At 61.6% G+C, this 57,671-nt stretch carries 43 protein-coding genes and 1 tRNA gene (2 of these 44 only partly in view); 20 read left to right on the forward strand and 24 right to left on the reverse strand.

Annotation, left to right across the window (positions count from 1 at the left end):
- From GVK95_RS02460 to GVK95_RS02485, 6 genes are all read right to left on the reverse strand, one after another.
- On the reverse strand, positions 1 to 468 hold the 5' portion of the coding sequence (locus GVK95_RS02460; protein WP_159946266.1) for a DUF3102 domain-containing protein. It extends 405 nt beyond the left edge of the window; 468 of the gene's 873 nt are visible here — the first part of the coding sequence; its start codon is at positions 466 to 468; the stop codon falls past the left edge of the window.
- A gap of 196 nt (positions 469 to 664) precedes the next feature.
- Positions 665 to 1,210 (reverse strand): hypothetical protein, encoded by a 546-nt coding sequence (locus GVK95_RS02465; protein ID WP_159946267.1) that lies wholly within the window; start codon positions 1,208 to 1,210, stop codon positions 665 to 667.
- Positions 1,211 to 1,381: 171 nt separating this feature from the next.
- Positions 1,382 to 2,131 (reverse strand): recombinase family protein, encoded by a 750-nt coding sequence (locus GVK95_RS02470; protein ID WP_159946268.1) that lies wholly within the window; start codon positions 2,129 to 2,131, stop codon positions 1,382 to 1,384.
- A 514-nt stretch (positions 2,132 to 2,645) separates the two neighbouring features.
- Positions 2,646 to 3,908 (reverse strand): type II toxin-antitoxin system HipA family toxin, encoded by a 1,263-nt coding sequence (locus GVK95_RS02475; protein ID WP_159946269.1) that lies wholly within the window; start codon positions 3,906 to 3,908, stop codon positions 2,646 to 2,648.
- A complete protein-coding gene (locus tag GVK95_RS02480; RefSeq protein WP_159946270.1) occupies positions 3,905 to 4,129 on the reverse strand; it encodes a helix-turn-helix domain-containing protein in 225 nt (74 codons plus the stop codon). The genes GVK95_RS02475 and GVK95_RS02480 overlap by 4 nt, the downstream gene beginning before the upstream one ends.
- A 274-nt stretch (positions 4,130 to 4,403) precedes the next feature.
- Positions 4,404 to 4,477 (reverse strand) — tRNA-Gln (locus GVK95_RS02485).
- A gap of 296 nt (positions 4,478 to 4,773) precedes the next feature.
- Here GVK95_RS02485 and GVK95_RS02490 point away from each other — a divergent pair.
- The 3 genes from GVK95_RS02490 to GVK95_RS02500 are packed head-to-tail and all read left to right on the forward strand — an operon-like array spanning position 4,774 to position 7,776.
- On the forward strand, positions 4,774 to 6,561 hold the full coding sequence (locus GVK95_RS02490) for a Ppx/GppA phosphatase family protein (protein WP_159946271.1): 1,788 nt from the start codon (positions 4,774 to 4,776) through the stop codon (positions 6,559 to 6,561).
- Between the two features lie 3 nt (positions 6,562 to 6,564).
- On the forward strand, positions 6,565 to 7,356 hold the full coding sequence (locus GVK95_RS02495; protein WP_159946272.1) for an RlmE family RNA methyltransferase: 792 nt from the start codon (positions 6,565 to 6,567) through the stop codon (positions 7,354 to 7,356).
- A gap of 39 nt (positions 7,357 to 7,395) precedes the next feature.
- A complete protein-coding gene (locus GVK95_RS02500; RefSeq protein WP_159946273.1) occupies positions 7,396 to 7,776 on the forward strand; it encodes a VOC family protein in 381 nt (126 codons plus the stop codon).
- Between the two features lie 15 nt (positions 7,777 to 7,791).
- Here the strand turns inward: GVK95_RS02500 and GVK95_RS02505 are convergent, their stop codons facing one another.
- The gene (locus GVK95_RS02505; RefSeq protein WP_159946274.1) at positions 7,792 to 9,198 is read right to left on the reverse strand and encodes a DHA2 family efflux MFS transporter permease subunit; all 1,407 of its coding nucleotides are present in this window, start codon (positions 9,196 to 9,198) and stop codon (positions 7,792 to 7,794) included.
- Between the two features lie 265 nt (positions 9,199 to 9,463).
- Here GVK95_RS02505 and GVK95_RS02510 point away from each other — a divergent pair, with 265 nt between their 5' ends.
- Positions 9,464 to 10,447 carry an MBL fold metallo-hydrolase gene (locus tag GVK95_RS02510; protein ID WP_159946275.1) on the forward strand — a complete coding sequence of 328 codons (984 nt, stop codon included), beginning with the start codon at positions 9,464 to 9,466 and terminating at the stop codon, positions 10,445 to 10,447.
- Positions 10,448 to 10,527: 80 nt separating this feature from the next.
- Here GVK95_RS02510 and GVK95_RS02515 read toward each other — a convergent pair whose 3' ends face one another.
- Positions 10,528 to 10,839, reverse strand: a complete 312-nt coding sequence (locus GVK95_RS02515) for an ATPase inhibitor subunit zeta (RefSeq protein ID WP_159946276.1) — start codon at positions 10,837 to 10,839, stop codon at positions 10,528 to 10,530.
- A 306-nt stretch (positions 10,840 to 11,145) separates the two neighbouring features.
- On the opposite strand from GVK95_RS02515, the gene guaB reads away from it, so the two are divergent.
- The 4 genes from guaB to adhP all read left to right on the forward strand — a co-directional run bounded on the left by guaB (position 11,146) and on the right by adhP (position 15,328).
- The gene (gene guaB / locus GVK95_RS02520) at positions 11,146 to 12,636 is read left to right on the forward strand and encodes an IMP dehydrogenase (protein WP_159946277.1); all 1,491 of its coding nucleotides are present in this window, start codon (positions 11,146 to 11,148) and stop codon (positions 12,634 to 12,636) included.
- Between the two features lie 89 nt (positions 12,637 to 12,725).
- Positions 12,726 to 13,142: an MAPEG family protein gene (locus GVK95_RS02525; protein WP_159946278.1), complete on the forward strand. Its 417-nt coding sequence runs from the start codon at positions 12,726 to 12,728 to the stop codon at positions 13,140 to 13,142.
- A gap of 83 nt (positions 13,143 to 13,225) precedes the next feature.
- A complete protein-coding gene (locus GVK95_RS02530) occupies positions 13,226 to 14,101 on the forward strand; it encodes a dienelactone hydrolase family protein (RefSeq protein ID WP_159946279.1) in 876 nt (291 codons plus the stop codon).
- A 198-nt stretch (positions 14,102 to 14,299) separates the two neighbouring features.
- A complete protein-coding gene (adhP, locus tag GVK95_RS02535) occupies positions 14,300 to 15,328 on the forward strand; it encodes an alcohol dehydrogenase AdhP (protein WP_159946280.1) in 1,029 nt (342 codons plus the stop codon).
- A 90-nt stretch (positions 15,329 to 15,418) separates the two neighbouring features.
- Here the strand turns inward: adhP and GVK95_RS02540 are convergent, their stop codons facing one another.
- Both GVK95_RS02540 and GVK95_RS02545 read right to left on the reverse strand, forming a co-directional pair.
- Positions 15,419 to 15,880: a carboxymuconolactone decarboxylase family protein gene (locus GVK95_RS02540; RefSeq protein ID WP_159946281.1), complete on the reverse strand. Its 462-nt coding sequence runs from the start codon at positions 15,878 to 15,880 to the stop codon at positions 15,419 to 15,421.
- Positions 15,881 to 15,905: 25 nt separating this feature from the next.
- Positions 15,906 to 16,406, reverse strand: coding sequence for an Rrf2 family transcriptional regulator (locus GVK95_RS02545; RefSeq protein ID WP_159946282.1), 501 nt, complete (start codon positions 16,404 to 16,406; stop codon positions 15,906 to 15,908).
- Positions 16,407 to 16,504: 98 nt separating this feature from the next.
- Here GVK95_RS02545 and GVK95_RS02550 point away from each other — a divergent pair, with 98 nt between their 5' ends.
- Together GVK95_RS02550 and pdeM are read left to right on the forward strand one after the other, a co-directional pair.
- A complete protein-coding gene (locus GVK95_RS02550; protein ID WP_159946283.1) occupies positions 16,505 to 19,006 on the forward strand; it encodes a ligase-associated DNA damage response DEXH box helicase in 2,502 nt (833 codons plus the stop codon).
- 56 nt (positions 19,007 to 19,062) lie between these two features.
- Complete coding sequence (gene pdeM / locus GVK95_RS02555; protein ID WP_159946284.1) at positions 19,063 to 19,785, forward strand: ligase-associated DNA damage response endonuclease PdeM; 723 nt, start codon at positions 19,063 to 19,065, stop codon at positions 19,783 to 19,785.
- Positions 19,786 to 19,792: 7 nt separating this feature from the next.
- Here the strand turns inward: pdeM and GVK95_RS02560 are convergent, their stop codons facing one another.
- The 3 genes from GVK95_RS02560 to GVK95_RS02570 all read right to left on the reverse strand — a co-directional run bounded on the left by GVK95_RS02560 (position 19,793) and on the right by GVK95_RS02570 (position 25,648).
- On the reverse strand, positions 19,793 to 20,599 hold the full coding sequence (locus tag GVK95_RS02560) for a TIGR02186 family protein (protein WP_159946285.1): 807 nt from the start codon (positions 20,597 to 20,599) through the stop codon (positions 19,793 to 19,795).
- 1 nt (position 20,600) lies between these two features.
- Positions 20,601 to 21,518 (reverse strand): sulfite exporter TauE/SafE family protein, encoded by a 918-nt coding sequence (locus GVK95_RS02565; protein ID WP_159946286.1) that lies wholly within the window; start codon positions 21,516 to 21,518, stop codon positions 20,601 to 20,603.
- Between the two features lie 206 nt (positions 21,519 to 21,724).
- Entirely contained in the window at positions 21,725 to 25,648 is a 3,924-nt protein-coding gene (locus GVK95_RS02570; RefSeq protein WP_159946287.1) for a peptidoglycan-binding protein, read from the reverse strand.
- A 534-nt stretch (positions 25,649 to 26,182) separates the two neighbouring features.
- Between GVK95_RS02570 and GVK95_RS02575 the strand changes: the two genes are divergently transcribed.
- The 4 genes from GVK95_RS02575 (at position 26,183) to GVK95_RS02590 (ending at position 34,212) form a co-directional block, all read left to right on the forward strand.
- Positions 26,183 to 27,976 (forward strand): acyl-CoA dehydrogenase C-terminal domain-containing protein, encoded by a 1,794-nt coding sequence (locus tag GVK95_RS02575; RefSeq protein WP_159946288.1) that lies wholly within the window; start codon positions 26,183 to 26,185, stop codon positions 27,974 to 27,976.
- Positions 27,977 to 28,246: 270 nt separating this feature from the next.
- Positions 28,247 to 29,455: an acetyl-CoA C-acetyltransferase gene (locus GVK95_RS02580; RefSeq protein ID WP_159946289.1), complete on the forward strand. Its 1,209-nt coding sequence runs from the start codon at positions 28,247 to 28,249 to the stop codon at positions 29,453 to 29,455.
- 173 nt (positions 29,456 to 29,628) lie between these two features.
- A complete protein-coding gene (locus GVK95_RS02585; RefSeq protein ID WP_159946290.1) occupies positions 29,629 to 31,845 on the forward strand; it encodes an FAD-dependent oxidoreductase in 2,217 nt (738 codons plus the stop codon).
- 1,401 nt (positions 31,846 to 33,246) lie between these two features.
- Positions 33,247 to 34,212 (forward strand): bile acid:sodium symporter family protein, encoded by a 966-nt coding sequence (locus GVK95_RS02590; protein WP_159946291.1) that lies wholly within the window; start codon positions 33,247 to 33,249, stop codon positions 34,210 to 34,212.
- Positions 34,213 to 34,277: 65 nt separating this feature from the next.
- Here the strand turns inward: GVK95_RS02590 and GVK95_RS02595 are convergent, their stop codons facing one another.
- On the reverse strand, positions 34,278 to 35,333 hold the full coding sequence (locus GVK95_RS02595; RefSeq protein WP_159946292.1) for a glycerophosphodiester phosphodiesterase family protein: 1,056 nt from the start codon (positions 35,331 to 35,333) through the stop codon (positions 34,278 to 34,280).
- Positions 35,334 to 35,540: 207 nt separating this feature from the next.
- Here GVK95_RS02595 and GVK95_RS02600 point away from each other — a divergent pair, with 207 nt between their 5' ends.
- Positions 35,541 to 37,340 carry a GH32 C-terminal domain-containing protein gene (locus GVK95_RS02600; protein WP_159946293.1) on the forward strand — a complete coding sequence of 600 codons (1,800 nt, stop codon included), beginning with the start codon at positions 35,541 to 35,543 and terminating at the stop codon, positions 37,338 to 37,340.
- Positions 37,341 to 37,379: 39 nt separating this feature from the next.
- On the opposite strand, the gene GVK95_RS02605 is transcribed toward GVK95_RS02600, so the two are convergent.
- From GVK95_RS02605 to GVK95_RS02615, 3 genes are all read right to left on the reverse strand, one after another.
- The gene (locus tag GVK95_RS02605; protein ID WP_159946295.1) at positions 37,380 to 38,834 is read right to left on the reverse strand and encodes a bifunctional serine/threonine-protein kinase/universal stress protein; all 1,455 of its coding nucleotides are present in this window, start codon (positions 38,832 to 38,834) and stop codon (positions 37,380 to 37,382) included.
- A gap of 122 nt (positions 38,835 to 38,956) precedes the next feature.
- The gene (locus GVK95_RS02610; RefSeq protein ID WP_159946297.1) at positions 38,957 to 39,697 is read right to left on the reverse strand and encodes a metallophosphoesterase family protein; all 741 of its coding nucleotides are present in this window, start codon (positions 39,695 to 39,697) and stop codon (positions 38,957 to 38,959) included.
- A 145-nt stretch (positions 39,698 to 39,842) separates the two neighbouring features.
- Entirely contained in the window at positions 39,843 to 43,352 is a 3,510-nt protein-coding gene (locus tag GVK95_RS02615) for a PAS domain-containing hybrid sensor histidine kinase/response regulator (RefSeq protein ID WP_159946299.1), read from the reverse strand.
- Between the two features lie 200 nt (positions 43,353 to 43,552).
- Between GVK95_RS02615 and mscL the strand changes: the two genes are divergently transcribed.
- The 3 genes from mscL to galE all read left to right on the forward strand — a co-directional run bounded on the left by mscL (position 43,553) and on the right by galE (position 46,477).
- Positions 43,553 to 43,978, forward strand: a complete 426-nt coding sequence (mscL, locus tag GVK95_RS02620; RefSeq protein WP_159946301.1) for a large conductance mechanosensitive channel protein MscL — start codon at positions 43,553 to 43,555, stop codon at positions 43,976 to 43,978.
- Between the two features lie 139 nt (positions 43,979 to 44,117).
- A complete protein-coding gene (locus GVK95_RS02625) occupies positions 44,118 to 45,287 on the forward strand; it encodes a pyridoxal phosphate-dependent aminotransferase (protein WP_159946303.1) in 1,170 nt (389 codons plus the stop codon).
- A gap of 155 nt (positions 45,288 to 45,442) precedes the next feature.
- Positions 45,443 to 46,477 carry a UDP-glucose 4-epimerase GalE gene (galE, locus tag GVK95_RS02630; protein WP_159946305.1) on the forward strand — a complete coding sequence of 345 codons (1,035 nt, stop codon included), beginning with the start codon at positions 45,443 to 45,445 and terminating at the stop codon, positions 46,475 to 46,477.
- 83 nt (positions 46,478 to 46,560) lie between these two features.
- Here galE and GVK95_RS02635 read toward each other — a convergent pair whose 3' ends face one another.
- Positions 46,561 to 47,325: a fumarylacetoacetate hydrolase family protein gene (locus tag GVK95_RS02635; RefSeq protein WP_159946307.1), complete on the reverse strand. Its 765-nt coding sequence runs from the start codon at positions 47,323 to 47,325 to the stop codon at positions 46,561 to 46,563.
- 394 nt (positions 47,326 to 47,719) lie between these two features.
- On the opposite strand from GVK95_RS02635, the gene GVK95_RS02640 reads away from it, so the two are divergent.
- Both GVK95_RS02640 and GVK95_RS02645 read left to right on the forward strand, forming a co-directional pair.
- The gene (locus GVK95_RS02640; RefSeq protein ID WP_159946308.1) at positions 47,720 to 47,866 is read left to right on the forward strand and encodes a DUF1127 domain-containing protein; all 147 of its coding nucleotides are present in this window, start codon (positions 47,720 to 47,722) and stop codon (positions 47,864 to 47,866) included.
- Between the two features lie 875 nt (positions 47,867 to 48,741).
- A complete protein-coding gene (locus GVK95_RS02645; protein ID WP_159946310.1) occupies positions 48,742 to 49,485 on the forward strand; it encodes a DUF5343 domain-containing protein in 744 nt (247 codons plus the stop codon).
- Between the two features lie 832 nt (positions 49,486 to 50,317).
- On the opposite strand, the gene GVK95_RS02650 is transcribed toward GVK95_RS02645, so the two are convergent.
- The 6 genes from GVK95_RS02650 to GVK95_RS02675 all read right to left on the reverse strand — a co-directional run.
- Complete coding sequence (locus GVK95_RS02650) at positions 50,318 to 51,148, reverse strand: ChaN family lipoprotein (RefSeq protein ID WP_159946312.1); 831 nt, start codon at positions 51,146 to 51,148, stop codon at positions 50,318 to 50,320.
- 3 nt (positions 51,149 to 51,151) lie between these two features.
- Positions 51,152 to 51,883 carry a hypothetical protein gene (locus GVK95_RS02655; protein WP_159946314.1) on the reverse strand — a complete coding sequence of 244 codons (732 nt, stop codon included), beginning with the start codon at positions 51,881 to 51,883 and terminating at the stop codon, positions 51,152 to 51,154.
- A gap of 41 nt (positions 51,884 to 51,924) precedes the next feature.
- Positions 51,925 to 53,631, reverse strand: a complete 1,707-nt coding sequence (locus GVK95_RS02660; RefSeq protein ID WP_159946316.1) for an SbmA/BacA-like family transporter — start codon at positions 53,629 to 53,631, stop codon at positions 51,925 to 51,927.
- 47 nt (positions 53,632 to 53,678) lie between these two features.
- Positions 53,679 to 55,913 (reverse strand): TonB-dependent hemoglobin/transferrin/lactoferrin family receptor, encoded by a 2,235-nt coding sequence (locus tag GVK95_RS02665; RefSeq protein WP_159946318.1) that lies wholly within the window; start codon positions 55,911 to 55,913, stop codon positions 53,679 to 53,681.
- A gap of 774 nt (positions 55,914 to 56,687) precedes the next feature.
- Positions 56,688 to 57,101 (reverse strand): hypothetical protein, encoded by a 414-nt coding sequence (locus GVK95_RS02670; RefSeq protein WP_159946320.1) that lies wholly within the window; start codon positions 57,099 to 57,101, stop codon positions 56,688 to 56,690.
- Between the two features lie 400 nt (positions 57,102 to 57,501).
- Positions 57,502 to 57,671, reverse strand: partial view of a hypothetical protein gene (locus GVK95_RS02675; RefSeq protein WP_159946322.1) — the 3' portion only. It continues 1,027 nt past the right edge of the window; the window shows 170 of its 1,197 coding nt (coding positions 1,028-1,197); its start codon lies off the right edge, out of view — the gene reads right to left on this strand; it ends in the stop codon at positions 57,502 to 57,504.

The raw sequence follows: 57,671 nt of genomic DNA on the forward strand, positions 1-57,671 counted from the left end.
CTTAGCGACGTCATCAATGACGGACTGCCGTATCTCCTCAGGTGCCCCCTTCGCCGAGAGCTTGTAGATGGTCGTGGGCGGCAACACATCAATCACCCTGGGTGCGGAGCTGAAGGCAGCAGCAGCATTCATATAATTCTGGGCCGTGCGTTCAGACATATCGAAGTGAAAACGCAGCCAATTGCCAAACAGCCCGTGCTCAAGCTTTTCCTTCACCGCGCACAGATCGTGTCCAGTATCGATGATGCTGGTGCGGTGGCGATCGCGGATCCTGTTGGCCGCGGCTTCTGCCTCCTGGGCCACCTGAGATGAGACGCCGGTGTAGTCAAATCCGAACACAATAGGTGTCGCCGGCGTTTGGGGCTCGGAGACGGGCGAGTGGGCCGACGTGTCAGCGTCCGTGATGTTTTCAGAGGTGGTGTAGCTGAGCTCTTCGAGTTCATTGCCGGTGTTGTAAAGTTCGGTCATGTCAGTCCTCCTTGGTTGATGGATGTGCGTTGCAAAAACCGCAATCGTTGCGGATTTCGGGTGAGCTTGGGAGCGAGCGGGAGCCGGCCGGCAGCCGATGCCAGCTCGAAGCGTTGCTGTTTTCGGAGAGGGGAACGCAGGTGCCTGGTCGTCAGCACCTGACATTACGGCGGTTTGTCAGCGCCGTTGAAGCGAGCTATTCGCCCGCCAGCTTCCATTGAGGAAACGACCAGCGCACCTGCTTGTCTAGGTGCTCTTTCATCTTTTGAAGTCGCACCACTTCGGCTAGCGCATTCTTCTTGACGGTGGGATCGGATAGGTCAGCATTGTCGATCTCTTCGAGCCGAGCATCGACCTGTTTGCGCTTATACTCGTTGATAATACGTGCGAGCTCTGAGGCCGCGTCAATCAGGCAACCGACCATGATCTCCCCGCGGGCCAGTGAGCCACCACCGTGAGCGTAGGGGCTGCGCTCGGGCGTGTCGTTGAAGCTGTGCTCTATCTCGCCAGTAAACGACTTGGGGTCGCTATCGTCATCAATATCAGGCGCTTCCATGCCGGCGATGTCGAAGCATTTCGCGAAGTCGGAGAAGCCGCCGGCCTGTCCCTGGAACCACTCATAAAATGGATCTTCCGTGCGTATCGGGAGGTCAGCGCCATCTGGCTGTTTCAGGTCAACCTTCTTCTTGTCCTTCTGACGCTGATAGTGAAGGCGCTGTCGTTCCGCATTGCTGAGTGCCATGTCCGATCTCCGTTATTGTCCGTTAGCATAGCAGCCTAACAAATCGTGTCAATAACGACCTAACGACTAACGGAAATTTTTTACGACGGCCGAGGTTGGCTTGGTCGGGATGTGTCGAAAAGGGCGCCAGCGGGGCATCGCGGCGAACGACGAAGCCTGTCGCCAGCTCACTCAGAAGATACCGAAGTCCGGTCGGTCCTGGTAATCCGCGAGTGCAGACGTCCTGAGGGCCTCTAGCGCAGCCTTATGGGGCTTCCGGAGCGCGGGTGCAGTCCACGCCTCGCCACGGCTCGTCTTCAAACCGATCGCGTTCAGTGCGTCTACCAGGGCCGGCACAGAGAGATCCTGCCAGTCGTTCTTCCGGATAGCCGCGGCGATCTCATTGATCTTGTCCTCGGCACGGCGCTTGTTCGATGCCGCCCCTAACTTCTGAGCTTCCGGAAGGTTGGTCCTGTTTCCCAGCTTCACCCCCTCAGCCTTCTTCCTCTCGAGCGCGCGCGTGGTTCGCTCCGAGATCATATTTCCTTCGACCTCCGCACGCGCGGCACGGCTGGCGAGCACAAGACGATTGCTGGTGCGACCTTCCGAGACTGAGACAACCATGATCCTCCGATCGCGCATGATGTGTTCAATGGTCTTGGTATTCCGAGACAACCGATCGAGCCCGTCAACGAGAACGTCGACGTCATTGGCCTTGGCAAAGTCGAGCGCGCTCTGCAGACCGGGCCGATTTTCGAGGTTCTTCTCACCACGACCGCTGGCCACATCCTGGAACCACTCTACTATCTCCACACCATCAGCGTCAGCATAGGCACGGATGGATGCCTTCTGCCCTTCCAGGCCGATTCCGGTTTCACCCTGCTTGTCGGTGGATACGCGAATGTAGGCGATTGCCTGCTTGGACGTGTGATAGGTAGCCATGAGGGAGATGTCTCTAAGAGGAAGAGGAAGGGGTAGTGGAGTGAGTGATCAAGACTATACGATACCGTTTAGAGATGATCAAGTCTGTAGGGGGTGATCAACTCTAAATGCCTGACCGTGCAGGTGAGCCAACCTTGGTGTCGCCACCAACGTGCTACCCTGCGGTCATGCGGTCGATCCCTAGGAACGCTGCCGTTCCCCGGTTCGGGGCTGCTCACTAAGTCGAGGAATATGGTAGGGTGGAAAAGGCGAGCAGGCAGAGCGACACTGCCTCAGACCCGTCAACTGCGAGGTGAAGACGATGAACAACAATAGGGAGAAGCTCATTCGGCGGGCCAGGCCTGGCCACAAACCGCTGGACGCCGGTGACCTTGTGGCGAGAGAGTATGAGCGGCATGGGGCTCTCATTGCGGCGCTTAGGCAGTCCGAGGCTGACGAGAAAGCTGTCCAAGATCCGGTGAACAATACGGACGTCGAGTAGTAGGCCGTCCTTGCTGCAAGGCCGCTGTGGCGCCTACGTGCTCGGCTTCTCCAGCGCCCTTCGCACCAGCGCGCATCTGGTGTCGATGATTTTCCGAACTGTCTTCAAGATCGGGTGATAGGTGCCGTTCTCGGACATCTCTTCCACCAGCGCATCGGCTTCCGGCCCGATCGCGTCAGCCATACGTAGCAACTCTCCGGCGAGCATCCGCGTTGCGGCCTTGTTGGACGGCACCAGCGACGCCCAGTGCTCCATCTGGATCGTGTCTGGCAGTGACCTGCCACCGAGAGCCATTGCCATCTTCTTTGACAGACGAGGATAGGCAGCTGTGCAGATGGCGTCATACATCGGCGCCAGGTCCGGTGCTTTTCCACGATAGAGCAGGGCGTAGTTCTTGGCGTGTGCGTCGGCATTGCCGATCAGGTAGTGGAATATGAGCATACGCTGGAAGCGCAGTGTCTCGGCCGCGGGCTTGGCCGTTGTGTGCCGGATTAGTTCGATGCTCCGCCTTATGCCGGGGCCACCTTCTTCCTCATACTTGAGCTCCGGGGGAACGCTCAACGCCTGGCAGAAGTCTTCCTGGTGTAGACGCTCGATCCGGCCGTCATCAAGCGTCAGGCGATCGTAGCGCTCGACGAGGAAGTAATCGACCTTGCCAGCCGTGCCCTTCGACACAGCGGGGACGTCGAGGCCGAGGCGCCGCCCCAGGCTCATGCAGAACACTTCGTTCTCCACCGTGCCATCGAGGCCCTGGATGAAGGGTTTCAGGATGTGTGTCGTCGGTCGGCCGCCCCGAGGCAACAGTATCTGGCCCTTGATGACGGTGACGGCGAGCTTGTCTTGGGCGCCGGCAAGCGACAGCCGCACGTCGGCTTCCCCGCCGAGCAGGGGCCTCTGTCTGAGCAGTGAGAGGATCTCTTCGAGGTGCTGCTCATCGAGTGCTTCGGCATCGTCTGTCCTTCCTGCCGGTGGGAGCTGTCCTGGCGGAACGAGCGACAAGGCACCCGCACACTCCCCACCGACAACCTCAAGCAGCCCGAAGGCGTTTGCCGAGGATATTCCCAGGGCTGCAGCCAATCGACGTCGGGCGCCTTCATCAGGCAGCAGCCCCGAGAAGAAAGGACGGGCGACTCGATCGGCAAAAGGTTCTTCTCGCACCGGTAGGGACACCGATACGGCGACTGGATCGCTGGCGAGGTAGTCGCCGTCATAAGCGAAGGTGAGCGAGGCGTCGCTGTCCTGGTTGAGCTCGCCGGCCTTTCGATCCTTGAGATAGACGTCCAGCACGCGGCTCATGAGGAGGCACCGCGAGAGGTGATGCTGACAGTCAAGCCGAGCGTCTGCAGGACGATCAGAGCCAGTCCGACCCGACAGCTTTCCTTGCCGCTCTCCAGCTCACGCACGAACCGCACGCCCACGCCTGCGACGCCGGCAAGTTGTTCCTGCGTCAATTGCTGGCGCTTTCGCTCGGCGCGGATAAGCTGACCGAGAGCTACGCTGTCAGAGATCGTTGCCATGTGATTCGTCCCTTTCGGGACGATTGAAGCACAATAGTCGAGTGATTGCACGAAAAAGAACCGATCGGGACGATCGAAGCTTGAGCTGCTTGCCGTGGACTCGAATCGACCCGATCGGGACTGATGAAAGCTACCGGCAGGGAGGTGCCGATACAGAGGTCGATCAGCCGTTAACCTCGCCTCGGTCTGATCCGGAAAAGTGGTGCGGAAAACTGTTCCGGTTGCCTTTGACGCCGGTCAGCTAAGTGCCTGAAAATTAAGGAAAAAGAGGAATTGGCTGGGGAACCTGGATTCGAACCAAGATTAACGGAGTCAGAGTCCGTCGTTCTACCGTTGAACTATTCCCCAGCAGGGTTCGGGTGCGAAGATCGTGCGCCCGTCGGTGAGGCGGGCTTATAACCAAAAGGTGGACGATTGCAAATACCCGCTGCGAAAAAAAATCGCGAATGATGTCGATTGTTTACGGGCGACGCTTTGCCGGTTGGGCTGAGCGTGCCGGGCGGCAAAGCGGCAGCCCCGGATTTGGTGAGAAAAACCGTTTGGCTTGAGGGTCTTGCGCTGGTATGCTGGCACCAACGAAAATGGATATGACACCAGCGGCATGCGTCAATCTTGATGCCTTGCGCGGTGTATTGGAAAACTCAGTGACAGACCCCGACCGCGGCGGAAAGCCGAAAAGCGAGGGGGCGTCGACGGGCAAGCGCAAGGGCGGGAATTCCCGCCGGCGCGGCAAGGGAAGAAAGACAGCGGCGGCGCAAGCCGGTGCGGAACTTTCGACTTTGGCAGGATCGGCTGGTGAGCAGGTTCTGGTTCGACGTTCCGAAACAGTGGTTGCGGATGGACCCATCCGCAAGCGAAAGCGCCGTCGTCGCAGCAAGGCGGCCTCAGGTGCACCCGCGATATCGTCCGTGACATCGCCGGTGACATCGGCTGCGTCCGCCACGGCAAAACACACGTCATCGCAGGATGTTGCGCCTCAAGATGGAAAGTCTGAGGGTTCTCCATCATCAGCCCATGGCTCCGGCCCGGGATTGGCGCCGGCTGACAACGCAGCCGTGCGTGCGTCGTCCGTCGGCGGGCGTGAGGTGGCTCCGCAGCATGGCCGTGATCCGGGCCAGACCGCCGGCGAGCCGCGTTCGGGTCGCAAGCGCCGCCGCAATCGGCGGGGTGCCCAGGCCATTGCCCGTCCCGGCCAGGTGCGGCCGCTTGCCGGCTCGCAGCCCCCCGCCGGCAAACCGGCTTCGTCCGGTAAGCTTGCTGTGTCCGGCGGTCATGCCGCCGGTGCCAGCGCGCGCGCGCCGGAGATCCAGCCGCAGCCTGACAGCCAGGCGCCGCGCGTGGCGCAATCCGCTCATCCGCATGATCGTCCCCATCCGGATCGCAATCGCTCGACTGCCACCGAGGGCTCGCATGACGATCTCTACGCGGCGCTCGATCTCGGCACCAACAATTGCCGCCTGCTGATTGCCCAGCCGACCCGGCCCGGCCAGTTCCGCGTCGTCGATGCCTTTTCGCGCATCGTCCGTCTCGGCGAGGGGCTGGCGGCCACCGGGCGGCTGTCGCAGGACGCCATGGACCGCGCCGTCGAGGCCTTGCGCATCTGCGCGACAAAACTCGCCGGTCGCGAAATCCGCCGCATGCGTCTGATCGCCACCGAGGCCTGCCGCGCGGCCGAGAACGGCGAGGAATTTCTTGCCCGCGTCACGGTCGAGACGGGATTGGACCTCGAGATCATCAACCGCGAAACCGAGGCGCGGCTTGCCGTGTCCGGTTGCTCGTCGCTGGTCGGCCGCGAAGCGCGCTCCGTCGTGCTGTTCGATATCGGCGGCGGTTCGTCGGAAATCGCGGTGATCCGCATCAATGATAACCGCTCCAGCCGGCTGGCCAACCATATCACCCACTGGACCTCGCTGCCTGTCGGCGTCGTGACCCTGTCCGAGCGCCATGGTGGCCGCGATGTCACGCCCGAGGTCTTCGAGGCGATGACCTCCGAGGTTGCCGGCATGCTGTCGCATTTCGATTGCCCGCCTGTGCCGCTCGGACCCGGCGGCGCCCCGGAGGATTTCCATCTGATCGGCACCTCCGGCACGGTCACCACGCTTGCCGGCGTGCATCTCGACCTGCCGCGCTATGATCGCCGCAAGGTCGATGGCGTCTGGCTGTCCGATGCCGAAGTCACGGCCATGCAGGCCAAGCTTCTGTCCTGGGATTTTGCCGGCCGTGCCGCCAACCCTTGCATCGGCCCGGATCGCGCCGATCTGGTCCTGGCCGGCTGTGCCATTCTCGAGGCCATTCGTCGTCGCTGGCCGTCCACCCGCATGCGGGTTGCCGACCGCGGCCTGCGCGAGGGCCTGTTGACCGACATGATGGCGGATGACGGCGTCTGGCGCCGTGGCCGCAATCGTCGCCCACCACATTTCAGGGAGCGCTGAGCCATGAGCAAGCCACCGATCGGCGGCAATCGCACCGGCCGCAAACTTGGCCAGAAGGTCAAGAAGGGCAAGCTGAAGGCGTCGTCCAGACGCTGGATCGAACGCCATATCAATGACCCCTATGTGCAGCGCGCCAAGCTCGAGGGCTACCGCGCCCGCGCCGCGTTCAAGCTGCTCGAGATCGACGAGAAGCACCAGATCCTGAAGGGCGCCGAGCGCATCATCGACCTGGGCGCTGCTCCGGGCAGCTGGTCGCAGATCGCCGCCAAGGTCACCGATTCTACCGATGACGATATCCGCGTCGCGGCCATCGATTTTCTGGAAATGGCGCCTTTGCCGGGCGTCAAGATCCTGCAACTCGACTTCCTCGATCCCGATGCGCCGCGCCAGCTGATCGAGGCGATTGGTGGCACGCCGGATCTCGTTTTGTCCGATATGGCTGCCCCGACCACCGGTCATCACCGGACAGACCACTTGCGCACCATGCATCTGTGCGAAGTCGCGGCCTATTTCGCCATCGAGGTTCTTGGTCCCGGCGGCCATTTCCTGGCCAAGACCTTTCAGGGCGGTACCGAGAAGGATCTGCTCGATCTTTTGAAGAAGAATTTCAAGCAGGTCATCCACGTCAAGCCAGGCGCATCGCGTCAGGAATCGGTCGAAATGTTCCTGCTCGCCAAGGATTTCAAGGGCAAGCGCATCGGCCTCGAGGACCACATTCGTGATCACGAAGAGCATGATGGCGAATTTGCATACGATCCTCGCGAGGATGCGCCGGCCGACGAAAACCAGGATTGACGGACAAGATAGGGACAGGCGCAGCCGGGGAGACGTTGAATGCTGCTTTACATCACGCTCGGTTCAACCGATCTCGCCCGGTCGCAGATCTTCTATGATGCGGTTCTGGCAAGTCTGTCTCTGGTTCGCCGTGTCACCGAACATGACGAACTGGGTTATGGCGAGGAGGCGGACACGCGCTGCCGCCTCTGGGTTCTGACCCCGGTCAATGGCGAAAGCGCCAGTTTCGGCAATGGCGCGATGACGGCGCTGGAAGCCCAGAGCCGCGACGCGGTCGATGCCTTTCATGCGGCAGCGCTCGCCAATGGCGGCACCGATGAAGGGGCTCCCGGTCTCAGGCCCTATCATGCCAGCTTTTATGCCTGCTATGTCCGCGATCCCGATGGCAACAAGCTGTCGGCTGTGTGCGAAAAGCCCTGAACGGCAATCACGGCGTCACTTCACCGCAATGGTGTCTGTCTCTGCGGATCGGCGATAGCCGGAGACCGCCGATCCGACATCGCGGGGTAGCCCGAAAAACGGGATGATTGCGAAGACGGAAAGCCCGGCCACGACCGCAAACGCGACGTGGAAATCAGCAAGCGACAATGCGCCGCCGGACAGCCTCGTGCTGGTTTCGAGAATGGCGGCCGCCACGGCAACCCCGAGCGCCAGGCTGATCTGCTGCAGCACCGAGGTCAGCGACGTGGCCTGGCTTGCATGCCGGTCGTCGATCTCGGCATAACCGAGCGTATTGACGCCGGTGAAGAAGAACGACCGGAAAAAACCGCCGATCAGCAGGAACGCCATGATCACCGCGATCGGCGTTGCCGGGGTGAAGAACGCATTGGCGGCCGTCGTCAATGTGCCGCCAAGACCGGCTGCGATCAGGATATTGCGGAAGCCGGCAGCCGCGAAGGCGCGCCGCGCCACGAATTTGGTGGTGATCGCGCCGACCGCTGCAATGAACGTGGTCATGCCGGACTGAAAAGCGCTCATCCCGAAGCCGAGTTGCAGCATCAGCGGCAGCAGGAACGGTGTCGCACCTGCCGCCAGCCGGAAACCGGTGCCGCCGATGATCGAGGCGCGGAAGCTGCGATTGGCAAACAGGCTGAGGTCGAGCAGCGGCGCTGCGTGACGGCGTGCGTGCCATACATAGAGTATCAGGCAAACTATGCCGATCACGGTTGCACCGATGCCGACGATGATCGACAGGCCCGGCAGGCTCATGACGGACAGTCCGAAGACGAGGCCCGAGGCGGCGATCGAACTGAGCGCAAAACCTTTCCAGTCGATCGGTGCTGTGGCCACCGGATCGATCTCGGGCAGATAGATGCTGGAGAGCCAGAGGCCGGCAAGCCCGATCGGGATATTGATCAGGAAGATCCAGTGCCAACTGAAGAAGGTTGTGATGAAGCCGCCGACCGGCGGTCCGGTGATCGGGCCGAGCAGGCCGGGAATGGTCAAGAGCGCCATCGCCGAGACCAGGTCGCTGCGTTTCGTGGTGCGCAACAGAACCAGGCGTCCCACCGGTGTCATCATCGCGCCACCGATGCCCTGCAGGAACCGCGCCGCGACAAAGGTGGTCAGCGAGCCGGAGATGGCGCAGAACACCGAGCCCAGCATGAAGACGACGATCGCCGCGCGGAAAATGCGTTTTGCGCCGAAGCGATCCGCCATCCAGCCGCTGATCGGGATGAAGATCGCCAATGCCACCATATAGGCGGTCAGTGCCAGCTTCAGGGTGATCGGACCGACATGCAGATCGGCGGCAATCGTCGGCAGGGCCGTGGCGATCACCGTGGAATCCATCTGCTCCATGAACAGTGCAACGGCAAGGATCAGCGGTGTGATGCGGTTCATCGAATTGTCCTGGGGAATGCGGCGGGCAGGGTGTGCGGTGCGTCTTCTATCCTATTCGCGACGGCTGTGAAATCATCCTCGGACCTTCCGCAAAAGGATGTTGAGCCGACAGCCAGACATGCGCCAGCCGCACCAATTGTTCCATCTCTCTTCGGGACTATGGATCACGATGGTGTGAGGCGACTTTCCTCAGTCGCCGTGAAACCTATTTCGCCACGGGAGCTTGGCTTGCCGGGCAGAGGAGTTTTCAACGAGGGAGTTTTCGATGGTATCGCTAAAGAGAAGAATGTTGCTGGGTGGCGCAGGTGTCGCTCTCGCATCACCGATGATCATGACCGCCGCAAGCGCGCAGACCGGAGCCGACACCTCCATGGATATCAATCATGCCATGCCGCCCGAAACCCACCGGTTCACGGTCGGCAAGTTCGAGATCGTCGTCGTCAAGGATGGTGCGCGCCCCTCGGACAATCCGCAGGAGATCTTCGGCACCAACCAGACGCCGGAAGTCGTCGGCGCGCTGCTCGAAGCCAATTTCCTGCCCGCTGACAAGTTCGTCAACAGCTTCTCACCGACGCTCGTCAACACCGGTTCGGATGTCATCCTGTTCGATACCGGTTTCGGCGAAGCTGGCCGCGCCAATGGCAATGGCCGTTTGCTGGAGGGACTGACCACTGCCGGCTACAAGCGCGAGGATGTGACCGTCGTCGTGCTTACCCATCTGCATGGCGACCACATCGGCGGACTGATGGAGGGCGGTGCGCCAGCCTTCCTGAACGCCCGTTATATCACCGGCCAGACGGAATATGACTTCTGGGTCGATCCGGCCCGTGCCGGCACACCGGCCGAAGGCGGCCACAAGGGCGTGCTTGCCAATGTGAAGCCGCTGGCCGACAAGATGACCTTCATCGGCGATGGCGGCGAGGTCGTCTCCGGCATCACCGGCATGGCCGCCTTTGGCCATTCGCCGGGCCATATGATCTACAGCGTGGAATCGGAAGGCCGACAGCTCGTCCTGACCGCCGATACGGCAAACCACTTCGTCCTGTCGCTGCAGCGCCCGGATTGGGAAGTGCGGTTCGATATGGACAAGACTGCTGCCGCCGCAAGCCGCAAGAAGGTCTTCGACATGCTGGCAACCGACAAGCTCGCCTTCCTCGGTTATCACATGCCGTTCCCGGCGGTCGGCTATGTCGAGAAGATTGACCAAGGCTACCGCTTCGTGCCCAAGGCCTACCAGTTCGACATCTGATCCGTCCCCGTCAAGCATTTGGAAAAGGGCCTGCATGCGCGAGATCGCGTGCAGGCCTTTGAATATCAGGACAGCAGGAATTACCGGCCGTTGTAGAGATCGTCGGCTGCCGTGCGCAGCATCGAGACCATGTGGTCCTGAATGTCGGTATCGAGCACGGCAACGCCGGCAGCATCGAAATCGTGGCGCAGGCGTTCCAGCACCTTGTGCTCGCCCTCGACAGCCGTCATCGACAGTTCCCTGGCATAGGCCTCGCCATCGCCGGTGCCGATCACGGAGGCCGCCCAGAGGCCGATCAGCGCATTGCGGCGCGCTTCGGTCTTGAACAGGAGCTCCTGATCGCGGGCAAATTGGTTCTCAAGCGCAACTGCGCGTTTTCTGATTGCTGTCATGTGACACGTCCCCGTTTTGATCTTGTTGTTTTCTGGTGCCGGCCGTTTTCGGCGCGATCCAGGCTCTTCTAACGGAGAAGACTTGAGGATCTCTTCATTAGCATGATTTAATTCCCGTTAAACGCGAGTTTTGGTCGCGGCAAGCGCAGAAATCCGGGTGCTACGGCTGAAAACCATTTTGCTATTCCCTTCCTGTCATGAACGTGTTACCAGCCCTCGCCAACTTCCAAGCAGTTTTTGCAGGAGCAGCCGGACGTATATTTCGTCTCGGAGCCTCCGGCTTTTTATCAAACGAAGGAAATGGCAATGGCACGCATCGTAATTTCGGCAACCGGCGCAGAAGCGCTTACCTTTGACGATGTGCTGCTGCAGCCCGGCCATTCGGAAATCATGCCGGGCCAGACCAATATCGCCACCCGCATTGCCAAGGACATCGATCTTTCGCTGCCGATCCTGTCGTCGGCGATGGACACGGTCACCGAAAGCCGTCTGGCGATTGCCATGGCACAGTCTGGCGGCATGGGCGTCATCCATCGCAATCTGACCCCGATCGAGCAGGCCGAAGAGGTCCGTCAGGTCAAGAAATTCGAAAGCGGCATGGTCGTCAACCCGGTCACCATCGGCCCGGACGCGACGTTGGCCGAAGCGCTGTCGCTGATGAAGTCGCACGGCATTTCCGGCATCCCGGTCGTCGAGAACGGTGGCCGCCCGGGCCGCCTCGTCGGCATCCTCACCAACCGCGACGTCCGCTTCGCCTCCGACCCGACCCAGAAGATCTACGAACTGATGACCCGCGAAAACCTGATCACGGTTCGCGACGGCGTCGAGCAGCAGGAGGCAAAGCGCCTGCTGCATACCCATCGCATCGAAAAGCTGGTGGTGGTCGACAACGAGGGCCGTTGCGTCGGCCTGATCACCGTCAAGGACATCGAGAAGTCGCAGCTCAACCCCCATGCCGCCAAGGATGCGCAAGGGCGCCTGCGCGTCGCCGCCGCGATCTCCACCGGTGACGATGGCCGCGAACGCGCCGAGCGCCTGATCGAGGCCGGCGTTGACGTCATCGTCGTCGATACCGCCCACGGCCATAGCCAGAAGGTGCTGGATGCTGTTGCCGAAGTGAAGAAGATGTCGAATGCCATCCGCATCATCGCCGGCAATGTCGCGACCAGCGAAGGCACCCGCGCCCTGATCGACAGCGGCGCCGATTGCATCAAGGTCGGCATCGGCCCGGGCTCGATCTGCACTACCCGCATCGTCGCCGGCGTCGGCGTCCCGCAGCTTGCAGCCGTCATGGCAGCGGTCGAGGAAGCCAACAAGCACGGCATTCCTGTCATTGCCGATGGCGGCATCAAGTTCTCCGGCGACGTGGCCAAGGCGATTGCCGCCGGTGCGTCGGCGGTCATGGTCGGCTCGCTGCTGGCCGGCACCGACGAAAGCCCGGGTGAGGTCTATCTCTACCAGGGGCGCTCGTTCAAGGCCTATCGCGGCATGGGCTCTGTCGGCGCCATGGCGCGCGGCTCGGCGGATCGCTATTTCCAGGCGGAAGTGCGCGACACGCTGAAACTCGTGCCGGAAGGCATCGAGGGCCAGGTTCCCTACAAGGGGCCGGTCTCGGCCGTGCTGCACCAGCTCGCAGGCGGCCTCAAGGCCGCCATGGGTTATGTCGGCGGCAAGGACATCAAGGATTTCCAGGAAAAGGCGACCTTCGTGCGCATTTCCGGCGCCGGCCTGCGCGAAAGCCATCCGCATGGTGTGACGATCACCCGAGAAAGCCCGAACTATCCGGGCGGTGCATGATTTCTGCGAGCCGTTAGACAGATTCCAAGCCCGAAGTCGGCAACGACCTCGGGCTTTTTCATGACAGTGATTTGAACAAGGATTTTGCCATGACCGGTTTCGAAATGTTCTGGCCTCTGGTCGCCCATGCCTTCCTCGTCTTCTGCCTCTACGCGCTGCTGGTCCTGCGCCGGAGCCAGGTCGTTCGCTCGGGCAAGGTGGAGCGCATCGCCTTTCGCGAAAACCTTGCCGAACCCGAGGAAAGCCGTGTGGTCAACCGCGCGATCGCCAACCAGTTCGAACTGCCGGTCCTGTTCTACGCCGTCTCGATCCTGCTCTATATCACCCAGGCCGACAATCTGGTCGCCGTGGTGCTCGCGTGGTTCTTCGTCGCAACGCGTTACGCCCATGCCTATGTGCATGTCTTCGGCAACCGGCTGCATCTGCGCCGGCCGCTGTTCGGCCTGGGCTTCGCGACGCTGTTTGCCCTCTGGGTCTGGCTGCTCGCGTGGATGGCCTTTTCGTGATCCTGCGGTAACGCAGTTTTGTCTGGGCTTGGCAGCCGGTTTGCCTATCTTCCCTGATGTTGAATTCAACGTGGGAGAAGAACATGGACAAGCCGAAGATCACCCAGGCGATGATCAACGCCTATGATGAATACACCCATCTGACACTCGATCGCCGTGGCTTCATGGAAAAGCTGACCCGGCTTGCCGGCACGGGTGCCGCGGCTGCGGCCATCATGCCGCTCCTGGCCGCCAGCCAGGCCGGCGCCACCATCATTCCGGAAGCTGACGATCGCATTGAAGCGCAGGACATCACCTATCCGGGTGCCGGCGGCGAGATGAAGGGCTATCTCGTCATGCCGAAGGGCGCGACCGGCAAGCTTCCGGCCGTCATCGTCATCCACGAAAACCGTGGCCTTAACCCGCATATCCGCGATGTCGCCCGTCGCATGGCACTCGAAGGCTTCGTGGTGCTCGCGCCTGATTTCCTGTCGCCGCTCGGCGGCACGCCGGAAAACGAGGATCAGGCCCGCGAAATGTTCTCCGGCCTCGACATGGTCGCAACGGTTGCCAATGGCGAGGCGACCCGCGCCTTCCTCGGCAGTCATGAAAAGACCAATGGCAAGGTCGGCGCGATCGGTTTCTGCTGGGGCGGCGGCATGGTCAACCGCATGGCGATTGCCTCGCCGGAACTGGGCGCCGGCGTCGCCTATTACGGCGCCCAGGCGCCGGCCGAGGACGTGCCGTCCATCAAGGCGCCACTGATGCTGCACTACGGCGGGCTCGACGAGCGCATCAACGCCGGCATCGACGCCTACAAGGCGGCCCTCGATGCCAATGGCAAGACCTATGAGCTGTTCGTCTATGACGGCGTCAACCACGCCTTCAACAACGACACCTCGTCGGCCCGCTACGACAAGGCCGCAGCCGATCTGGCCTGGTCGCGCACGGTCGAATTCCTCAAGAAGAACCTCGCGTGACAGGTGGACGGCGGAGGGCTTTCCCTCCGCCGCACCGGACGCGCGTCCGATGACACTCCGATGAAATTGCCGGCGGATTGACACTGATCAATCCGCCTTCCCTCCATGCGCGCATAGTCTCGTCCCATACCCGCCGGGCGATCCCGAAGGGTATTGCCTTGGCAATTGGGCAATCGTCAATCTTGACTGGAGGATATGATGGCATCGACAATGAAAGCTGCGGTGGTGCGTGCGTTCGGCAAGCCGCTGGTGATCGAAGAACACCCCATCCCCGAACCCGGTCCGGGCCAGATCCTGGTGAAATACGAGGCAACGGGCGTCTGCCATACCGACCTGCATGCCGCCAACGGCGATTGGCCGGTCAAGCCTAATCCGCCGTTCATTCCGGGCCACGAAGGCGTCGGCTATGTTGCCAAGCTGGGCGCCGGCGTCTCCCGCATCAAGGAAGGCGACCGCGTCGGCGTGCCGTGGCTGCACACCGCCTGCGGTTGCTGCAATCCGTGCCGCACCGGCTGGGAAACCCTTTGCGGCAGCCAGCAGAACACAGGCTATTCGGTCAACGGCACCTTTGCCCAATACGGTCTGGCAGACCCGGATTTCGTCGGCCGCCTGCCGGACAATCTCGAATTCGGCGCGGCAGCCCCGATCCTCTGCGCCGGCGTCACCGTCTACAAGGGCCTGAAGGAAACCGAAGTGCGCCCCGGCGAATGGGTCGTCATTTCGGGCATCGGCGGTCTCGGCCACATGGCCGTGCAATATGCCAAGGCGATGGGCATGCATGTCGTTGCGGCCGACATCTTCGATGACAAGCTGAAGCTCGCCAGGGACTTGGGTGCCGACATCGTCGTCAACGGCACGGCCCAGGACGCGATCGAACAGGTGCAGAAGGCAACCGGCGGCGTGCATGGCGCGCTGGTCACCGCTGTGTCGCCCAAGGCGATGGAGCAGGCCTATGGCTTCCTGCGCTCGAAGGGCACGATGGCGCTGGTCGGCCTGCCGCCGGGCTTTATCTCGTTGCCGGTCTTTGAAACGGTGCTGAAGCGCATCACCGTGCGCGGCTCGATCGTCGGCACGCGCCAGGATCTTGAGGAAAGCCTGCAGTTTGCCGGCGAAGGCAAGGTGGCCTCGCATTTCTCCTGGGACAGGATCGAAAACATCAACGACATCTTCAAGAGCATGGAAAAGGGCCAGATCGACGGCCGTATCGTGCTGGATCTTGCAGCCTGACCCACTCAGCCTGCAAACGTGAAAAAGGCGGCGCAGAATATTGCGCCGCCTTTTTATATTCGTGCCACTTGGAGGACCTCAGGACCTGCCTCAGGCAGCGGCGCGTGGCTTGTCGATCGGATGCTGGAAGCGGAAACCAACGGCGAGCCGGTTCCAGACATTGATGGCGCCGATCGCGACCGTGATATTGGCGATTTCGGTTTCGCTGAAATGTGCCTTCAGGGTCTCGAAGTCAGCGTCGGGTGCGCCGGTGCCGGGAAGGTTCGTCACCGCATCGACCCAGCCAAGCAGGGCGCGTTCGCGGGCCGAATAGATCGGCGATTCCCGCCAGACCGACATCATGTTGGTCCACTGTTCCGACAGCCCGTCATGGCGCGACTCCTTGATATGCATGTCGACGCAGAAGGCGCAGCCGTTGATGATCGAGGCACGCAGCTTGATCAGGTGGATTTCCGAGCGGGCAAGGCCGCTCGACTGAACATAGTTTTCCAGGCCGAGCACGGCCTTGAAGGCGGCGGGCGCGGCCTTCTGCATATCGAGACGGGGATGCATGGTGGTTCCTTTCTGGGTCTGCCCTTCAGCGGGCGGCTTTGCGTTCGTTGATGTCGAGGAAGGCACAGCCGCGCGCGGCAATCCCCCCGTCATCTGTGGCAGTCAGATCGTTGATCAGATCCGCGATGCTGGTTTTTTTCAGTTCGAACCGGTAGGCCCTTTCCGCCGCCAGCATCGCGGCGGCAATCCCGCAGGGTTTGTCGAAATACCGGGCGGGCAGGGGATTGGGCCCCCGCTGGCGGATCTCGTTGCAGCGAAAGGCCGGTTGTGGCCCTTCCACGGCAATGACGATGTCGAGCAGGGTGATCTCGTCGGCCGCCCGGCCAAGGCGGTAGCCGCCCTTCGGGCCGGGAACAGTGGCAACCAGCCCCGCAGCAGACAGGGCCTGCAGGTGTTTCAGCAGGTAGCTGGGCGACACCCCATGAAACTCCGCAAGCGCTGCAGCCGAAAGCGTGCTGCCTTCTCCGAGGCTGGCCAGCATGGTCATGCAATGGATCGCCTGTTCTATGCCGTCGCTGAGTTTCATCGTTTGCTCCTATATCGTGGATAATATTTATCCGTGATTATTGCGTCTGTCAACGCGCTTCTTTTTCGCCGCGACCGCGCTAGGTTGGCACTGTGTCCATGAATCAGTCACCACTCTCTTTTCTGCCCGCCCCCTTCCTCCGCTGGTTCGGTGAAAAGGGCTGGCAGCCGCGCGCCCACCAGCTGGAATTGCTGACCCGCGCACGGTCAGGCGAAAGCCTGCTGCTGATTGCCCCGACCGGTGCCGGCAAGACGCTGGCCGGTTTCCTGCCGGCGCTCACCGAACTTACCGAGCGCGGCAAGCTGCCCCCGGGTTCCGCCTTCACCGGCATCCACACGCTCTACATTTCGCCCCTGAAGGCACTCGCCGTCGATATCGAGCGCAATCTGATGAAGCCGGTGACCGAAATGGGGCTGGCCATTTCCGTAGAGAACCGCACCGGCGATACGCCGCAGGCCAAGCGCCAGCGCCAGAAACTCAATCCACCGGATATCCTGCTGACCACGCCCGAGCAGCTGGCGCTGCTGATCTCCCATGCCGATGCCGGACGCTTCTTCAAGGACCTGCGCTACGTCATCTTCGACGAACTGCATTCGCTGGTCACCTCCAAGCGCGGTCATCTCCTGTCGCTCGGCCTCGCCCGCCTGCGCCGGTTGGCACCTGGTCTCCAGACCATCGGCCTGTCGGCCACCGTCGCCGAGCCGCTCGACCTGCGCCGCTGGCTTGTCGCCCAGCCGCTGGATGCAACGGCGGAATCCGGTGTGATCACCGTCGATGGTGGCGCCAGGCCGAACATCACCATCCTGGAGACGGAGGAGCGCATCCCCTGGTCCGGCCATTCGGCCCGCTATGCCATCCCTGATCTCTACAAGGTGCTCAAGGATTTCCAGACGACGCTGCTCTTCGTCAACACCCGCTCCCAGGCCGAAATGCTGTTCCAGGAACTCTGGACCGTCAACGACGACAACCTGCCGATCGCCCTTCATCACGGTTCGCTCGATGTGTCCCAGCGCCGCAGGGTCGAGGCCGCCATGGCCGAAAACCGCTTGCGCGCCGTCGTTGCCACCTCGACGCTTGATCTCGGCATCGACTGGGGTGATGTCGATCTCGTCGTGCATGTCGGCGCGCCCAAGGGCGCCTCGCGCCTCGCCCAGCGCATCGGCCGCGCCAATCACCGCATGGACGAGCCGTCCCGCGCCATCCTCGTGCCGGCCAACCGGTTTGAGGTCATGGAATGTCAGGCGGCGCTCGATGCCAATTATATCGGCGCCCAGGATACACCGCCCGTCGGCGAAGGCTCGCTCGACGTGCTCGCCCAGCATGTGCTCGGCATGGCCTGTGCGGCCCCCTTTGTTGAAGACGAGCTCTATGAAGAGGTCGTGAGCGCGCTTCCCTATGCAGCATTGCCGCGTGAAACCTTCGCCCGCATCGTCGAGTTTGTCGCCACCGGCGGTTATGCGCTGAAGACCTACGAGCGTTACGCCCGCATCCGCCTGACCGCGGACGGCACATGGCGCGTTTCCAATCCGGCGGTCGCCCAGCAGTACCGCCTCAACCTCGGCACCATCGTCGAGATGCCGATGCTCAATGTCCGCCTCGTCAAGCGCAACCATCTGGGCTCGATCGGCCGTGGCGGTATGACGCTCGGCAAGGTCGAGGAGTATTTCTTCGAACAGCTGACGCCCGGCGATACCTTCCTCTTCGCCGGCAAGGTCCTGCGCTTCGAGGGCATCCGCGACAATGAATGCCTTGTTTCCAATGCCTTTTCCCAGGATCCGAAGATCCCCGCCTATGCCGGCGGCAAGTTCCCGCTGTCGACCTATCTCGCCGACCAGGTCCGCGCCATGCTCGACGATCCCGCCCGCCGCGCCAATCTTCCCGACCAGGTGCGTGACTGGCTCGCCTTGCAGCAGGAAAAATCCGTCCTGCCCAAACGCAGCGATCTGCTGATCGAGACCTTCCCGCGCGGCGAACGTTTCTACATGGTCATCTATGCCTTCGAGGGCAGGCTCGCCCACCAGACGCTCGGCATGCTGCTCACCCGGCGTCTGGAGCGCCGCGGCGCCAAGCCGCTCGGCTTCGTCGCGACAGACTATGCGCTGGCAATCTGGGGGCTGGAGGACATGGGCTCGATGATCGCCCGCAAGGCATTGAGCCTTGCCGATCTCTTCGACGAGGACATGCTCGGCGACGATCTCGAAGCCTGGCTCAACGAGAGCTGGATGCTCAAGCGCACCTTTCGCACCTGCGCCGTCATCGCCGGTCTGATCGACAAGCGCCATCCCGGCAAGGAGAAGTCGGGCCGCCAGGTCACAGTATCCGCCGATCTGATCTACGACGTACTGCGCGTGCACGAGCCCGACCATATCCTCATGCAGGCGACGCGACAGGATGCCGCCGCCGGACTTTTGGACATCGCCCGGCTTGCCGATATGCTAAAACGAATCAAGGGTCATATCCTGCACAAGCGCCTGGAGCAGATCTCGCCGCTGGCCGTGCCTGTCATGATGGAGATCGGCAAGGAGCCGGTGGCCGGTGATGCCCAGGAACACCTGCTGGCCTATGCCGCCGAAGATCTGATGGCGGAAGCTCTTGCGTGAACAGGGTTGGCGTGAACAGGGCTGGCATCCGCACCGAAACACGTTAGAAGAACCACATGAACAGACTGGCACGGGCAATCGGCGAACAGGAGGATGAGACAAGGCGCGCAAGCCTTGTGATCGCCGGCCAGCTTGGCTTTGCCGATCTGTCGGGTGCTCTCTATTTCCCCGATCTCGACCTGCTCGTCGTCTCCGACCTGCATCTGGAAAAAGGGGCGGCCTTTGCCCGCCGTGGCCAGCTCCTGCCACCCTATGACACGCTCGCCACCTTGCGGCTGCTCGAAGTGGTGATCGCACGCTACCAGCCGAAGACCGTCATCAGCCTTGGTGACAATTTCCATGATCGCGCCGGTTCCGCCCTGATGCCGTTGTCTTTCCGCGAGATGATCGCCTCCATGGCGCGCGGCCGTGACTGGATCTGGATCAACGGCAACCATGACCCGGACGGCACGACCGATCTGCCGGGAATGTCCGCCGATGAGATCGCCCTGTCGGGCATCACCTTCCGCCACGAACCGTCGCTCGCCCATGGCGCCGGCGAGATCGCCGGCCACCTGCATCCCTGCGCCACCGTGCGCCGCCGGGAAAAATCCGTCCGCCGTCCGTGTTTCGCCACCGATGGCAACCGCCTGCTGATGCCGGCCTTCGGCGTCCTGACCGGCGGCCTCGACCTGCGCCACAAGGCCTTTACCGGCCTGTTTGCCCGCGCCGACCTGATCGCCCACCTGCTCGGCCGCGACCGTGTCTATTCGGTGCGCTACGGCAATCTGCTCGGCTGAGCCGTGTTCAGTCCTTGCGGAAAATCAGGCTCGCCAGCCAGCCGGTGATCAGCGCCAGCATCACCGAAAACATGCCGTAAAACAGCGGCTGCTGGTGCGCGGCCTGGGTGATCGCATCCTCGAGCCCGGTCTTGATCACCCGCAGCGGCAATTCCCGCTCCGTGATGAACTCGCCTGACTTGAACAGATAGGCGTGCACCATATGCACACCGTCTGGAATATTCGCCGGCAGCTGCAACGTCGCCTTGAACAGGCTGGACGAGACGAAGCGCACGCCGTTCGTGTCGCCCTGGTAAAGCCCCGCCGTCTGCTTCAGCCGCCGGAAGGCGTCGCGGAATTCGCTGAGATTGGCGGCATTGCTCAGATAACCGGTCGGCGTCAGGGCCAGGTGCTCGATGCCGATGCCGAGCTGCGTCAGCTTCACGGCGGGGGCGATTTCGCTCACCGGCCGCGTGCTCGCCAGCGAATAGGAGGTCGGCATCTGCTCGAAGGTCATCGAGGTACGGTTGACCCAGATCCCGAACATCCGCTCCTTGCGCCGCACCGTTGTCCAGTCGCGCGGTCCCTCCAGCGTCACCACCACATCATACTGACCGATGGCGAGCAGCAGCTGGTCGGCATTGGCCAGCGCTCCGAAAATCGTCAGGTCGGCACCGGAAAAATCCGAGGTGATGGCGATTTCGCTGGTCGACGTGCCGATGTCGAGCGTTTCCTGGCCGATGATCTCGGCGGCCAGCGGGTTTTGCGCCGCAGCCGGCAGGGCGGCTGCGATGCAGGCGGAAAAGGCGGCGGCTGCGATCAGCTTCATCAGCATGTCAGCCCCCGATCGCCAGAGAGTAGATATCGACCGGCGGCAAGACCAGCTCGATCGCCAGACGCACGCCGACGGCCAGGACCAGCAGTCCGAGCAACGCGCGCAGCTGCTCGCCACGCAGCTTCTGCCCGACGCGCACGCCGTATTGCGCCCCGATGACGCCGGCCACCATCAGCACGAAGGCCAGCACGATATCGACCGAAAAGTTCGTCGCCGCCTGCACGATGGTCGTATAGGCCGTGGTGAAGATGATCTGGAACAGCGAGGTGCCGACGACCACATTGGTCGGGATGCGCAGGAGATAGATCATCGCCGGCACCATGATGAAGCCGCCGCCGACACCCATGATGGAGGTCAGGATGCCGATGGCAAAACCCAACGCGAGCAGCGGAATGACGCTGAGATAGATCTTCGATTTCTTGAAACGCATCTTGAACGGCAGGCGATGCACCCAGTTGTGCTGCCCGGGCCGCTTCAGCGAGATCGTTTCATTGCGGGATGCCCGGCGCATGGCGCGCAGGCTTTCCACCAGCATCAGCCCGCCGACCGTGCCGAGAAAGACGACGTAGAGCAGCGAGATGATCAGGTCGAGCTGACCGAGCCGTCTGAGCCAGGAAAAGATCACGACGCCGATGGTCGCTCCCGCCAGGCCTCCGATCAGCAGGACGATGCCAAGCTTCATGTCGAGCGAGCCGCGCCGGAAATGCGTGATCGCGCCCGAGACCGAGGAGGCCACAACCTGGTTGGCTCCGGTCGCAACCGCAACCACGGGCGGGATGTTGTAGAAGATCAAAAGCGGCGTGATCAGGAAGCCGCCGCCGACGCCGAACATGCCCGAGAGAAAGCCGACAGCCGCGCCCATGCCGAGGATGATGAAGATATTCACCGACAATTCGGCGATCGGCAGATAGATCGTCACGCGCTGACCTCAAATGCGACTATCCGCGCTCTCGGCGCGGATCTCTGGAGGCCGGATCGCGGCCCGTTTCACAAATCGTCTAAAACGGGCGCAAGTCCTTGATTGGATTTGATCCCAGGCTGGTCTTTTCTTGCGCCCGTGAGGGCTGCAAGTCAATTCTGCAGCCACCCATAAGCCCTGATTTTCCGCCTTTTATGACGGAGCCATCATTTGTTGCGTGCGAGCAGCGCATTGACCAGTTTATCCGAGACCTGACCCGTCGGCTGTTCTCCGATCGACGTCTGGAAGGCCTTGATCGCCGTCACGGTCTTCCCACCCATCACGCCGTCCGGCTTGCCGGCGTCGAAGCCGTTCTTGTTCAGGATCGCCTGGATGTTGAAGATTGCCTTCTTCATGTCGACGCTGGCCGTTTTCAGGCCCTTGCCGGCCCATTCGTCGGGGGTGTTGACGGTATTGGCATCGGCATCGACGGGCTTTGCCTTCCACAGGTCCACCTCGGCGCGGGCGCGCTCCAGCTGGTCCGGCTTCATTGCATTGGCGACCTCGTCGCGCTTCTGCGCCGCATCCTTGTCGCCTTCCTTGGCCGCCACGGCGAACCACTTGTAGGAGGCGGTCAGGTCCTGCTTCACGCCATTGCCGCGTGCATAGAGGATGGCCAGGTTGAACTGGCTGTCGGAAATGCCGAATTCGGCAGCCTTTTCGAACCACTCAACCGCCTTGGCATAGTCCTGCGCGCCGTCGGCGCCGGACGCAAACAGCACGGCGAGATTGTGCATCGCGCTGGCATTGCCGGCATTGGCCGCCATCTCGTAGTAGCGCTTGGCGGTCGCGATGTCGCGCGGCACGCCGGTGCCCTTTTCATAGAGATTGGCCAGCCGGTACTGCGCCGGCACGAAGCCACGATCGGCCGAAAGCTGGTACCACTTGGCCGCTTCGGCGAAATCGCTGCTGACGCCGCGACCATCGGTATAGCGCGCGCCGATCTCGAACAGCGCCACCGGATCGCCGTCCTTGGCGGCAATCGACAGCGATGGCGGGGTAATCGTCGCCGGAACCACGATGGCTGCAGCCTTGGCATCAGCCGGCGGCGGTGCAAGTGTCGAGGTTTCGGCAGCCGGTGCGGGACTGCTGTCCAGCGTCTGCGGCGGTGCCGTCTCCGTTGGTGCAATCAGCGCAGCAGCCGGTTCGGCCGCAGCCTGCGTCTCGCCGACCACCGGGTTTGTCGTCGGCACATCGGCGCCGATTGCATCCGTTGCCGGCGCAGCCGGTTCGTCGCTTGCGGTATCCAGGGAGGCCGCCGCTTCTGGTGGCGGAACGGCCATTGCTGCCTCAGTCGGCGCCGCGCTCGCATCGACGGTCACCGGTGCTTCGCTGGCCGCAGTGTCGATGCTGGCGGGTGCCCGCTCGATCTGGCTGTTTTCGTCTGTCGCTGGCGCCTCGATCGGCGCCGGCGACTGGCTGTCGCTGTCGTCGCGCGTCAGCGTATTGATCAGCGGCATGGCCATGGCAGCGAGCAGGATCGCGCCGACGGCCATCAGGATCGGCCGGCGATAGCGGCCGAAGAGGGATGCCTTTTCCGCGCCCTTTTCCGCGCCCTTGTCCGTGCCGGTTCCCATAGCCGTGGCCTTCGCCTTGGCGCCGGCGGCTGTCCGTGACGCCGGTGGCGTCTTCTGCGCGCGGTCCATTTCCATCGCGGCGGCCTGGGCGGCGCGACGGGCGGCGGCGATATAGTCGGTACGGTCGTTGCCGTCCTTGCCGCTGGCGTCATTGCGCGGTGCCTGCTGGCTGGCGCGAACCCGCTCCAGGATCTTGCGCACGTCGGGTGCGCCCGAGCCCGGCTCCAGCAATTCGTTGTCTTCATCGACCGAAACCATGTCGACCGGATCGATCGATGGGACCGGATCGATCAATTGGCGAGCTTCGGTGGGCTTCGGCTCCTTCTTCGAGGGCAGAAGCTTCTTGCCCAGTCCGGCAAGCAGGCTTGGCTTGGCGGGCTTCTTCTCGTTTCTGGCAGCCTGGATGACCGGCAAGGCCGTCATCGTTTCGGCAAAGGCATCGGCCGCCGCCTGCAGTTCGGCATCGATCGGATGCGCTTCGGCGATGACAGCCTCGCTTGCCGTCGTCATCGCGGGCATGGCCGGCGGGCGGACGGGTTCCGGGCGTACAGGCTCTGCGCGCGCAGGTTCCGGGCGTCGGTCCTGATGCTGGGCAATCGGTGCCTGGGCAAAGAGTGCCGGTTCAGGTCTCTGGGCGCTGTCTTGCAACTCGTCGAGACGGCCGGCGATCTGCACCAGCGTGCCGTGCAGGGCTTCGAAGGTGCGGTGGGTCCGTTCTTCCGAATTGCGCGAGAAGTCTTCGAGCTGCCGCAGGTGATCCGACAGTGCCGTGAGCGCGCTGAGGTCGGCCGTGCTTGCGGCGGAAGACGGTCCGCGATGGGCAAAATTCGCCATCACCGTCTCGGCAGCCTGGCGGGCGGCTTCGATAATGTATTCGTCGCTGGTTGCGACATAGTCTTCCAGTGCCGAAATCCGCCCCGCGACTTCCGGGTCGCTCGACGGCTGGCTGATCAGCATCGACAGATGCGCGATCTGCTCTTCGAGACCGCGCAGGCTGGCGCTGTCGGTCGCAGGCGTGGATGCGCTTGTTTCTTCCAGCCGGTAGACGACGGCATTCAGCCGGTCTTCCAGGTCGCGGAAGGCGCTGTCGTCGATCTGTGCGGTGGCGGCGACCGGCAGATCCAGTTCCTCGATCCGTCGTGCCAGGACTTCCAGCCTGTCGGCCAGACGGTCATTGACCGATCCCGTGTCGAGTGCGTCGATCTTGCGTGAAATGTCGGCGAGATAACCTGTCAGCTCCGGGGCCGGCACCGGCTTCTGGTTTCTCTCCAGCATGTAGGAGAGCTGGTCGAGGCGGTCTTCGAGCGGGGCGGTGCTCTGGCTGGTCGATAGCTGTTCGATGCGCAGCGTCAGCAGTTCCAGCCGCTGTGCCAGTTCTTCCGATGCATCCGTCTGCGGGTCGCGGTGTTCGTTCAGACCTTCGATCTGCCGGGCAAGGCCGGCCAGCCGGTCTTCCAGGCGGTGCAGGGTGGCCGTGTCGGTGTTGGCAGTCGCCGTGCGGCTGCCGGCGGCAATCGCCCTGGTGATTTCGTCGAGCCGCATGTCGATGCCGGCAAACTGCTCCATCACCATGCGTTCGTTCGGGTCGATATGCGCGCCGATATGCTCGAGAGCGGCCGCGACCGTGATCAGCTTTTCTTCAAGTGCCCTGATGGCGCGGGTGTCGCCCATCGTGCCGAGATGCGCCTTGATGTCGTCCAGCCGGTCTGCGAGCCGGATGATCTCCTCGCGCATCGCCGATGTGTCGAGTTCGCCGAGGCGCACTTCGACATCGCTCCAGCGACGCTCCATGCGGGCAACGGAATCCTCGCGGGCAAGGCCATCCATCAGCGAGCGCAGCTCGTTGAATTCCGCCTGCAATCCGTCGGCGCCGGGCGCCTTGGCGGCGTCGAGCTGGTGAATGCTGTCGGCAAGCTTGGCGAAGTCGGCGCGCATGTCCTCGTTCGGCCGGCTTTCCTCGGCCAGTGTCCGAATGCTGCGCATCTCGTGGCGCAGGCCGGCAATCTCACGCGCCATGCTCTCGGCAATGTCCTGCTTCAGTTCCTGGCGCAGACCGAGCAGCGCCTCGGTGATGTCACGGCTGCCGATTTCGGCCCGGCGATCGGAGCGCGTGGCAAAGCGGTCGGCCGCCTGCTCGCGCAGCGTTGGAAGTGGTTCGCGCAGCGGCGGAAGCGGCTCGCGGTAGGATGGTGCCGGATCCCGCAGCGCGGGCTGCGCAGGTGCAGCAGGCACGGCCGTTTCGCTGCGATAGGTGCTGCGTTCGGGTGTGCGGTTGCGGCTCTCTTCGAGCAGGCGCTGGCGTTCGCGGATCTCTGCCAGCGGATCGCGAAACTCGCGCTGCGGCCTGGAGGACGGCTCCGGCGCACGCGCCATCGGTTCTTCCGTCGGGCGGTTGCGTCCGCTTTGACCGATCAGTCCGTCGATCCGTGCCTCAAGACCCTCGATGGTACGACTCAGCGCGTCCAGCGAGGATGTGCCGCCGGGACGTTGAGAGGGTGATCGAGATCCGTTCATGGTTCTGCTCGCTTCGATGATGGCCGACGGTTACTCCGCTCGGCTGCGTCTGCCGCTGTCGAGCCTTTGTTCCGTTGGTCTTGTCCTGTCCCGCCTGTCTTTTCGGTTGTTTCCGAAGGACGTGGCAGCGACGGGTGCAAGGCACGCGGATCGCCAGCTTTCAAAAGCAACCTTTCATGAAACATGGTAAAGAAGCCGTTAACCCGGCCCTAAAAAACTTTAACTTTCTCTGAAATGCCCCGCGCAAGCAGCACCTGCCAGCTTGCACTCCGTCCGATCGCATCGAAGAGGATTTGCTCAGACTTTTGCGCGATGGTGCTAACGTGGAGTTGCAGCCAGGGTGGTGGCTGGAGCCGGGGCCAGAATAGCAGCCGGTGCAAGCGCTGGCGGAAGGAAGATGCAGGGGAGGGTGCCGGTTGCCACCGGTAAAATATGGCGATCCGTAAACTTTGACGTTTACGCGCACGTCAATTATTTGTATAAGCTAGAACCAGTCCGATATCTCGGAACCATGTCTTTGGAGGAAGATACCTGATGCCTGTCTACAAGGCCCCCGTAAACGATACGCTTTTCATCCTGAACGACGTGCTCGGCTTCGACCGGTACAACAATCTGCCGGGCTTCGAGGACGCGACCCCGGACATGGTCGAGGCGATCGTCGGTGAAGCCGCCAAGCTGGCCGAGGAACAGCTCTTCCCGCTCAATCTCTCCGGCGACCAGGAAGGCTGCACTCGCCACGACGACGCGACCGTCACCGTGCCGAAGGGCTTCAAGGAGGCCTATGACGCCTATTGCCAGAGCGGTTGGCTCGGCCTCGCCGTCCCGCCGGAATTCGGTGGTCAGGGTCTGCCCTACACGCTGCATGTCGCCGTCGGCGAATACATGTCGTCCGCCAACATGGCGTTGATGATGTATCCGGGCCTGACCCAGGGCGCGATTGCCGCCATCCTCGTGCATGGCTCCGATGCCCAGAAGCAGACCTACCTGCCAAAGATGGTCGAAGGCACCTGGTCCGGCACGATGAACCTGACCGAACCGCATTGCGGCACCGATCTTGGCCTGCTGCGCACCAAGGCTGTTCCCCAGGGCGATGGCTCCTACAAGATTTCCGGCCAGAAGATCTTCATTTCGGCCGGCGAACACGGCATGACCGACAACATCATCCATCTGGTACTTGCCCGCATCGAGGGCGCACCGGAAGGCACCAAGGGCATCTCGCTGTTCATCGTGCCGAAGTTCATGGTGGATGACGATGGCTCGGTAGGTGCCCGCAATGCCGCCACCTGCGGCGCCATCGAACACAAGATGGGCATCCACGGCAATTCCACCTGCGTGATGAACTATGACGAGGCGACCGGATATCTGATCGGCGCCGAGAACAAGGGCCTCTCGGCCATGTTCGTGATGATGAACGAGGCCCGCCTCGGCGTTGGTCTGCAGGGCCTGTCGATCGCCGAAATCGCCTATCAGAACGCGGCGAACTATGCCCGCGAACGCATCCAGGGCCGCTCGCTGTCCGGCGTCAAGGCGCCGGAAAAGAAGGCCGATCCGCTGATCGTCCATCCCGACATCCGCCGCACGTTGTTGACCATCAAGTCGTTTAACGAGGCCGGCCGCGCCTTCACGCTGTGGACCGCGCTGAAGTCCGACGTGGCCCATCGCTCGGGCGACGCTGCCGAAAAGCAGACGGCCGACGACATCCTCGGCCTGATGACGCCGATCCTGAAGGGCGTGCTGACAGACAAGGGCTTCGACCACGCCGTCATGGCCCAGCAGGTCTTCGGCGGCCATGGTTACATCGAAGAACACGGCATGAGCCAGTATGTCCGCGATGCCCGCATCGCGATGATCTACGAAGGCGCCAACGGCATCCAGGCGCTCGACCTCGTCGGCCGCAAGCTTGGCGCCAATGGTGGCCGCGCCGTCATGGCCCTGTTCAAGGAGATTGGCGATTTCTGTGAGGAAAACCGCGCCGACGAAAGCCTGTCCGCCTACACCAAGAGCCTGAAGAAGGGCTTGAACGATCTGCAGGCGGCGACCATGTGGTTCATGCAGAATGCCATGGCCAAGCCCGACAATGCCGGTGCTGGCTCCACCGACTACATGCATCTCTTCGGTGTCGTGGTTCTCGGTTATATGTGGGCCAAGATGGCCAAGGCCGCCAACACGGCCCTTGCCGCGGGCACTGGTGATGCCGATTTCTACAAAAACAAGCTGCTCACCGGCCGCTTCTACATGGAAAAGATCATGCCGGAGACCGCATTGCGCAAGACCCGCATCGAAGCTGGCGCCGACAGCCTGATGGAAATGGCCGCCGACGCGTTCTGACCGTCGTCTCCGCTCGACGGAGAGACGGACGAAGGCCGGATGAGGGGCCTGCAGCGCCCGCCAGCGTTGCGGTTTGTCCCTCACCCTGACCCTCTCCCCGCTTGCGGGGAGAGGGGATTGCCGCCGCCGGAAAGGGCGAAGATCGATGTCGCGACCTGCGTTCATCTCTCCGCTTGAGAGAGAAGATGCCTGCAGGCGGGTGACGATCCGCCACAAGGTGGCCACAGCAGTTTTCAAGGCGCCCGAGCGCCGCAAGGGAGATGAGAAACAATGACCGAAGCCTATATCTACGATCACGTGCGCACCCCGCGCGGCCGTGGCAAGAAGGATGGATCGCTGCACGAAGTGCCGACGCCTCGTCTGGCCGCCCGCACGCTGGAAGCCCTGCGCGACCGCAACGGCCTCGACACATCCACCGTCGATGACATCATCTTCGGCTGCGTCGATCCGGTCATGGAAGCCGGCGCCGTCATCCCCAAGGCTGCCGCCTTCGAGGCAGGCTACGCCTTCTCCGCCCCCGGCATCCAGATTTCGCGCTTCTGTGCCTCCGGCCTCGATGCGGTCAATCTTGCTGCTGGCAAGGTCATGGCCGGTTCCGACGACATCGTCATCGCCGGCGGCGTCGAGTCGATGTCGCGCGTCGGCATGGGCATGTCGGGCGGTGCCTGGTACATGGACCCGTCGGTCAACTTCCCCGGCTATTTCATGCCCCAGGGTGTCTCCGCCGACCTGATTGCCACGAAATACGGCTTCTCCCGCGATGACGTCGATGCCTATGCCGTCGAAAGCCAGAAGCGCTCGGCCAATTCCTGGGAAAAGGGCTATTTCGCTAAGTCCGTCATCCCGGTAAAGGATGGCAGCGGTTTGGTGATCCTCGATCGCGACGAGCATATGCGCCCCACGACCGACATGCAGTCGCTGGCCGGCCTCAATCCGTCCTTCCAGATGCCCGGCGAAATGGGCGGTTTCGATGCAGTCGCCATTCAGGCGCATCCGGAAATCGAGAAGATCAACTACGTCCACCATGCCGGCAATTCGTCCGGCATCGTCGATGGCGCCGCAGCCGTGCTGGTTGGCTCCAAGGCTGGTGGCCAGAGCATGGGCCTCAAGCCCCGCGCCCGCATCCGCGCCTTCACCAATATCGGCTCCGATCCGGCTCTGATGCTGACCGGCCCGGTCGACGTCACGGAAAAGCTGTTGAAGCGCTCCGGCATGACGATCGCCGACATCGACCTGTTCGAGTTGAACGAGGCGTTTGCCGCTGTCGTCCTGCGCTTCATGCAGGCCTTCAACGTCAGCCACGACGTGATGAACGTCAACGGCGGCGCGATCGCCATGGGCCATCCGCTCGGTGCCACCGGCGCGATGATCCTCGGCACCGTGCTCGACGAGCTGGAACGCCGCGATCTCAACACCGCGCTCGTCACGCTCTGCATCGGCGCCGGCATGGGCACCGCGACGATCATCGAACGGGTTTGATGGGGTCCAACCCTCCCCCTTGTGGGGAGGGTGGCCGGCAGGCGGGAGGGGTCTTTGCACAAGAGCCCCTCCCCAACCCCTCCCCACAAGGGGGAGGGGCTTAACCCCGCCGGATCGCACCGGATTTGGAGCGGCGGCGACATCAGAGAATTCAAGGGAAGAGGAATCCCATTATGAGCACCTACAAGAACTTCACCATCGAGACTGACGCCGACGGCATTGCGCTGGTCACCTGGGACATGCCCGACAAGTCGATGAACGTCTTCACCGTCGAGGTGATGGACGAGATCGAGAAGATCCTCGACCAGACCGTCGCGGATGCCGACGTCAAGGGCGTCGTCTTCACCTCCGGCAAGTCCAGCTTTTCCGGCGGTGCCGATCTCACCATGATCAAGGGCATGTTCTCCATGCTCGAGGAAGAGAAGGCCAAGGATCCGGCCGGTGCCGTGAAGAAGCTGTTTGACGCCGCCGGTCGCATGACCTGGCTGTGGCGCAAGATCGAGACCAATGGCAAGCCATGGGTGTCTGCGATCAACGGCACTTGCATGGGCGGCGCTTTCGAGCTGTCGCTCGCCTGCCATGGCCGCGTCGCCTCCAATGCCAAGTCGGTCAAGCTGGCACTGCCCGAGGTCAAGGTCGGCATCTTCCCCGGCGCCGGTGGCACCCAGCGCGTGGCCCGTCTGGCCAATACCCAGGACGCCCTGCAGATGATGACCACCGGGTCGAGCCTGACGGCTGCCCGCGCCAAGGCCATGGGTCTGGTCCACCAGGTCGTCGAGCCGGGCGAACTGATCAATGCCGCCAAGCAGATGATCAAGGACGGGTTGAAGCCGGTCGCCCCCTGGGACGAAAAGGGCTTCAAGGTTCCCGGCGGCGGCATCTGGACGCCGGCGGCAGCCCAGCTCTGGCCGGCGGCATCCGCCATCCTGCGCCGCGAGACCGCCGGCAACTATCCGGCAGCGCTCGCCATCCTGAAAAGCGTCTATGAGGGCCTGCAGGTGCCGTTCGACACCGGCCTGCGCATCGAGCAACGCTATTTCACCGAGATCGTCCAGACGACAGAAGCGTTCTCGATGATCCGCTCGCTGTTCGTCTCGATGCAGGAACTGAACAAGGGCGCCCGTCGTCCCGCCGGCCAGCCGAAGTCGAAGATCACCAAGGTTGGCGTCGTCGGCGCCGGCTTCATGGGCGCCTCGATCGCCTATGTGACGGCAGCCGCCGGCATCAATGTCGTCCTGATCGACCGCGACATGGAGGCAGCGGGCAAGGGCAAGACCCATTCCGAGGGCCTGGTCGCCGGTGCTGTCGGCAAGGGCAGACTTACCAAGGACGAGGGCGAGGCGCTGCTGTCGCTGATCACCCCGTCGGATGACTACGGCACGCTGGCCGATGCCGATCTGGTCATCGAGGCCGTCTTCGAAGACCGCGACGTCAAGAAGGCTGTCATCGAAAAGGTCGAGGCGGTTCTGCCCGAAGGCGCGATCTTCGCCTCCAACACCTCGACGTTGCCGATCACGGGCCTAGCCGGAAACTCCAAGCGCCCCGTCGATTTCATCGGCATCCACTTCTTCTCGCCGGTCGAGAAGATGATGCTGACCGAAGTCATCCTCGGCAAGGAAACCGGTGACAAGGCGCTCGCTGTCGCACTCGACTATGTCGCGGCGATCAAGAAGACCCCGATCGTCGTTAACGACACGCGTGGCTTCTTCGTCAACCGCTGCGTCCTGCGCTACATGGCGGAAAGCTACAACATGCTGATCGAAGGCGTGCCGCCGGTGATGATCGAAAATGCCGCCAAGTTCGCCGGCATGCCGGTCGGGCCGCTGGCGCTCAACGATGAAGTGGCGATCGATCTGTCCTACAAGATCCTGAAAGCCACCGTCGCCGATCTTGGCGAAAAGGCCGTCGATCCGCGCCATATGGAGCTGGTCTCGCGCATGGTCGAGAAGGAAGAGCGCTTCGGCCGCAAGAACGGCAAGGGCTTCTACGACTATCCGGCCAAGCCGGCCAAGAAACACATCTGGCCGGGCCTGAAGGACCTGCATCCGCAGCAGAAGCCGGAAGATGTCGACGTCAAGACGCTGCAGCAGCGTTTCCTGGTGACGATCGCGCTGGAAGCGGCCCGCACTGTCGAGGAAGGCATCGTCACCGACCCACGCGAAGCCGATGTCGGCTCGATCCTCGGCTTCGGCTTTGCGCCTTACACCGGTGGCGCACTGTCTTACATCGACGGCATGGGCGTGAAGACATTCGTAAGCCTGTGCGAACGATTGGCGAAGGACTACGGCGCGCATTTCAACCCGACGCCGCTGCTCGTCGACATGGCCGCCAAGGGCGACACCTTCTACGGCCGCTTCGACCCTTACGGGCAGGCCGCAAAGGCTGCCTGAGGGCACCATGATGGTTAGTGAAAAGGCGGCTTCGGCCGCCTTTTTTGCGATTGGCGAGAGGTGAGTTGGTGGCTGGTGTTTGTTCGCACGTTTGACTTTTATCTCTGGCGATACCCCCTTCTGCCCTGCCGGGCATCTCCCCCACAAGGAGGGAGATCGGCGTGGGGCTGGCCGCTCGGCCAATCGGATACCTTGGACAATTGAGGCCGGTGCAATGAGGCGATGTCTTGTCGTCTGCTGTTTTGGCCTTTGGACCGCGGTCACCATCCTCTCCCTTGCACTGCGGTCTCGGCCGATCTCCCCCCGTGTGGGGGAGATGTCGGCGGAGCCGACAGAGGGGGGCGAACTGGCTCTGACGGCTGACGGTAACGGTCCCGGCGAGCCACACGGTCCGATCCTCGATCCAACATCCTCATCATTCCAAACCTTCAAAAATCCCATGCCAAACCACCGGTCGGATTGTCCTCCTCCGGGGATAGCGTGTCAGTCTCGGACAGGGCGCCAGAAGCAACCTGATTGAATAAATTATATGGCTCCTTCCGGCGCCCCGTTCGGCGATTTTTGCCGGTTGCATGCGTCTCTCTGGCAAGGCGGCTCTGGCCGGCGAAACGAAGCGTTTCACCGTCAACCGGGCTTGGGTCCGAAACGTCTCGTTGAGACGTCCTGGCCGGGTGCCCGGGAGGTTTCAGGTTCTCGGCGGATGTGCGCACATCCCGACCTGACCCTCGCCCGGGGAGCGGGTCATTTGCGACCATAGCTCCCGCCGTCTTTGTCACCGGACCCGATCAATCAATCACTCGATCAACCTATCAGGTCCGGCGCCTTGTTTGTGTGCCGCTGAGGCACGTCCGATGGCCGTTGGGATCGAGGTTGGCTCAAACCATCCGAGGTCTTTGCCATCCACCATCCCTCCACCGGAGGGAGACCGTTGCATCCGGCCCGGAGGGTCTGGCCTGCGACAGCCGCGCCCTCCGGCGCCGGTTCCGCTTCGCCGGGCTCGCAACACCCGGTGTATCCGAAGGCGGAACGGGGAGAGTATCGCACGGGCGGAAACGAGGGGGATGAAATAGGGTGTGTTTTATTGAAAACGTTGGGGGATTTGGAAAAGTCATCCCCGCTGGAGGTGGTTGTGCGGTGGTTTGTGCGGGTGAGCGCCCTCATCCGCCCTTCGGGCACCTTCTCCCTCGGGGGGAGAAGGAAGTCAGCGGCCGGTGCGACACGCTGGGCAGGGTGGAATTGGGCGTGCCAAGGGCCCTTGGCGAACGGTTCGCCGCAAATCCATGCGGAAAACGTAATCGCTGCGCGCTTCCTCATGCGCAGATGTACCGATCGGTTCGCTATGCGGCTTGACAGAATGCAAGCCGAACCTAAACCGCGATCTACGTTTATCGGGAGGCAATCATGAAATCGCTCGCATCTTTTTCCAGCTTTGTCGGCAAGACCTTTGCCGTCTGGGTCATCCTTTTCGCCGTGCTCGGCTTCTTCTTCCCCGAACTGTTCAAGCAGATCGTGCCGTGGATCGTCACGCTTCTGGCGATCATCATGTTCGGCATGGGCCTGACAATCTCGCTCGATGATTTCCGCGAGGTGGTGAAGCGGCCGTTCGATGTGGCGATCGGGGTTGGCTCGCAATTCGTCATCATGCCGCTTCTGGCCGTGCTGCTGACCATGCTCATCCCCATGCCGCCGGAAGTCGCCGCCGGTGTCATCCTGGTCGGCTGCTGCCCGGGCGGCACGTCATCGAATGTCATGACCTATCTCAGCAAGGGCGATGTGGCGCTGTCGGTTGCCTGCACCAGCGTCACCACGCTGGCAGCGCCGATCGTCACGCCCTTCCTCGTCTGGCTGTTTGCCAGCCAGTTCCTGCCCGTCGATGCCATGGCCATGTTCATCAGCATCGTCAAGGTGGTGCTGTTGCCGCTGGCGCTGGGCTTTGCCCTGCAAAAACTGGCACCGGCCGTGGTTCGTGCCGCCGTTCCGGCACTGCCACTGGTCAGCGTGCTTGGCATCGTGCTGATCGTCGCGGCCGTCGTCGGCGCCAGCAAGGGCGCGATCGTCCAGTCCGGCCTGATGATCTTTGCCGTTGTCGTGCTGCACAATGGCCTGGGTTATCTGCTCGGCTTCTTCGCGGCCAAGGTCTGCGGCCTGTCGCTGGCCAGGCGCAAGGCGATCGCCATCGAGGTCGGCATGCAGAACAGCGGTCTCGGCGCCGCCCTGGCCAATGCTTACTTCTCGCCGCTTGCCGCCGTGCCGAGCGCCATCTTCAGCGTCTGGCACAATATTTCCGGCGCGCTGCTGGCCAATTATTTCGCCCGCCAGGTGGACGTCGAAGACGCGCCAGCGGTGGTGGTTTCCACAAGGTCCTGACAGCAAGGCTCAAGCAATGCATGCCGGGCGGTCAAACCGTCCGGCATCAGAACTCACATCAGAACTCAATTGGTCAGATCGTAGCTGCGCCGCAGCCCCTGCGCGTCGAGCCAGCCGATCACGGCTGCCGGTTCGTCGGTCTGGATGATCGTCACGCCACGGTCGATGAAGAAGCCATAGACATCCTCCGCCCGCCCGCTGGCCATGGCCAGATAGTCGCCGCGTCCGCCGGCCACCATGCCCTCCGGTCGGTCGGTGATCGGATAGGTATTGACCCAGAGATGTGTGTCGTTGCGGATCGCGGCCGCCCTGGCCCGGGCAGACAGAAGCGGTCCGCCATCGGTTGTCAGCGGCTGGGCGGCATCGCGGTACCAGTGGATCAGTTCGGCGGCCGGTGCCGACAGCGACGCTTCGGTCCGATCGATGAAATCGGCTTCTTTTACGGCGTCGTCGGCCAGGATCGGCATGAAGGCGATCTCCGGGCCGATCGCGCGGCGAATGTCGCGGGCAAGCTGCAGCCGTTCGGCGTTCCACACGGCCATTTTCAAAAGCACGCCGTCGGTCATCTCCAGCCGTTGCGCCAGTTCGGCCACCTCGACCAGTGCCTCCGGTTCCAGCTTGTTGTCGATATTGATCAGGATGCGGCCCCTGGCATGGAGCATCGCCTCCTCCAGGGTAAATACCGTCTCATCCGTCAGTCGGCGCTGACCTTCGACGACCAGTCGACAGGTCCGAAGCGCGGCAAGCGACAGGTCTTCGACCGCGCCGTGACAGCTGGTGGTGCGCTCCAGCGTCGCGTCATGCATGACGACCAGCACGCCGTCCCGGCTGCGCCGCACATCCATTTCGACCATCTCGACGCCCAGTTCGACGGCATGGTCGATAGCCGCAAACGAGTTTTCCGCCCGGACCGGCACGCCGTTTTCCTTCCAGCCGGCCCGGTGGGCGACCACCATGACATGGTCACGCCACAGATTGGCATCGGTCAGGCGCTGGTGGATCAGGGCGCTGCGGCCAGAAGAATGGGAGGCAAGCGGCTGGGCCGCCTGGAAGGGGGCATTCAGCGCCGATTGCGGCAAGAGGCCGACAAGGGTGGCAAGGATGGAAACGGCAAGACGCATCGGCAGTCGCTCCAGGTCCGGAATCTCTCGAGCTTCCGATAGCGGTTGCGAATGAAAGCGCGATGACGCTGCGATGAAGGCTTGATGACAGGCGGGAAAGGGAACAGGCTGGCGGGCATTGTCGTTGTTCCATCTCGCGCGCGGCCTGCCCATCGCTCAGCCGGCGGGCGTGCCGCTTGGCTTGATTGAGAATGTGGAGAAAATGACATGGCAGGTTCAATGGAGACGGCGATGGACCATCGCACTATCGAGGTAGAGCTTCCGGTCAACGCGACATTGCATCTCTGGCTGAAGGCGGTCTCGCCGGAAGAGCCGGGCTCGGTCTCCTTCCACAGCGCCAATGGCAAGTTCGGCGAGGTCCAGGCGGTCAATGCCGAGGAACATTCCTTCCGCATCTACCATGTCTTCGGCGGTGGCTCGATCGAGCTGATCTACGACCCGGCGGTGACCTCCGTATCGGTGGCCTACTGGTTCACCGCCAGCGACGTGCTGGAGACCGGCATTACCGTTCTGCACACCAATCCGGCCAACGCGCCGCCGGAGCTGCCGGAAGGCTATCACTTCCGCCCGCCGTTCGGCTGGATGAACGATCCGAACGGCTTTGGCCGCTTCGGCGGCAGGCCGCATCTGTTCTACCAGCATTATTCGCATGGCCGCATCTGGAACAACATGCATTGGGGCCATGCGGTGTCCTCCGACTACCTGCGCTGGCGTCACCTGCCTGTGTTCCTGTTTCCGTCGGAAGACCTGTCGGTGAGGCCAGACAAGCGCGGCGGCGCCTTTTCCGGCTCGGCGATTGCCCTGCCGAACGGGCCGGGCATCCGCGTCTTCTTCACCGAAAAGATCGCCGACCGGGTGCCCGAGCAGGAGATCCAGATGTCGGCGACCTCGGCCGATCTGTTCAGCGCCGGTGCCGCCGAAGTGCTCCTTCCGCGCCGGCCGGACGGCGAGGGGCTGACCTTTGATTTCCGCGATCCGTATGTTTTTCGTGGCCCGGACGGGCACTGGAAGATGTTGCTCGGCAGCCAGAGCGACGCCGGAGGCGTCATTCTGCTCTACGAGACGGAGGACAATGCGGCGGCTGGCGGCTGGACCTATATCGGCAAGCTTTATACCGAGACGCGGTATGAGACCTCGGCGCTGGAATGCCCCTGCCTGCTGCCGCTCGATGGCGATCCGCGCGATCCCGTCACCCGCTGGGCGCTGATTTATGGCCTGATGAACGGGGAGGACAAGGAAACCGGCCGCCGCAACCTGTCCATGGTCGACGTCGGTTGGTTCGATGGCCGGACCTTCACCAAGGAATTCGGCCGCGAGCTGGATTTCGGCACCGACAATTATGCCTTCCAGGCTTTTGTCGATGCCGGCAGTCCGGTCGGCATCGGCTGGCTCGGCAACTGGGCCGACACCGGCCCGACGATTGATTTCCCCACGGCCATGAGCCTGCCGCGCACGCTGCTGCTGGAGGATGGCGAATTGCTGACGCCGCCGATTGGCGCTGCCGAAAGCCTGCGCTCGCGCATGCTCGACCGCACAAGGCTGGCCGCCGGCCAGACGGTGGCGCTGCCGCATGGTGCAGCAGAGATCGTCTTCGACCTCAGCGAGCCGGGGGCGACATTTCATCTCGAGCTCGATCATCCGGAGATGCGCCTTGCGGTAACCCAGCACGGCGAGGGGCTGGAGATCGTCCAGGAGCACAGGCCCGAACACCGGCCCGAACACAGGCCCGAACACAGGCCCGAAAACAGGCCCGAAAACAGGCAAGAACACAGCCCTGAGCAGATGCATGAGAATGCCGGTCCACCCGGTCCGCGTTATCTCGCCAAGGCGGTCAAGGCGAAGCGTTTTCGCGTTTTCGTCGACTATGGTTCGCTGGAGATCTTTGCCGATGGCGGGCGCCATACCGGCACCAAGCGCATCACCGGTTTTGAGCCGGTGCGGGCGCTGCGGCTGGCGGCCGAGCCGGGCGTCATCGTCCATGCCACGGTCTGGGCCTTGCGACTGTAGGGTTTATTGTAAGTTTAAGCTAACCAATTACCGGCGCCGTCAGGCATGTTCCACACCTTCATGGTCCTCTGCGTCAACCGCTTGCGGCGAACCGCTTGCCGGGTTGCGCACCCTGACAACGGTGACCGAGCAGGGCGCCGAGCCGGCGACCTCGGCTGACACGCTGCCCATCAGCGTACGCATGGTCGAGTTGGGCCGGGCGCCCATGACGATGTGGTCGACATTGTTGTCGCGGGCAAAGGTGAGGATGGCACTGGCGGTCGAGACAGCCTCGATGACGTGAAAGGTGACGTCGCCCTCCTTCTGGCCGAGCGGCGTGGCCCAGTGCTTCAGCTCCACCAGCCGCATGACATGTTTGTTGTTACCCTCGGCGTCGAGATCGCTGTCGAGCGCGATGCGGGCGATCTTCAGCACATTCAGGCAGGCGACGCGGGCATGTGGCCGGTTGCGGGTGATCTGGCTGACGGTGTGCCGCAGGGCTTCGGCCAGATCCTGCGACGCTTCGCCGAGATCGATCGCCACCAACACGATCGGCGCATTGGCAAGGATCGCGGCCGCCCCATGTGGCCGCACAAGCTCGATCGGATCGGGATGAAGGCGCCGTTTCAGCCGGACGCTCCAGGGGTCGCGCTCGATCTTTTCCGCCCGCGCCGTCAGCCGCACATTGAACAGGTCGCCAAGGTCCAGCGCCAGCTGCGCCGCTCTCTGGTAGCGCCGGGCGGGATCGATTTCCAGGCAGCGCAGGATCACTTCCTGGAACGCCTTTGACACCATCGGGTTCAGTTCGCGCGGTGGCGGCGGATCCCACCACAGGCGTCTCTTCAGGCCCTTCATTCTCTGCGGATCGCCAAATGGTCGGCGGCCTGTTGAGAAAAAATACATCATCACCCCGAGGGCAAACAGGTCGGAGCGAAAATCGCTGCGCACGCCGAGAATCTGTTCCGGCGCCATGTAGGGCGCCGTGCCATAGGGCAGCCGGAATTCCTCGTCCATCAGGTCGGGAAGCTCAAGATGCCGGGCAAGGCCGTAGTCGACCAGCACCGCTTCGCCGGTCTGGCGAAACAGGATGTTGGACGGCTTGATGTCGAGATGCACTACCTTTTGCCGATGCAGGTCGGCAAGCGCTGTTGCCACCCTTGTTGCCACATCTATCACCTCCGGCTGTGGCCTGGGCAGGCGGTCGAGTTCCGGATAGAGCGATTTGCCCGGCAACTGTTCGAAGACGATATAGGGCACGCGGGCAAAGTCGCCATTGGCGATGAAGCGCGGCACATGCGGGCCGCCGATCCTCGGCAGGATCATCTGTTCCATCTCGAAGCCGACGATCATCGCCGGATCGGTGCCGCTGCCCATTTCCGGCACCTTCATCAATAATGCACCGGGATGATCGGCATGGCTGACGTGGTAAAGCTTCGCCATGCCGCCGGTATGGGCAGGCGTGCCGATGGCAAATCCGTCGATGATGTCGCCTTGCTTGAGACGTCCCTTGGGCATGGTGGCCTTTCTCTTCTCCCTAGAGCATTGCCGGAAAAAACGGGGTCGCCTTCAATGCTCTATCTCTTTGTTTTTACGCGACTTCGGACGCAAGAGCGGTTCCCACTTTTGCTGGAGTTGCTCTAGCGTCCCTGGAAAAGCCGGGTCGCCAGGCTCTCCGGCAGCGAGGCGGCACGGATCGCGCTGGCGGCGGCACCGATGTCATAGGCAGTGCGGCGGAACGAAAGCTCGCCGAGTTCGGTGTCCAATAGTGCGTAGGCCGCTGCCGGATTGCCGTCGCGCGGCTGGCCGACCGAGCCGATGACCGCGAGCCATCGGCGTGGCGCAGCCAGCGGAATGCCGATCTCTGATGTCGGGGTAAACACAGTTACCTTGCCGCCCTGGCCATAGCCATAAAGGCAGGGCCGATGCACATGGCCGCAAAAGCTCAGGCGCTGACTGCAGCCGTCGAAATGGGCAAGCGCCGTGGTGGCATCGGTGACGTAGCGGAACCGGCCGGGCGCCGAACCGTCGGCATGCACATAGAGCCGGTCCTCTTCCTCGACCGCCATCGGCAGCTTGCCGAGATAGGCGCGCTGGCGCGGCTCCAGCGTCATGCGGGTCCAGTCGATGGCGATGCCGGCCGCCGATGTCATCGAGTAGCTCGGGTCGACGATCGCCTGGTCGTGATTGCCGCGAATGACCACGGCGCCCTCTTCCGCAAGCGAGATCACCCTGTCGACGCACCACCGCGGATCGCCGCCATAGCCGACGATATCGCCGAGAATGACGAAGCGCTCGGCACCGCGGGCCAGCGCATCGGTCATCACCGCCTCAAAGGCCTGGCGGTTGCCATGGATGTCGGACAGCAATGCGATCTTCATGCAGTCAATGGCCCTCCCGGCCGGCAATATGCCCCGATGCTCTAAGAGGCCGATTGCCAGCATAGATAGGTTGGGCGGCAGGCGCTATTGGCCGGAAGGCGAAGAGAGGAACCGGCTGCCGTCCTGCGATCGATCTCGCAGTGAGCTATTCCGCCGCCGCCCGCTTTTGCGAATAGACCTGGGTGATGAAGGCGCGCAGCGCCGCCGGCCTGACCGGTTTGTGCTGCAGGGTGATCGAATGCCGCTCGGCTTCGGCCCGCACTTCCGCCGTGCGGTCGGCGGTGATCAGCAGGGCCGGAACGTCGGCCTGATAGAGTGCCCGGAGCCTGAGGATCGCCCCGATGCCGCTGCCGTCGCCGAGATGATAGTCGGCGATGACCAGATCCGGTGGCTGGGTCTCCGTCGAGATCAGCATATCCATTTCCTCGATCGAGCCGGCGCATTGCACGCTGCAGCCCCAGCCGGAAATCAGCAGTGCCATGCCTTCGAGGATCTTCGGTTCGTTGTCGATGCACAGCAAGCGCAAACCCTTTAGGGTGAGGTTGGAGCGATCGGAGGCCGCAAGCGGCACCACGCCGGTGCTGAGCGGTTTTGCGATCTCGAGCGGCATGGCCACGCGGAAGGTCGTGCCGCGGCCGGGCTTGGAGGCAAGTTCGACCGGATGATGCAGCACGCGGGCGATGCGATCGACGATCGACAGGCCGAGCCCGAGACCGGACGCCGTGCGCATGCCTTCCTCCAGCCGGGCGAATTCCTTGAATACGGTGCGGAATTTCGACGCCGGGATGCCAATGCCGCTGTCGGTCACCTGGATGATGACTTTGTCACCCTGGCGCCGGGCGCCGACCACGACGCGACCGGCCGGGGTGTATTTGATCGCATTGGAGACGAGGTTCTGCACCAGCCGGCGCAGGAGATTGGGGTCGGAGCGGACCGCAAGCGCGGTCGGCATGACCACCAGCTTGACATTCTTTTCCCGCGCCAGGGGGGCAAAGTCGGTTTCGATGCGTTCCAGCAAGCCGTTCAGCGCCACGGTGGAGAAACGCGGCTTCATCGCCCCGGTATCGAGGCGCGATATGTCGAGCACTGCCCCGAGAATGCTCTCGACCGATTCCAGCGCGGAATCGATATTGCGCACCAGCGCGCTGTTGTCGGAAGCGCCGAGGCGCTCGACCAGCGACGAGGAATAGAGGCGGGCGGCGTTGAGAGGCTGGAGAATGTCATGGCCGGCGGCGGCAAAGAAGCGAGTCTTGCCGATATTGGCATCGTCGGCGGCAGCCCGTGCCTCGGCCAGCGCGTGGTTGACCCGTGTCAGTTCGGCGGTGCGTTCGCTGACGCGCTGTTCCAGCGTTTCGTTTGCCTGTTTCAGCGCCCGGTCGGCTTCCACCTGTGCGGTAATATCGGTGAAGGTTGCGACGATGCCCTTGTCCGGCATCAGATTGCAGCGCACTTCGAGAATGCGCTCGCCGCCGGAAAGCACCATGCGGAAAGGGTTGTCGAACTGGTGGAAGCTGCGCACCACCGCCGACTGTCCTGCCGGTGTCACGTCGCCCCGCTGCATCAGGATCGCGATGATGTCGGTGAGCGGAAAGCCGACCTGGCCGACATGTTCGGGCAGGTCGAGCAGGCTGCGGAAGCGCCGGTTCCAGATCGTCAGGCGGTCGGAGGCATCGAAGACGGCAATGCCCTGCTCCATCTGCGACAACGCGGTCTGCAGCATGTCCTGATTGTACTGCAGCGCTTCGGACGCCTGATCGAGCAGCCAGACGGTATCGGCCGAGGTATCCTCCGCCTTCTGCAGGATCAGCGACAGGACAAGCCGGGCGGACGACGAGCCGATGGCGCTGCCCAGCAACTGTTCGGAGAAATGAATGAAGGCCATGTCGGCCGGGCTGTCGTCTGCGAGCTTGCGGCCGGCCTTCTGTTCGTAGGTGCGAAACGAGCGCTCCATGCGTTCGTCGCCGAGATAGCGGGCAATGGCCGCCTTCAGGTCGCCGACGGCAACGCTGGTTTTCCATCCGCGCGTGGCAAAATGCGAGCGGGCATGACGCTTGACGAAGATATCGGACTGGATGCGCTCGACCGGCCGCGGATTGCGGCTGAGCGAGCCGATGATGAAGGCGGCGGTATTGACCGCCAGGCTGAACAGTGTGGCGTTGACCAGCGAATCCGCAAAGGCAGGTTCGAACATCTGCATGCCGGGCAGAAGGAAGCCGAGCACGGCGGACGCGATCCAGGAATGGTCGATGGCGCCGAGGCTTGGCAGGAACAAGAGATAGGCCCAGACGAAGAAGCCGGATGTCAGGCCGGCGATTGCGCCGCGCGCATTGGCCCGGCGCCAGATCAGCCCGCCGAACATCGCCGGTGCGATCTGGGCGATCGCGGTAAACGACAGGAGACCGATCGAGGCGAGGCCGGTCGAATTGTCGGCCGAGCGGTAGTAGACATAGCCGAGCAGCATGACGCCGAAGATCGCGGTGCGGCGGATATGCAGCAGCGTCTTGGCGAAATTCGCCCGCTGGCTGGGGCGCTCCAGCAGCTTCTGCCGCAGGAAGATCGGCAGCACCATGTCGTTCGATATCATGATGGCGAGCGCCACCGAGGCGACGATGACCATGGCGGTTGCGGCGGAAAATCCGCCGATGAAGGTCAGCAGCGAGACCAGACTTGCGCCGGAATGCAACGGCAGAGACAGCACATAGAGATCGGCGTCGCCGGTGCCGCCGAAGGTCATGATCCCGCCAATGGCCGCCGGCAGCACGAAGATGTTGATGGCGATCAGGTAGATCGGCATCAGGATCCCGGCGAGCCGCAGTTCGCGCGGCGTACGGTTTTCCACCACCGTCACATGGAACTGGCGCGGCAGCATGATGATGGCAAAGGCCGATAGCGCGATCAGCAGGATCCAGCGGGCAGGCGGCGTCTGGTAGGAGAGCGCGGCCATCACCGCTTCGCTGTCCTGCGCCTTCTGCCAGAGATCGGCCGGTCCGTCGAAGATGAAGAACAGCACGAAGATGCCGAGTGTCCAGAAGGCCACCAGCTTGACCACCGATTCCATCGCGATCGCCAGGATCAGGCCGTCCTGATGCTCGGTCGCATCGGTGTGGCGGGTACCGAAGACCACCGCGAAACAGGCCAGAATGAAGGCGACGATCAGCGGCAGGTCGATGAAATAGAGATTGCCGGTGCCGATGCCGTAGGCGCTGGGGTCCATGACGGTGGCGACCGAGCTGGAGACCGCTTTCAGCTGCAGGGCGATATAGGGGATGATGCCGACCAGATAGATGATCGTCACCAGCATACCGACGATCGGGTTCTTGCCGTAGCGGGCAGCGACGAAGTCGGCGCCGGAGGTGATCTTCTCGGTCTTGGCCAGTTCGACGATACGCCTCAGGATCGGCATGCCGAGCGTGTACATCAGGATTGGCCCGATATAGATGCCCATGAATTCCAGCCCGCGCTCTGCCGCAAGACCGACACCGCCGAAATAGGTCCAGGACGTGCAATAGACGGCAAGGCTGAGCGCATAGACGGCAGGCCTGCCGCCGGCGGGAACGCCGCTGACACGCGATCTGCGGTCGCCGTAGCTGGCCACGGCAAACAGAAACAGCAGATAGCCGAGCGACGATGCGACGATAATCCAGCCTGGGAGCACTTTTTCCTCCTGAACGGCACCCGACGGAAATTCTAGGGGAAGTCGATCGTTTTTGAAATCGCCTTCGGATTGACCTTAAGTCGAAGATCAGATGGGCCAAGTCGAAATTTACCATTCCCGAATGGAAAATCTTTCTTTAACCATTGGAGGGGGATAGCCGCCTTGGGGCGGTATGGTCAGCGCAGCAAAAGGAGAGCGGTATGCTGAACGAATTCAAGACATTCATTGCGCGCGGCAATGTCATGGACCTCGCCGTGGGTGTCATCATCGGCGGTGCCTTCGGGCTGATCGTCAACTCACTGGTCCAGGACATCGTCATGCCGGTCGTCGGCGTGGTTTTCGGCGGCTTCGACTTCTCCAACTACTTCCTGGCGCTGAGCGACAAGGTCACGGCGACATCGCTGGCGGCTGCACGCGAACAGGGCGCCGTCTTTGCCTACGGCAACTTCATCACCGTGGTGATCAATTTCGTCATCCTCGCCTGGATCATCTTCCTGATGGTCAAGGGCGTGAACACGCTGCGCAAGTCGCTGGAGAAGCAGGAGCAGCAGGCGGCCCAGGATGCGCCGCCGCCGGCCGACATCCAGCTGCTGACCGAAATCCGCGACCTTCTGAAGAAGGCCTGACCTGCCTGACGCCGTGGCTCGCCAATGGCGGGCCACGGCGATCCATCACCTGAATCGATCTCTTCCTCAATCATTGTCATGGGATTTTTGTCCGGCAATCGGCTAGATCAGCGCAACTGAGTTTTGGAGACGCCGATTCATGCCGTTTTTGAATGACCTGAGCGCCCGTGCGCTTGCCGCCCCGAAGAGCGGCATTGTCGAACTGGTCAACCATGCCCGCACCCGCGACAACCTCTTGCCGCTCTGGGTCGGTGAGGGCGATCTGCCGACACCGGATTTTATCAGCAGGGCCGCCAGCGACGCGCTTCTCGGCGGCGAGACTTTCTACACCTGGCAGCGCGGCGTGCCGGAATTGCGCCAGGCGCTGGCCAACTACTACAGCCGCCATTTCGGCGTCGACCTGCCGGCCGATCATTTTTATGCGACCGGTTCCGGCATGCAGGCCATCGTGCTCTGCGTCCAGGCGCTGACCTCGCCAGGCGACGAGATCGTCTATCTGTCGCCCACCTGGCCGAACATCGTCTCGGCGATCCAGATCGCCGGCGCAAAGGCTGTCGGCCTGCCGCTGACCTTTGCCGACGGAGGCTGGTCGCTCGATTTCGATCGTCTGGAAGCCATGATCACGCCGAAGACCAGGGCACTGTTCATCAACACGCCGTCGAACCCGACCGGCTGGACGGCAACGAAGGACGATCTGAGAAAGGTCCTGGAAATTGCCCGTCGCCACGGCATCTGGATCCTCGCCGACGAGATCTATGCGCTCTATTATTACGGCGAAGGCGAACGCGCGCCGTCCTTCCTCGACGTGATGGAAGACGGCGACCGGATCCTGTTCGCCAATTCCTTCTCGAAGAACTGGTCGATGACCGGCTGGCGCGTCGGCTGGATCGTCGCACCGCCGGAAATCGGTCCTGTGCTGGAAAATCTCATCCAGTATTCGACCTCCGGTGTTGCGCCGTTCATGCAGCGCGGCGCGATCGCGGCACTTGACCATGGCGACGGCTTTGTCGCGGAAAACGTCGCCCGCGCCACGCAGTCGCGCGATATCCTCTGCGACCGGCTGATTGCCACCAACCGGGTCGAGACCCTGAAGCCCGAAGGCGCTCTCTATGCCTTCCTCAAGATCGACGGAATCACCGATAGCCGCCAGGCAGCCTTCGACATCGTCGACCAGACCGGCGTCGGGCTCGCGCCGGGTACCGCCTTCGGCGCCGGCGGCGAGGCTTTCCTGCGCGCCTGCTTCCTGCGCAATCCCAAGCAGATCGAGGAGGCCGCCGACCGCCTTGGCCGCTACATCCTCGCGCTGTGACGAACATCGCTAAAATTTGAATGTTTCGGCTAGGGAAAACTTAAGCAAATAGACGAATAGTCGTCTTGAATCAGGCGCTTAGCCCGCAAAAATAAGCATTCGACAATGCTGCCGTGATTAGTTCGTCCCAACAAGAAAACGTTGGGAAGAAAATCATGGCGATCTTGGTAACGGGTGGAGCCGGCTATATCGGCAGTCACATGGTCTGGGCATTGCTCGACGCCGGCGAGGACGTCGTCGTCGTCGATCGGCTGTCGACGGGGTTCCGCTGGGCCGTGGCGCCGCAGGCGCGTTTCTACCTTGGCGATATCGGCGATGCCTCCGTTCTCAAGCAGGTCTTTGCCGAAAACCGCATCGAGACGATCATCCATTTTGCCGGCTCGATCATCGTGCCGGAATCCGTCTCCGATCCGCTCAGCTATTATGAGAACAACACCGGCAATACCCACAGGCTGCTGAGCGCGGCCGTCAAGGCGGGTATCGACAAGGTGATATTCTCGTCCACGGCTGCCGTCTACGGCCAGCCGGATGAACCTTTGCCAATCAAGGAAGACGCGACCCTGCGCCCGGAATCGCCCTATGGCCAGTCGAAGCTGATGAGCGAGATGATGCTGCGCGATACGGCGCGTGCGCATGACCTGCGTTATGTCGCGTTGCGATATTTCAACGTCGCCGGAGCCGATGTGAAGGGCCGGGCGGGCAATTCCGCAGCCGGCGCCACCCATCTGCTGAAAGTCGCCTGCGAGGCAGCCCTGGGCAAGCGCAAGTCGGTCTCGGTCTTCGGCACCGATTACCAGACAGCCGACGGCACGGGCGTGCGCGATTTCATCCATATCAACGATCTGGTCGACGCGCATATGAGCGCGCTGGCCTATCTGCGCAATGGCGGTCAGCCGCTGGTTGCCAATTGTGGTTATGGCAAGGGCTACTCCGTGCTCGATATATTGCGGGCGGTGCGGCAGGTCAGCGGTCAGCCGTTTGCCGTCGAATACGGCCCGCGCCGGCCGGGCGATGCGCCGCTGGTCGTGGCCGATTCCACCCTTGCGCGGGAAAAGCTCGGCTGGGTACCGCAGCATGACAGCCTGCGGGTGATCGTTGAAACGGCACTCGACTGGGAGCGCCGCCTCGACGACCTGGTTACCGAAGACATCGACGGCCTGCGTCGCCGCCTGGTTGCCGGCGGTTTCTGAGCCGGTCGCAAGCCCCGTATTGGAGCAAGCCCTGTATTGCAGCAAGACCTATGGCACCGGAGGCTCCGGTGCCATGCTTGCGTTCAGGCCGTCAGGCGGATGGACATTGCGTGTCCGCCCTCGAGTTCGACCGTCAGCAGGCCGGGCTGCTCCGCAACCGGTGCGCCGCACAGGCTGCCGGTGGTGATGATTTCGCCGGCCGAAAGCGAGCCGGCCGGCCGATCGCTCTTCGACGCCCAGCCGGTAAGCCAATCCATCACATTGCCGGTCGGATGGCGGGCGTCAGCCGCGTAGATCGTCGTGTCGCCAAGGCGCACGACCAGCTGCTTTTCGCCATTCAGTGCCAGCAGGCTTTTCGGCACGGTCGGCCCGAGCGCATAGCCGGCATTGCCCAGCCGGTCGGCGAGGAAAAGCAGATAGGGCGCCTTGCCGCCTTCTGCGATGCGGCTGTCGAGAACCTCGATGCCCAGATGCACGCTGCCGATTGCAGCCATGATCTCGGCCTCGCTGTAGCCGTCTGCGCGCGGCGGCAGGGCGGACGCCAGCGTCACCGCGATTTCCACCTCGATCTTCACGCCCTCGCGCCAGGGAAGTTCCGTAACGACGGCATCGTCGGCAAGCGCCAGAGGCCAGAGGCGGCCGACCACGGCAACGCCGTCCGGCGACCGCGCCACCTTGTAGCCGATGGGTTCTGCCGGCAGCGTCGCCGAAAAGATCGCCTGAACCGCCATGGCGTCGCTGACGTCGGGCGGCACGCTGAACTCTGCGGCGGGGATACGGGCGCCTGCAGCGGCAAACTGGGCAGCCACATGCTGCGGGTCGAAGGAGGCGGAAGACTGGGAGGACATGGCAGATCCGGTGCAAGAGGAAAGGTGTCGGCTGCGGCGCCGCTGTCGCGGGTAGCGCCGGCCGTGTTTTACAGGCAGCAGGCTGCGAAGTCACCTCGCAAGCATGCGGGTAAAATCATCCGGCCCGGCATCCGCCGGTGGCAGATGCACCTGACCTGTCCGCGGCTTTTCCAGATCGAAATGAATGCATTCTTCGCCATTCCAGGCCCGGAAAAACGTGGGTTAACAACAGATGAATAGCTCAAGCTTCAGCTATGCGTAAATCACACGGGTGCCGTGAAAGCTTGTGTATTTTCCAAGTGGCAGCAGGCGCTTATATGCACATCATCGAAACGACGCCGGAACCGAAAAAGAGGTTGCTGTCGTCAACACAGCCTCCGGAAAGGGGATTATCATGAACGTAGCACGCTCTTTCAACAACTGGCGCAAGTACCGTCAGACCGTCGCAGAACTCGGCCGCATGAGCGCCCGCGAACTCAGCGACGTCGGCATCAGCCGCGCCGACATCGAACGCATTGCCCGCGGCGCATTCGCCCGCTAAGCGATCGATACCAGACGCATGAATTTACGCACGACGCCCGCTGATGACGCGGGCGTTTTTGCGTTTGGGGGCTCGGTGGCTGGGGGATTGATCGATCGCATGCGGCGACGCAGGCGCATCGCTGACCTCGCCCGGCGGGCGCAACAGGAGACAGGCCGAAACAAGGACGGCTGCGACAACGGAGAGGACGACGACAAAGGTCACCATTCCAGCTTTGGCGTTTTGATCGGTGCTTTTCATCGCGAGAGAACGACGTGGGTGGGGCAATGTTCCGTGGGCGGGAGCGGAGTAGGGCTGGATGGGGGAACCGGTAAGTTTTGCGGCAATGGTAATTTGCCTCGGATATGACGTCATGAGCGCTGCACAGCGTCGACGGCATGGATATTAAGGGTGAACGTTGCCTATCAGATTCCGTGACCCTCACGTTGATATGGTTCAATTCGGAAACTTGCTCTCTCCAATTAGCTGCCTGAACTGCCTAACAAGGCCATTGTGCGCAGTTGGTTCCACCTAGCCTTAGAATCACAACGCAACTCCCAGCCTACTTTCGTATCAAACAGCTTTATTGTCATGGGTACTTTTTATGATTGGCATCATAAATCATGAAGACGACTCAGATTTGGACGTTTTTGGCTTTAAAGACGTTATTTCCTAGGCCTTTTCAATGATCCCCGATTCGGTGAAACGCGTTGAGATTTCTACGACTTCTCGGAGTGTTATCTTCCTGTATGTTACGGTGTTGTTTGCTGCGTCAATAAAAGCATTAAAAAACAATTAGATATGAGGACTGATATGGGTGGTGCAGCGTACGAAACGTAGTATTGACTGTCTGTACGTTGTAGAATAGTCTTCGAATTGAATTCGGAGATTTTTTGATGCCGGTAACAACCGAAAGTCCAGGTCCTTACGCTCCAGCAAGCGCGATCATTGGGCTGATCGAACGCCATCGTAACAAAGGGCTGCCCTCACCGGTGGATGGAGAGGTGCTTGGTCGCGCGGGCATTTCCGACAGTTTAATACAGCGTACCCTTCAAGCCATGCAAACCTTGGGCCTTCTTGACGAAGATAAGAGACCTACAGACACACTTGAGGGTTTGCGCAAAGCGCCTGAATCTGATTATAAAATTCGCATTATAGAGTGGCTAAACATAGCTTATGCGGATGCATTGGCCTTTATCGAGCCAGGCACCGCGGATGAGACAGATATTCGGGATGCATTCAGGAGTTACAAGCCTGTCGGTCAACAAGACAGGATGGTTACCTTGTTTATAGGGCTCTACACTTACGCCGGCGCTAGATCAGAACGTGCCGCTCGCCAAGCGCCTGTAAGGAAAGGTGTTCCGACAAAGCCAGTGCCAATCACCCGAAGCGCGCGGCAGCCTGTCAGCCTGTCATCCCGGTTACCCGGTGTCCCATCATCTGTCGCACCGTTAGGCATGAATGCACTGCCACCCGCGCTTGCTGGACTACTCGCCAGTCTTCCTCCGCAGGGGGAGAGCTGGACAAACGAGCGGCGCGAAGCGTTTGTCAAAACATTCAGCGCCGTTTTGGATTTCTGTTACCCGACTGTTCTGTCGGACAACCGGAACAACAAAGCCTTTGAGGAGGAGAGGGAGTGACGCGTCCGAAATTGCCCCTAGCGCCACAGTCATCGGCGTAGCAGGGGCGGAAAGCTTAGAGGCCGCTGTCCTGTTGCAACCAAGACAGCGGCCCAGATGACCAAGCAACCGATAGAGGCGATAAAGCCTTGCGATTGTCGGCACCTCCAAGTCAGAGAATCGCATTTAAATCGTCCTCTTTCAAGGCCCACTGGCATTAAATGAGGTCACGCTATGGTTTGGGTTAACCCTTACAATCGCGTTCGCTTCGGCAAAACCGAGTCTGTCTGCGGACACTTTCGGTCGCTCCCGAACCAGTAAAGCCCAGGCACTGCCTTCAGCTTCCCTTTAACAACTTGCCGGGGCTTGCCCCCGGCTTTTTCGTCGCAGATCCTCACTGACCTCCGCCATCGCGTCTGCAATGATCCGCAATGCTTCTCTCGGTGCGGCCTTGTTGGCGACAAACCCTGCTTAAGGTGCTCAAGGTTGGCAGCAATGCAGCGGAACAGTTCAGCTAGCCATCGTAAATCGTCCGCTTGTAGCGGAGGACTGGACATAACCACTTACGTTGCAATTACTACAATGATTTCAAAAGAAAAAAATGGTGCTGCTAGAGAGATTTGAAATCTGTAACAGTCAATAAATTTCAATGATTTAATGAAGTATTTGTAACGGCGTAACGGCTCAAAAAATGTAACGAAATTTATCCGGAAATCACGCTCCGAAATCGCCTTTCCGCCCAATCGCTACCGTCTTCTGGCGCCATCGGTCAAGAACCCTGGCGTGCCCGATGTCCGAGCCCATGGGCCGTGGTCGCCGGGATCATCACCTGGCGACCACGTGTCTGCTCAAATCAGGCGGCGCGATCGTTTGTGTCCAGGCGAAACACGGCATTGGCGATACCGCGGCGACGGGTGATGTCGAACGAAGGCTCTTCCTCTGGCAACAGGACAGCGACGTCCTCTATGCCGAGATCACCAAGCTGCCATGGTGTGCCGTGGCCATACTCGAGATGTCCCCTGCCGATCACCCCAACGACGAGTGCGTCGGGCCTTTCTTCAAGGGCGTGGGCGATGTTGCAGGCAAAGGCCCGGTCCCAGGTTTGCTGGGCGCGCACGAAGCGGTCAAAGTCTGCGTCCTGCGCATCCTTGGCCGGTCGTTCGGGCCTGGCGCCGCCGGTGATGTCGAACAGATATTGCCTGTAGGCAGCGGATGCCGGCAGAGCTGGTGTCAATCCGTCCCGGTCACTCACGGGGACGGCATCCCAGCCAAGTTTGCCGACTTCGGTCACTAAAGCTCGGCGGCAATTGAGTGCCTTCATCGGCAGCTTGAACTGTCTGCAATAGTTAAAGATGGGCAGGTAGAGTTCGGCAGGAAAGCCCCAGACGGTTTTCCACTCCGATGCAGAGAGAAAATCCGTGGTGCTCACTTCGCCTTCGACCCATCGGTCCAGGGCGGACTGGACCCGCCTTGGAAACATCTCGAAGCCGACAACGACCTGCTCACGCAGCGCATGAAGAGCAGCGATGACATGCAGTTGCCATCGATGGATATCATACCGGTCATGGGTCTCGCCGAGCAGCACGACCCGTTTGCCGGCCATGTCTTTCAGCAAGGCCTGATGGTTCGCCGCCAGGCCAGTATCGCCATCCAGCCAGGTTCCAGGTCGATGTTCAATCTGCATGTATCAGGCTCCTTGGGCGTTTGACGCTGGAGCAGACAGGACCAGGGTCAATCCGATACGCTCGCCTGCTGAATTGACGGCGCAGAGACGTTCGCCGGAAACTTCTGCGGCCTCTTGTGCCCAATGCGCCACCGTGCCGCCGAGAAGGTGGAGATGAAAGTCTTCGGTCATCACGTTGATGAAGCCCATGCCCGGGCTGACCTTCGAGACGATCCCGGTCCAGCTCTGGCTGAACCCCGGCTCATCGTAGCGGATGGTCACCGGAGTGGCTGCCTCCAAAGCCTGGTTGAGAGGAGCGATACCCGGATCCGCAGGATTGAGTTCGGGCCGCTGCGGCCTGCTCATATCGCGAGTGGAAGGATCCTTGCTGCGGGCGATATCCGCCAATGCAGCTTCGAACGGCTCCAGCCCCTCGAAGCCGACTGCTGCAAACAGGGTCGCCCCATCAGCCTTACGGAAGTCGAGCCGTGGATAGACCTGGTTCTGCATGATGCTGGACGTGTCGAAAATGACATCGGCGATGAGGTTCGGATCTATGCTGGACTTGTGGTGTATTCCACCACAGACGAGTTTGCCACTGATCTCGGTCACGGTTTCAACCGTGCCGATCCGTTCATGGGTTGCGCCTTTGCCTTTGCCGATGATCATCAACTTGCCCATGGCTGGCAGTCGCTGGATGATATCGGAAGCTCGCGCTTCGAGGCGGAGGCGGGTTTGCGGTTCAATCTCGGTCATTGGTTATCCATTTGTCTAGGCATGGGTGAAACGACGCCTCTTCAACGAGAGGCGGAGAAAAGAGTGGGCTGCAGGTCGAGATCGTGGATCTTCAGCTTGTGTAGCGATTGCGGCAGTCGGTGGGCGATCAGAATGAGGATTGTGTCGGGCAGCCGGCTGCGAATTGTCTGCAGTAGCGCGGTCTCTGACGCCTCGTCGAGCGAGCTTGTTGCTTCATCAAGAACAGCAAAGCTGGGTCGGTGCAGCAGCAGTCGTGCAAGAGCCAGCCTTTGCAGCTCGCCTCCAGAGAGCCTTGCAAGATCGCCGTCAGAACCGGCCTGCTCCTTGCCCAGCAGGTGCGTGAGCCCGACATCTGCCAAGGCACTCTGGACTGCATCGGCGTCGAAATTTTCTATCCGCGCAGGATAGGCTGCAGCATCCTCAAGCGAACCGAGGGGGAAATAGGCTTTCTGCGGCAGGAAGAACGGCTCGCTGTCTGGGATAGCCAAGTTTCCCGAGCCATGGGGCCAGAAACCGGCGAGTGTCTTGACCAGCGTCGTCTTTCCCACCCCTGATCTTCCTCGCAGCAACAAGGTGTCACCTGACGCCAGCGTAATGTCCGGCAAACGGAGCAGCGTGCGGCCGTCCGACGACATGACCTCGATCTGCCTCAGGCACCCGCCGTGCTCCTGCAACGATCGTGCAATGACGGGCTTGTGGCTGCCATGTCGCTCCGCCGCCTGCAGGAAGCCGTCTAGGCGTGACGCTGTTGCAACCAGCTCTGCTAGGTCCCGGTAGGAAAAGATGAACCATGACAGCGTCGTCACGACCTGCGAAAATGCCATGCTCAACTGCATCAAGCCACCGAAGGCGACGTGACCGGTCAGATAACCTGGCAGCGCGACGAACAGCGGTATGCGCAGCACCGAATGTCGGAACGGAAAGGTGAAGCTTCCAAGCACGAGTTCGGCGCGGATCAGCCTTCTCCAGTTCTCGGCGAGATCATCAAAGCGTTGGCGAAACTGCCGCTTCTCCGCCTCTTCGCCGTTGGACAGGGCGACCTCGTCAAACGCGGTGCGCCACCGTGCCATGCTGAAGCGGAAGCTGGCTTCCCGATGCTGCTGCTCGGCAAGAACGCCCTTCAAAGGCCGGCCAAGCTGATGGGTGATGAGACTGCTGATCGCAACATAGAGGAAAGCGGCCCAGACCATGTAGCGTGGAATATCGAAGTCGATGCCGATCGGTGCCAGCGACAGGGCGAAATTGGACAGGCCCCAGAGCACGGTGAGATACGAAAAGAGCCCGACGACTTCGCCGATCAGATCAACGGTCTCAACGAGCAGACCGCGTGCGAAAAGACGACAATCTTCGGCTATGCGCTGGTCCGGGTTATCGATCCGATCGATCGGATCGGCCGCCATGTGCCAGAAGGCCTTGTTGCGGGTCCAGAGCGCGATCGCATGGTCGGTCAGCGCCCTTCGCCAGCGGATCTCGAGCACCTTGCGCAGGTATTCGTAGGACAGGCCACGGGCAGAGTTGGCGGCGATGATCAACGCGAAAATGCCGATCTGGTGCAGGACTTCCGGGCCGTTCACCTTTTCGATCGCTGAATAGAACTCACCCGTCCACTGGACCAGCCGGACAGCGGCATAGACGCTGCCAAGGTTCAGCGCGATGGCGAGGCCGTAAAGAAGCAGGCTGATACGTCCGCCAGGTGCCGAAATGCAGATGGTGACAAGCCGTTTGAACTGTAGAAATAGGGTCAACATGATGTTCCCGCTGAGAGAAGTGCCGGCTCAGCCGGCACCTCGTTGGCTCAGAATTTTACCGTGGCACCGATCTTGAAGGTCCGGCCCGCGCCGGTCTGCAGTTCCAGCGGGTTGACGTTGGCGACGGCGGTCGAGCTTGGAACCGTGTTGAAACCCGTCAATGTGTTGGGGAAGTAGCGACGATCGAAGATGTTCTCGATGCCAAAAGTCACCTCGACATTCTGCTTCGGTTCCCACTTTGCGTATGCGTCGAAGACGGCATAGCCGGAAGGCAGATAATAGGCCGCGCTGCTGGCTTCCGTGCGACCGGCGGCAAAGGTGCCGAAGAGTTCAAACTGCAGATTGTAGTCCGGCAATTCGTGCTTGACGCCAAGCACAGCCATAAAGGGCACCGCTCCGTCGAACGCGGTTGTCGCAGACGCTGCGTTCACTTTCTGCCGGCCCTTGCTCCAGCTTAGGTTGGCCGAGAGTGTGGTGAAGTCGAGCACCTCGTATTCGCCAGAAAACTCGACGCCCCAGAGCTGCACATCCTCGACATTGTTGGAGGTGTAGGCCGTGACCGGCGTCCCAGACCCGTTGGGGATGGTGGTTTCCTGCAGGCTACGGATGAAGTCGTGGTAGTCGGCGTAGAAGCTATTGACGCTGAAAAAGCCTCGCTCGTATTCGCCACGCAGGCCAATCTCGTAGCTCTGAACGGATTCCGGTCGAAGGTCCGGGTTCGGGATGATCGAGCTGCCACTGAACGGATCTGTGCTCGACTGGAAGAGCTGTGCCGATGTCGGCATCTTGAAGCCTTCCCCGTAAGAGGCATAGACGGAATAGGTCTCGTCGAGCTTGTAGGTGGCGCTGAACGCCTTGAGCAGTTCGGTGCTGTCCTGCTTGGCCGGAGAGTATCCAGGCAGGCCGGGATAGCTGGCGTCGCCGGTGGGATCGATGGAGTAGGTCGCGAGGCGCACACCGGGCGTCAGCGTGAGCCGATCATCGAGAAGAGAAATCTCATCTTGAAGATAGATATCTGCGCGCTGGGTCTCGACACGGGGGAAGCTGAAACCCTGGTTGGTCGCGACCGTGGTGACCCCGGTCAGGGCATTGTAGGTCGTATTCGTTCCCTCATAGTCACCCTGGGTCCGGTCGCCGTCGAAGCCGTAGGTCAGCGCATGATGAGTTGCGCCGAGGTCGAAGCTCGACTTCAGCTGGATGTCGCCTTCGAAGAAGGTTTCGCTGTAATCGCGGTATTGATTGTGCAGCTGGATCCGGTTCGAATAGACGCGCCGCTGATTGCTGTCGGTTGTCCGCTCCTGCGGAGAGTAGGAAATCCGCCAGTTCAGGCTGTCGAGCCACGGCTGATCGGCCAACCACTCATGCTCAAGGGCAATCCGCTTGCGGCTCATGTCGAGGTCGCGCACATAGGGATCGTTGATGTAGGACGTCGTCGTTGGGACGCCGGTAGTCGAGGCGCTCATGTCGTAGAGCTGCAGAACCTCGGTCGCGCGGCCGAACAGTTCGCCGGTCAGCTTGACGGTGTTTTGCGCGTCCGGTGTCCAGACCATTTTCAGCAGGGCATTGTCGACATCGGTGTCGGCAGGAAAGAGCTGATCGCAACCGAAGTTCAATCGTGAGCAACCCCAGATGCCGCCGTCGGCTCTTGCGTTGCTCAGTTCCGCCTCGCTTGCAGATGTATGGCCATAGCTGCCCAGAACCTGGATGTCGCCGAAGTCATAGGCCCCTGTGATCTGCTTCTTCCAGCTGCTGTCGAAGCTGTCATAGCTGCTCCTCAGCTCAAGCGCCCAGGGCTTGTCCGTGTCTGCGAGCAGGTCGGATGGATCGAGTGTTCTAAACATCACAGAGCCGCCGAGTGCGTCCGCACCCCAGAGCACCGAATTGGGTCCGCGCACGATTTCAACCGACTTGAAATTGCTCATGTCGAAGAAGTCGCGGCTGCCGTCGGTGATCAGTTCCTGGACACGGGAGCCGTCGACCATCGTCAATACACGGTTGCCGCCCATGCCGCGGATCGTGAAGCTACTGAGCTGGCCCCAGGGATTGGTGATTGATGTCGGGCGAGCGACAGAAACACCGGGTTCGCGGCGCACCAGATCCTGGATGTCACGGATATTGTAGTCTTGAAGCTCCTCGCGGGTCACGACCGTGATGTTCTGCGGCACGTCGAGGAGCTTTTTGTCCGAGCGCGTCGAGACGACGATCTGGTCAAGGACTGTGTCCTCGGCCAGAGCTGGTGTTGGTAAGCAAACGGCAACAAAGGCAGCGCTCGCAGCCAGCATTTGGACATGATGCTGCAATGACGCGCAAGGCGTCGCTCGACCCCGGAATTTCATGATTTGACCCCTCAAATTTAACTGCAAGGCGGTCGTATTTAACATGAACAAAAGAGTCAAGTTTGAACTTGATTGTTTTCATCATGTTTATTGTTTGGCGAAATTCCGTTGCCGCAGTTGCGATTTGAGATGGCGATGAGAGTTGCTCAATGCTTTATGGTGATTGAAGCATTCTCGACCACTCGGCAGCTTACGCCTCTATTGGCCGGCACAATCCGAGGGTTGTGTGAGCCTTGGAAAGGCACCGTGGTGTGATAATTTTCACACCTAGCACTGCGTCCGCGCCGTTGATTTGAACGAATTCAGCGCGCCAAGACAACGGCGCGAATCTTACCGCGCGAGATACTCCATTATGATTTTATCAGTCACTGACAGGTCCTTGGCGAACTGACGCGGCTCAGACGTCTCCTCATCCGGGCAACTTGTTCAGCAATAGACGTCGTTGACACCGCTGGACATGGACCTCAGTCGCTGCCACGGATGGAATGTCTTTGTTTGTCGCCGCAATTTCGCCGGGTGTCCTATACGGTCCTGATGTAGACATTGCTCCTCGCCTCCCATGAGCGTCCGTGGCGTTCTTCTCGCCGTTCATCCCAGCTCTCCCATTGAAACACGTAAGACGATGTGGGCCGCTGAAAGCTGCTGGCGGTCGTTCCTCGCACGATCTGCCATTCTGAGCTCTGTGAGACCATTTCGAAAGCCGCAACCGTTGCGGTTTCGTCAAATCTGTCCTGATGACAGTTCAGGCTCTGGTCGAGGATCACCCTTCGCTACCAGATCCTGTGCATAGCCCCGACGCCAGTTTGGGGCGGCATCAACGGCGGCTTTCCATCGCCAAAACTGCTTGGTGCGCCCTCTGACCCAGGCAACCGACATCCGCTTGCCCTGGTTCAGCGCCATTTTAATCGCCTCATGCATCTCCGATGTGGGCTTCAAAGGCACAACGCGCAGGCCACTCTTCTCAATCTGCTCCAACATGAACCTGGTCATGAGGGAGGCTTCGTCGTTTCCGACATCCAAGCCTCTGTCAGAAAGCCCCGTCCGCAACGCCTTCTTGAGGATCCGCCAAGTGTCGACATCCAACTGAGACGGGCCAGGCGTGCCGGCTTGCTCCAACGGCTGTTCCTTCATCATCTGGCTTCCCGTGTCTTGGCACTTGCTACGCTACGCCCACGCTGCGCGAGCTCATCGAACTTTCCCTACCGCGTTTCAGCTCTACGTTCTGATAATCTCGACGAAGCTGTCTGTGTATAGATAGCTGCTCCGTCCCATGGAGCACAAGCGGCGCCGCACATCCGCGACAGCCGAATTCGTCCCATCCTACTCTCGGCGCCGAGACCTACCTCGATCATTCGCAAGAATTTGTGACTGTGTTGTGATGCCATCGAGAAGATCCGGTGGCCTGAGAAGCCCTGCTGCGCCGAGATTTCAATGGAACTTCGAAAGAGGAAACCTAATAACTGGCTCTATTCCCTCTCAACCCTTTCCATTCAATCCTATGCACAGACTATACCTCGGCTACTATGTCCCACTTTCAAACACCTGAGACGAATCCGTCGGCGACGCGCCTTCCCAAATTTCGCAGCGCGGTCCGAACCCGCAGGTTCATCTCGGTGTAAGCCACGAACGTCCCATCCTTGCCAATGGCGGTTCGATCGGGGCGCGGCATACAAAGTCCTAACTGATGAATTTTGGTAAGCTCGT

This window comes from Rhizobium sp. 18065 (assembly GCF_902706095.1).
GTDB lineage: Bacteria > Pseudomonadota > Alphaproteobacteria > Rhizobiales > Rhizobiaceae > Allorhizobium.

Bases quoted from the DNA above. Each gene is read 5' to 3' on its own strand.
- GVK95_RS02475 (WP_159946269.1), bottom strand. From the start codon at position 3,908: ATGAGCCGCGTGCTGGACGTCTATCTCAAGGATCGAAAGGCCGGCGAG.
- GVK95_RS02650 (WP_159946312.1), bottom strand. From the start codon at position 51,148: ATGCAGATTGAACATCGACCTGGAACCTGGCTGGATGGCGATACTGGC.
- GVK95_RS02465 (WP_159946267.1), bottom strand. From the start codon at position 1,210: ATGGCACTCAGCAATGCGGAACGACAGCGCCTTCACTATCAGCGTCAG.
- GVK95_RS02560 (WP_159946285.1), bottom strand. From the start codon at position 20,599: ATGCTGATGAAGCTGATCGCAGCCGCCGCCTTTTCCGCCTGCATCGCA.
- pdeM (WP_159946284.1), top strand. From the start codon at position 19,063: ATGAACAGACTGGCACGGGCAATCGGCGAACAGGAGGATGAGACAAGG.
- GVK95_RS02635 (WP_159946307.1), bottom strand. From the start codon at position 47,325: ATGTCCTCCCAGTCTTCCGCCTCCTTCGACCCGCAGCATGTGGCTGCC.
- GVK95_RS02590 (WP_159946291.1), top strand. From the start codon at position 33,247: ATGAAATCGCTCGCATCTTTTTCCAGCTTTGTCGGCAAGACCTTTGCC.
- GVK95_RS02600 (WP_159946293.1), top strand. From the start codon at position 35,541: ATGGCAGGTTCAATGGAGACGGCGATGGACCATCGCACTATCGAGGTA.
- guaB (WP_159946277.1), top strand. From the start codon at position 11,146: ATGGCACGCATCGTAATTTCGGCAACCGGCGCAGAAGCGCTTACCTTT.
- GVK95_RS02530 (WP_159946279.1), top strand. From the start codon at position 13,226: ATGGACAAGCCGAAGATCACCCAGGCGATGATCAACGCCTATGATGAA.
- GVK95_RS02515 (WP_159946276.1), bottom strand. From the start codon at position 10,839: ATGACAGCAATCAGAAAACGCGCAGTTGCGCTTGAGAACCAATTTGCC.
- GVK95_RS02655 (WP_159946314.1), bottom strand. From the start codon at position 51,883: ATGACCGAGATTGAACCGCAAACCCGCCTCCGCCTCGAAGCGCGAGCT.
- GVK95_RS02585 (WP_159946290.1), top strand. From the start codon at position 29,629: ATGAGCACCTACAAGAACTTCACCATCGAGACTGACGCCGACGGCATT.
- GVK95_RS02525 (WP_159946278.1), top strand. From the start codon at position 12,726: ATGACCGGTTTCGAAATGTTCTGGCCTCTGGTCGCCCATGCCTTCCTC.
- GVK95_RS02495 (WP_159946272.1), top strand. From the start codon at position 6,565: ATGAGCAAGCCACCGATCGGCGGCAATCGCACCGGCCGCAAACTTGGC.
- GVK95_RS02575 (WP_159946288.1), top strand. From the start codon at position 26,183: ATGCCTGTCTACAAGGCCCCCGTAAACGATACGCTTTTCATCCTGAAC.
- GVK95_RS02660 (WP_159946316.1), bottom strand. From the start codon at position 53,631: ATGTTGACCCTATTTCTACAGTTCAAACGGCTTGTCACCATCTGCATT.
- GVK95_RS02645 (WP_159946310.1), top strand. From the start codon at position 48,742: ATGCCGGTAACAACCGAAAGTCCAGGTCCTTACGCTCCAGCAAGCGCG.
- GVK95_RS02505 (WP_159946274.1), bottom strand. From the start codon at position 9,198: ATGAACCGCATCACACCGCTGATCCTTGCCGTTGCACTGTTCATGGAG.
- GVK95_RS02595 (WP_159946292.1), bottom strand. From the start codon at position 35,333: ATGCGTCTTGCCGTTTCCATCCTTGCCACCCTTGTCGGCCTCTTGCCG.
- GVK95_RS02545 (WP_159946282.1), bottom strand. From the start codon at position 16,406: ATGAAACTCAGCGACGGCATAGAACAGGCGATCCATTGCATGACCATG.
- GVK95_RS02670 (WP_159946320.1), bottom strand. From the start codon at position 57,101: ATGATGAAGGAACAGCCGTTGGAGCAAGCCGGCACGCCTGGCCCGTCT.
- GVK95_RS02500 (WP_159946273.1), top strand. From the start codon at position 7,396: ATGCTGCTTTACATCACGCTCGGTTCAACCGATCTCGCCCGGTCGCAG.
- GVK95_RS02665 (WP_159946318.1), bottom strand. From the start codon at position 55,913: ATGCTGGCTGCGAGCGCTGCCTTTGTTGCCGTTTGCTTACCAACACCA.
- GVK95_RS02540 (WP_159946281.1), bottom strand. From the start codon at position 15,880: ATGCATCCCCGTCTCGATATGCAGAAGGCCGCGCCCGCCGCCTTCAAG.
- adhP (WP_159946280.1), top strand. From the start codon at position 14,300: ATGGCATCGACAATGAAAGCTGCGGTGGTGCGTGCGTTCGGCAAGCCG.
- GVK95_RS02570 (WP_159946287.1), bottom strand. From the start codon at position 25,648: ATGAACGGATCTCGATCACCCTCTCAACGTCCCGGCGGCACATCCTCG.
- GVK95_RS02480 (WP_159946270.1), bottom strand. From the start codon at position 4,129: ATGGCAACGATCTCTGACAGCGTAGCTCTCGGTCAGCTTATCCGCGCC.
- GVK95_RS02580 (WP_159946289.1), top strand. From the start codon at position 28,247: ATGACCGAAGCCTATATCTACGATCACGTGCGCACCCCGCGCGGCCGT.
- galE (WP_159946305.1), top strand. From the start codon at position 45,443: ATGGCGATCTTGGTAACGGGTGGAGCCGGCTATATCGGCAGTCACATG.
- GVK95_RS02470 (WP_159946268.1), bottom strand. From the start codon at position 2,131: ATGGCTACCTATCACACGTCCAAGCAGGCAATCGCCTACATTCGCGTA.
- GVK95_RS02610 (WP_159946297.1), bottom strand. From the start codon at position 39,697: ATGAAGATCGCATTGCTGTCCGACATCCATGGCAACCGCCAGGCCTTT.
- GVK95_RS02640 (WP_159946308.1), top strand. From the start codon at position 47,720: ATGAACGTAGCACGCTCTTTCAACAACTGGCGCAAGTACCGTCAGACC.
- mscL (WP_159946301.1), top strand. From the start codon at position 43,553: ATGCTGAACGAATTCAAGACATTCATTGCGCGCGGCAATGTCATGGAC.
- GVK95_RS02605 (WP_159946295.1), bottom strand. From the start codon at position 38,834: ATGCCCAAGGGACGTCTCAAGCAAGGCGACATCATCGACGGATTTGCC.
- GVK95_RS02550 (WP_159946283.1), top strand. From the start codon at position 16,505: ATGAATCAGTCACCACTCTCTTTTCTGCCCGCCCCCTTCCTCCGCTGG.
- GVK95_RS02510 (WP_159946275.1), top strand. From the start codon at position 9,464: ATGGTATCGCTAAAGAGAAGAATGTTGCTGGGTGGCGCAGGTGTCGCT.
- GVK95_RS02625 (WP_159946303.1), top strand. From the start codon at position 44,118: ATGCCGTTTTTGAATGACCTGAGCGCCCGTGCGCTTGCCGCCCCGAAG.